Annotated in this window: 58 protein-coding genes and 2 tRNA genes (2 of these 60 cut by a window edge); 19 read left to right on the top strand and 41 right to left on the bottom strand. The window is 65.9% G+C overall.

Translation table 11 applies throughout. The annotated features are described in order from the left end of the window. The 6 genes from rpoD to ACG3SL_RS06795 form a co-directional block, all read left to right on the top strand. Positions 1-1,051: the 3' portion of an RNA polymerase sigma factor RpoD gene (gene rpoD / locus ACG3SL_RS06820; RefSeq protein WP_448664383.1), read on the top strand. It extends 977 nt beyond the left edge of the window; 1,051 of the gene's 2,028 nt are visible here — the last part of the coding sequence; the start codon falls outside the window, past its left edge; the stop codon is at positions 1,049-1,051. A gap of 201 nt (positions 1,052-1,252) precedes the next feature. After that, positions 1,253-1,915, top strand: coding sequence for a DUF6975 family protein (locus tag ACG3SL_RS06815; protein ID WP_448664382.1), 663 nt, complete (start codon positions 1,253-1,255; stop codon positions 1,913-1,915). Between the two features lie 38 nt (positions 1,916-1,953). Beyond that, entirely contained in the window at positions 1,954-2,802 is an 849-nt protein-coding gene (locus ACG3SL_RS06810; protein ID WP_448664381.1) for an AAA family ATPase, read from the top strand. 92 nt (positions 2,803-2,894) lie between these two features. After that, positions 2,895-3,464, top strand: coding sequence for a CHAP domain-containing protein (locus tag ACG3SL_RS06805; RefSeq protein WP_448664380.1), 570 nt, complete (start codon positions 2,895-2,897; stop codon positions 3,462-3,464). Positions 3,465-3,500: 36 nt separating this feature from the next. Next, complete coding sequence (locus tag ACG3SL_RS06800; RefSeq protein ID WP_448664379.1) at positions 3,501-4,898, top strand: hypothetical protein; 1,398 nt, start codon at positions 3,501-3,503, stop codon at positions 4,896-4,898. Positions 4,899-4,907: 9 nt separating this feature from the next. Beyond that, the gene (locus tag ACG3SL_RS06795; RefSeq protein ID WP_448664378.1) at positions 4,908-6,086 is read left to right on the top strand and encodes a vWA domain-containing protein; all 1,179 of its coding nucleotides are present in this window, start codon (positions 4,908-4,910) and stop codon (positions 6,084-6,086) included. A 12-nt stretch (positions 6,087-6,098) separates the two neighbouring features. Here the strand turns inward: ACG3SL_RS06795 and ACG3SL_RS06790 are convergent, their stop codons facing one another. The 3 genes from ACG3SL_RS06790 to ACG3SL_RS06780 form a co-directional block, all read right to left on the bottom strand. After that, the gene (locus tag ACG3SL_RS06790) at positions 6,099-7,037 is read right to left on the bottom strand and encodes a hypothetical protein (protein ID WP_448664377.1); all 939 of its coding nucleotides are present in this window, start codon (positions 7,035-7,037) and stop codon (positions 6,099-6,101) included. A gap of 88 nt (positions 7,038-7,125) precedes the next feature. Continuing rightward, positions 7,126-7,419, bottom strand: a complete 294-nt coding sequence (locus tag ACG3SL_RS06785) for an Hpt domain-containing protein (RefSeq protein WP_448664376.1) — start codon at positions 7,417-7,419, stop codon at positions 7,126-7,128. Between the two features lie 78 nt (positions 7,420-7,497). Next, complete coding sequence (locus tag ACG3SL_RS06780; RefSeq protein WP_448664375.1) at positions 7,498-7,656, bottom strand: hypothetical protein; 159 nt, start codon at positions 7,654-7,656, stop codon at positions 7,498-7,500. A gap of 239 nt (positions 7,657-7,895) precedes the next feature. Here ACG3SL_RS06780 and ACG3SL_RS06775 point away from each other — a divergent pair, with 239 nt between their 5' ends. Next, on the top strand, positions 7,896-10,097 hold the full coding sequence (locus ACG3SL_RS06775) for a hypothetical protein (RefSeq protein ID WP_448664374.1): 2,202 nt from the start codon (positions 7,896-7,898) through the stop codon (positions 10,095-10,097). A gap of 6 nt (positions 10,098-10,103) precedes the next feature. Here ACG3SL_RS06775 and ACG3SL_RS06770 read toward each other — a convergent pair whose 3' ends face one another. From ACG3SL_RS06770 to ACG3SL_RS06640, 27 genes are all read right to left on the bottom strand, one after another. Further along, entirely contained in the window at positions 10,104-10,370 is a 267-nt protein-coding gene (locus tag ACG3SL_RS06770) for a DUF1467 family protein (RefSeq protein ID WP_448664373.1), read from the bottom strand. Position 10,371: 1 nt separating this feature from the next. Beyond that, the gene (locus ACG3SL_RS06765; RefSeq protein WP_448664372.1) at positions 10,372-12,006 is read right to left on the bottom strand and encodes a ribonuclease J; all 1,635 of its coding nucleotides are present in this window, start codon (positions 12,004-12,006) and stop codon (positions 10,372-10,374) included. A 42-nt stretch (positions 12,007-12,048) separates the two neighbouring features. Beyond that, the gene (locus tag ACG3SL_RS06760) at positions 12,049-12,846 is read right to left on the bottom strand and encodes a type III pantothenate kinase (RefSeq protein ID WP_448664371.1); all 798 of its coding nucleotides are present in this window, start codon (positions 12,844-12,846) and stop codon (positions 12,049-12,051) included. Positions 12,847-12,860: 14 nt separating this feature from the next. Beyond that, positions 12,861-13,520, bottom strand: coding sequence for a biotin--[acetyl-CoA-carboxylase] ligase (locus ACG3SL_RS06755; RefSeq protein WP_448664370.1), 660 nt, complete (start codon positions 13,518-13,520; stop codon positions 12,861-12,863). A 47-nt stretch (positions 13,521-13,567) separates the two neighbouring features. After that, positions 13,568-15,013 carry an NADH-quinone oxidoreductase subunit NuoN gene (gene nuoN, locus ACG3SL_RS06750; RefSeq protein ID WP_448664369.1) on the bottom strand — a complete coding sequence of 482 codons (1,446 nt, stop codon included), beginning with the start codon at positions 15,011-15,013 and terminating at the stop codon, positions 13,568-13,570. After that, positions 15,013-16,617, bottom strand: a complete 1,605-nt coding sequence (locus tag ACG3SL_RS06745; RefSeq protein ID WP_448664368.1) for an NADH-quinone oxidoreductase subunit M — start codon at positions 16,615-16,617, stop codon at positions 15,013-15,015. The genes nuoN and ACG3SL_RS06745 overlap by 1 nt, the downstream gene beginning before the upstream one ends. A gap of 7 nt (positions 16,618-16,624) precedes the next feature. Next, positions 16,625-18,679, bottom strand: a complete 2,055-nt coding sequence (gene nuoL, locus ACG3SL_RS06740) for an NADH-quinone oxidoreductase subunit L (RefSeq protein ID WP_448664367.1) — start codon at positions 18,677-18,679, stop codon at positions 16,625-16,627. Further along, positions 18,679-18,984, bottom strand: a complete 306-nt coding sequence (gene nuoK / locus ACG3SL_RS06735; RefSeq protein ID WP_448664366.1) for an NADH-quinone oxidoreductase subunit NuoK — start codon at positions 18,982-18,984, stop codon at positions 18,679-18,681. Before nuoK ends, nuoL begins: the two co-directional genes overlap by 1 nt. Then, positions 18,981-19,592 carry an NADH-quinone oxidoreductase subunit J gene (locus ACG3SL_RS06730; protein WP_448664365.1) on the bottom strand — a complete coding sequence of 204 codons (612 nt, stop codon included), beginning with the start codon at positions 19,590-19,592 and terminating at the stop codon, positions 18,981-18,983. The genes nuoK and ACG3SL_RS06730 overlap by 4 nt, the downstream gene beginning before the upstream one ends. Before the next feature lie 132 nt (positions 19,593-19,724). Beyond that, complete coding sequence (gene nuoI / locus ACG3SL_RS06725) at positions 19,725-20,210, bottom strand: NADH-quinone oxidoreductase subunit NuoI (protein WP_448664364.1); 486 nt, start codon at positions 20,208-20,210, stop codon at positions 19,725-19,727. Further along, positions 20,207-21,256 carry an NADH-quinone oxidoreductase subunit NuoH gene (gene nuoH / locus ACG3SL_RS06720; protein WP_448664363.1) on the bottom strand — a complete coding sequence of 350 codons (1,050 nt, stop codon included), beginning with the start codon at positions 21,254-21,256 and terminating at the stop codon, positions 20,207-20,209. The genes nuoI and nuoH overlap by 4 nt, the downstream gene beginning before the upstream one ends. Then, positions 21,253-23,265, bottom strand: coding sequence for an NADH-quinone oxidoreductase subunit NuoG (gene nuoG, locus ACG3SL_RS06715; RefSeq protein WP_448664362.1), 2,013 nt, complete (start codon positions 23,263-23,265; stop codon positions 21,253-21,255). Before nuoG ends, nuoH begins: the two co-directional genes overlap by 4 nt. Then, positions 23,265-24,569 carry an NADH-quinone oxidoreductase subunit NuoF gene (gene nuoF, locus ACG3SL_RS06710; RefSeq protein ID WP_448664361.1) on the bottom strand — a complete coding sequence of 435 codons (1,305 nt, stop codon included), beginning with the start codon at positions 24,567-24,569 and terminating at the stop codon, positions 23,265-23,267. The genes nuoG and nuoF overlap by 1 nt, the downstream gene beginning before the upstream one ends. After that, positions 24,569-24,742: a hypothetical protein gene (locus tag ACG3SL_RS06705; RefSeq protein WP_448664360.1), complete on the bottom strand. Its 174-nt coding sequence runs from the start codon at positions 24,740-24,742 to the stop codon at positions 24,569-24,571. Before ACG3SL_RS06705 ends, nuoF begins: the two co-directional genes overlap by 1 nt. Then, positions 24,739-25,410: a complex I 24 kDa subunit family protein gene (locus ACG3SL_RS06700; protein ID WP_448664359.1), complete on the bottom strand. Its 672-nt coding sequence runs from the start codon at positions 25,408-25,410 to the stop codon at positions 24,739-24,741. Before ACG3SL_RS06700 ends, ACG3SL_RS06705 begins: the two co-directional genes overlap by 4 nt. Then, positions 25,410-25,748: a nuclear transport factor 2 family protein gene (locus tag ACG3SL_RS06695; RefSeq protein ID WP_448664358.1), complete on the bottom strand. Its 339-nt coding sequence runs from the start codon at positions 25,746-25,748 to the stop codon at positions 25,410-25,412. The genes ACG3SL_RS06700 and ACG3SL_RS06695 overlap by 1 nt, the downstream gene beginning before the upstream one ends. Next, on the bottom strand, positions 25,745-26,980 hold the full coding sequence (locus ACG3SL_RS06690; RefSeq protein ID WP_448664357.1) for an NADH-quinone oxidoreductase subunit D: 1,236 nt from the start codon (positions 26,978-26,980) through the stop codon (positions 25,745-25,747). Before ACG3SL_RS06690 ends, ACG3SL_RS06695 begins: the two co-directional genes overlap by 4 nt. Then, positions 26,977-27,786, bottom strand: coding sequence for an NADH-quinone oxidoreductase subunit C (locus tag ACG3SL_RS06685; RefSeq protein WP_448664356.1), 810 nt, complete (start codon positions 27,784-27,786; stop codon positions 26,977-26,979). Before ACG3SL_RS06685 ends, ACG3SL_RS06690 begins: the two co-directional genes overlap by 4 nt. Beyond that, positions 27,783-28,319 (bottom strand): NuoB/complex I 20 kDa subunit family protein, encoded by a 537-nt coding sequence (locus tag ACG3SL_RS06680; RefSeq protein WP_044331698.1) that lies wholly within the window; start codon positions 28,317-28,319, stop codon positions 27,783-27,785. Before ACG3SL_RS06680 ends, ACG3SL_RS06685 begins: the two co-directional genes overlap by 4 nt. Next, a complete protein-coding gene (locus ACG3SL_RS06675; RefSeq protein ID WP_448664355.1) occupies positions 28,310-28,684 on the bottom strand; it encodes an NADH-quinone oxidoreductase subunit A in 375 nt (124 codons plus the stop codon). The genes ACG3SL_RS06680 and ACG3SL_RS06675 overlap by 10 nt, the downstream gene beginning before the upstream one ends. 110 nt (positions 28,685-28,794) lie before the next feature. Next, positions 28,795-30,177: a chemotaxis protein CheW gene (locus ACG3SL_RS06670; protein ID WP_448664354.1), complete on the bottom strand. Its 1,383-nt coding sequence runs from the start codon at positions 30,175-30,177 to the stop codon at positions 28,795-28,797. Between the two features lie 34 nt (positions 30,178-30,211). After that, positions 30,212-31,957 (bottom strand): methyl-accepting chemotaxis protein, encoded by a 1,746-nt coding sequence (locus ACG3SL_RS06665; protein ID WP_448664353.1) that lies wholly within the window; start codon positions 31,955-31,957, stop codon positions 30,212-30,214. Positions 31,958-32,096: 139 nt separating this feature from the next. Continuing rightward, positions 32,097-32,912, bottom strand: coding sequence for an inositol monophosphatase family protein (locus tag ACG3SL_RS06660; RefSeq protein WP_448664352.1), 816 nt, complete (start codon positions 32,910-32,912; stop codon positions 32,097-32,099). Next, positions 32,912-33,229, bottom strand: a complete 318-nt coding sequence (locus ACG3SL_RS06655; RefSeq protein WP_448664351.1) for a cupin — start codon at positions 33,227-33,229, stop codon at positions 32,912-32,914. The genes ACG3SL_RS06660 and ACG3SL_RS06655 overlap by 1 nt, the downstream gene beginning before the upstream one ends. Further along, complete coding sequence (gene efp / locus ACG3SL_RS06650; protein ID WP_448664350.1) at positions 33,229-33,792, bottom strand: elongation factor P; 564 nt, start codon at positions 33,790-33,792, stop codon at positions 33,229-33,231. The genes ACG3SL_RS06655 and efp overlap by 1 nt, the downstream gene beginning before the upstream one ends. A 44-nt stretch (positions 33,793-33,836) precedes the next feature. After that, a complete protein-coding gene (locus ACG3SL_RS06645) occupies positions 33,837-34,424 on the bottom strand; it encodes a M23 family metallopeptidase (RefSeq protein WP_448664349.1) in 588 nt (195 codons plus the stop codon). A 6-nt stretch (positions 34,425-34,430) separates the two neighbouring features. Next, positions 34,431-35,432, bottom strand: coding sequence for a L,D-transpeptidase family protein (locus ACG3SL_RS06640; RefSeq protein ID WP_448664348.1), 1,002 nt, complete (start codon positions 35,430-35,432; stop codon positions 34,431-34,433). Positions 35,433-35,566: 134 nt separating this feature from the next. On the opposite strand from ACG3SL_RS06640, the gene ACG3SL_RS06635 reads away from it, so the two are divergent. Beyond that, on the top strand, positions 35,567-36,619 hold the full coding sequence (locus tag ACG3SL_RS06635; RefSeq protein ID WP_448664347.1) for a potassium channel family protein: 1,053 nt from the start codon (positions 35,567-35,569) through the stop codon (positions 36,617-36,619). A 161-nt stretch (positions 36,620-36,780) separates the two neighbouring features. Here the strand turns inward: ACG3SL_RS06635 and thiE are convergent, their stop codons facing one another. From thiE to ACG3SL_RS06615, 4 genes are all read right to left on the bottom strand, one after another. Then, a complete protein-coding gene (gene thiE, locus ACG3SL_RS06630; RefSeq protein WP_448664346.1) occupies positions 36,781-37,473 on the bottom strand; it encodes a thiamine phosphate synthase in 693 nt (230 codons plus the stop codon). Positions 37,474-37,520: 47 nt separating this feature from the next. Continuing rightward, positions 37,521-38,078 carry a hypothetical protein gene (locus tag ACG3SL_RS06625; protein ID WP_448664345.1) on the bottom strand — a complete coding sequence of 186 codons (558 nt, stop codon included), beginning with the start codon at positions 38,076-38,078 and terminating at the stop codon, positions 37,521-37,523. A gap of 86 nt (positions 38,079-38,164) precedes the next feature. Further along, positions 38,165-38,569: a putative quinol monooxygenase gene (locus ACG3SL_RS06620; RefSeq protein ID WP_448664344.1), complete on the bottom strand. Its 405-nt coding sequence runs from the start codon at positions 38,567-38,569 to the stop codon at positions 38,165-38,167. Beyond that, complete coding sequence (locus ACG3SL_RS06615) at positions 38,566-39,483, bottom strand: class I fructose-bisphosphate aldolase (protein ID WP_448664343.1); 918 nt, start codon at positions 39,481-39,483, stop codon at positions 38,566-38,568. Before ACG3SL_RS06615 ends, ACG3SL_RS06620 begins: the two co-directional genes overlap by 4 nt. Positions 39,484-39,711: 228 nt before the next feature. On the opposite strand from ACG3SL_RS06615, the gene ACG3SL_RS06610 reads away from it, so the two are divergent. Further along, a complete protein-coding gene (locus ACG3SL_RS06610) occupies positions 39,712-40,221 on the top strand; it encodes a TlpA family protein disulfide reductase (protein ID WP_448664342.1) in 510 nt (169 codons plus the stop codon). Positions 40,222-40,257: 36 nt separating this feature from the next. Here ACG3SL_RS06610 and ACG3SL_RS06605 read toward each other — a convergent pair whose 3' ends face one another. The 3 genes from ACG3SL_RS06605 to tkt all read right to left on the bottom strand — a co-directional run bounded on the left by ACG3SL_RS06605 (position 40,258) and on the right by tkt (position 44,544). Further along, positions 40,258-41,448 (bottom strand): phosphoglycerate kinase, encoded by a 1,191-nt coding sequence (locus ACG3SL_RS06605; RefSeq protein ID WP_448664341.1) that lies wholly within the window; start codon positions 41,446-41,448, stop codon positions 40,258-40,260. A 117-nt stretch (positions 41,449-41,565) separates the two neighbouring features. Continuing rightward, positions 41,566-42,576, bottom strand: a complete 1,011-nt coding sequence (gene gap / locus ACG3SL_RS06600; protein WP_448664340.1) for a type I glyceraldehyde-3-phosphate dehydrogenase — start codon at positions 42,574-42,576, stop codon at positions 41,566-41,568. Between the two features lie 18 nt (positions 42,577-42,594). Then, complete coding sequence (gene tkt / locus ACG3SL_RS06595) at positions 42,595-44,544, bottom strand: transketolase (protein ID WP_448664339.1); 1,950 nt, start codon at positions 44,542-44,544, stop codon at positions 42,595-42,597. A gap of 143 nt (positions 44,545-44,687) precedes the next feature. Here tkt and ACG3SL_RS06590 point away from each other — a divergent pair, with 143 nt between their 5' ends. The 4 genes from ACG3SL_RS06590 to ACG3SL_RS06575 all read left to right on the top strand — a co-directional run bounded on the left by ACG3SL_RS06590 (position 44,688) and on the right by ACG3SL_RS06575 (position 46,137). Further along, a complete protein-coding gene (locus tag ACG3SL_RS06590; protein WP_448664338.1) occupies positions 44,688-44,876 on the top strand; it encodes a hypothetical protein in 189 nt (62 codons plus the stop codon). Further along, a complete protein-coding gene (locus ACG3SL_RS06585) occupies positions 44,876-45,178 on the top strand; it encodes a cell division protein ZapA (RefSeq protein WP_448664337.1) in 303 nt (100 codons plus the stop codon). Before ACG3SL_RS06590 ends, ACG3SL_RS06585 begins: the two co-directional genes overlap by 1 nt. Positions 45,179-45,379: 201 nt before the next feature. Beyond that, the gene (locus ACG3SL_RS06580) at positions 45,380-45,934 is read left to right on the top strand and encodes a 5-formyltetrahydrofolate cyclo-ligase (protein ID WP_448664336.1); all 555 of its coding nucleotides are present in this window, start codon (positions 45,380-45,382) and stop codon (positions 45,932-45,934) included. After that, positions 45,931-46,137 carry a DUF2842 domain-containing protein gene (locus tag ACG3SL_RS06575; protein ID WP_448664335.1) on the top strand — a complete coding sequence of 69 codons (207 nt, stop codon included), beginning with the start codon at positions 45,931-45,933 and terminating at the stop codon, positions 46,135-46,137. The genes ACG3SL_RS06580 and ACG3SL_RS06575 overlap by 4 nt, the downstream gene beginning before the upstream one ends. A 37-nt stretch (positions 46,138-46,174) precedes the next feature. On the opposite strand, the gene ACG3SL_RS06570 is transcribed toward ACG3SL_RS06575, so the two are convergent. The 3 genes from ACG3SL_RS06570 to ACG3SL_RS06560 all read right to left on the bottom strand — a co-directional run bounded on the left by ACG3SL_RS06570 (position 46,175) and on the right by ACG3SL_RS06560 (position 47,657). After that, positions 46,175-46,251, bottom strand: a tRNA-Asp gene (locus ACG3SL_RS06570). A 101-nt stretch (positions 46,252-46,352) separates the two neighbouring features. Further along, positions 46,353-46,429, bottom strand: a tRNA-Asp gene (locus ACG3SL_RS06565). Between the two features lie 46 nt (positions 46,430-46,475). Continuing rightward, a complete protein-coding gene (locus tag ACG3SL_RS06560; RefSeq protein ID WP_448665085.1) occupies positions 46,476-47,657 on the bottom strand; it encodes an AI-2E family transporter in 1,182 nt (393 codons plus the stop codon). 132 nt (positions 47,658-47,789) lie between these two features. Here ACG3SL_RS06560 and ACG3SL_RS06555 point away from each other — a divergent pair, with 132 nt between their 5' ends. After that, entirely contained in the window at positions 47,790-49,256 is a 1,467-nt protein-coding gene (locus ACG3SL_RS06555; protein ID WP_448664334.1) for an FGGY family carbohydrate kinase, read from the top strand. A gap of 105 nt (positions 49,257-49,361) precedes the next feature. Further along, a complete protein-coding gene (locus ACG3SL_RS06550; RefSeq protein WP_448664333.1) occupies positions 49,362-49,712 on the top strand; it encodes a hypothetical protein in 351 nt (116 codons plus the stop codon). A gap of 45 nt (positions 49,713-49,757) precedes the next feature. Here ACG3SL_RS06550 and ACG3SL_RS06545 read toward each other — a convergent pair whose 3' ends face one another. Next, positions 49,758-51,521, bottom strand: coding sequence for an AMP-binding protein (locus tag ACG3SL_RS06545; protein WP_448664332.1), 1,764 nt, complete (start codon positions 51,519-51,521; stop codon positions 49,758-49,760). A gap of 146 nt (positions 51,522-51,667) precedes the next feature. Between ACG3SL_RS06545 and ACG3SL_RS06540 the strand changes: the two genes are divergently transcribed. From ACG3SL_RS06540 to ACG3SL_RS06525, 4 genes are all read left to right on the top strand, one after another. After that, a complete protein-coding gene (locus ACG3SL_RS06540) occupies positions 51,668-52,888 on the top strand; it encodes a serine hydrolase domain-containing protein (protein WP_448664331.1) in 1,221 nt (406 codons plus the stop codon). A gap of 14 nt (positions 52,889-52,902) precedes the next feature. Continuing rightward, the gene (locus ACG3SL_RS06535) at positions 52,903-54,930 is read left to right on the top strand and encodes a 3-hydroxyacyl-CoA dehydrogenase NAD-binding domain-containing protein (protein WP_448664330.1); all 2,028 of its coding nucleotides are present in this window, start codon (positions 52,903-52,905) and stop codon (positions 54,928-54,930) included. A 144-nt stretch (positions 54,931-55,074) separates the two neighbouring features. Continuing rightward, positions 55,075-56,262, top strand: coding sequence for an acyl-CoA dehydrogenase family protein (locus ACG3SL_RS06530; RefSeq protein ID WP_448664329.1), 1,188 nt, complete (start codon positions 55,075-55,077; stop codon positions 56,260-56,262). 126 nt (positions 56,263-56,388) lie between these two features. Next, positions 56,389-56,401, top strand: partial view of an acyl-CoA dehydrogenase family protein gene (locus tag ACG3SL_RS06525; protein ID WP_448664328.1) — the start only. It continues 1,097 nt past the right edge of the window; the window shows 13 of its 1,110 coding nt (coding positions 1-13); it begins with the start codon at positions 56,389-56,391; its stop codon lies beyond the right edge, outside the window.

Genomic DNA, 56,401 nt, shown 5'->3' with positions numbered 1-56,401 from the left:
GGCGAAGATCGAATATCTCGTCGATCAGCTCTACAGCTTCAACCGGCGCCTCACTGCGCTGGGCGGCCAGATGCTGCGCCTCGCCGAGCGTCACAAGGTCAGCCGCAAGGATTTCCTCGATCGCTATGTCGATCACGAGCTGGACGAGAATTTCATCCCTTCGGTCGAAAAGCTCGACAAGAAGTGGAAGGCGTTCGCCGAGAACGAAGCCGGCGCCGTCGATCGCATCCGCATCGAGATTTCCGAGATCGCCCAGGCAACCGGCATGTCGCTGGTCGAGTTCCGCCGCATCGTCAACATGGTGCAGAAGGGCGAGCGCGAGGCGCGTATCGCGAAGAAGGAGATGGTCGAGGCCAATCTCCGCCTCGTGATCTCGATCGCTAAGAAATACACCAATCGCGGGCTTCAGTTCCTGGATCTCATCCAGGAGGGCAATATCGGCCTGATGAAGGCGGTGGATAAGTTCGAATATCGCCGCGGCTACAAGTTCAGCACTTATGCGACCTGGTGGATCCGTCAGGCGATCACGCGCTCGATCGCCGATCAGGCGCGCACCATTCGTATTCCGGTGCACATGATCGAGACGATCAATAAGCTGGTCCGCACCAGCCGCCAGTTCCTCCACGAGCAGGGCCGCGAGCCCACGCCGGAGGAAATGGCCGAACGGCTGAGCATGCCGCTCGAAAAGGTGCGCAAGGTGATGAAGATCGCCAAGGAGCCGATCTCCCTCGAAACGCCGATCGGCGACGAGGAAGACAGCCACCTGGGCGACTTCATCGAGGACAAGAACGCGATCATCCCGGTCGATGCGGCGATCCAGGCGAACCTCAAGGAAACGGTCACCCGCGTCCTGGCGAGCCTCACCCCGCGTGAGGAGCGCGTGCTGCGGATGCGCTTCGGCATCGGCATGAATACCGATCACACGCTTGAGGAAGTAGGCCAGCAATTCTCGGTCACTCGCGAACGTATTCGCCAGATCGAGGCCAAGGCTCTGCGCAAGCTCAAGCACCCGAGCCGGAGCCGCAAGATGCGGTCTTTCCTCGACCAGTAAGCACTTCTGCTCAGCAGTATCGACAACAAAACCCCGGGTACGCGCCCGGGGTTTTGTCTTTTCGGCGACGTCATTGCACGCTTCGTCGCCAGCGACCGGTAAATTTCGTGTAAACCACGTCTTTACGTGCTTCGGTATAACCCTGAGTTGCATCAAGAGGTGCCCGTCATGGCGGCGGTGCTTTGCTCGATTGGGGGGCCTATGCCGTTTGATACCGCACAGATCGCACGTTCGGACGGAGCCTGGGGCGCCATGGCGACGCTCGCATCGTCCGACGGGAGTGCCAATCACCGCTATCTGCGCGGGCTTGCCGGCCCGCTCGGCTCGCTGCGCGACCTTGCCGATGCCGCCCACTATATCTGCATGCTGCATGGCCGCCATCCCGGCGTGATCGACCACGCGCTCGACCATGCCCGGCTGGGGCTGGAGCGCAGCTGGCTCGAGGCCTCCGCCGAGGCATTCGTGAGCGAGCGTGCCTATCTCGTCCGCATCGTCGCGGCAGCGGGGCCGATGCCCAGCACGCCCGGCCACGCCGAGTCGGAGGCCGCCGCCGCTGCACAGCGCCATGCGCTCGACATGCTTTCGCAATCGGACCGCGCAGGCTGCGCCGCCGGCGCAGCGATCGCCCTCGCGATCGATTGGGTGACGATCCGCGCCGTGCTCGACGGCGCGGCCGAGCGACTGGGCGTAGAGCCGCCGCCGCTACGGCTCCCGCCGAACGAGGAAACCGTCAGCGTCATCGACGCATTGGCACGCGAGGGTGCGATGGAGCGCGCGATGCTGTTCGGCGCGCAACAGGTCTTTGCCCAGCATCGCGGCCTGTGGAGCCTGCTCGAAGCACGCGCAGGTGCTCGCGCGCACTGAGCTTGCGTTTAGGGGCCCTGCCCCTCTACCATCCGTCCATGCGCTTCGAAGGCACCCAAAGCTATGTCGCGACCGAGGACCTGAAGGTCGCGGTCAACGCGGCCGTCACGCTCCGGCGTCCCTTGCTCGTCAAGGGCGAACCCGGCACCGGAAAGACCGTGCTGGCGTACGAGATCGCCAAGGCCGTGGGCGCCCCGCTGATCGAATGGAACGTCAAGTCCACGACAAAGGCGCAACAGGGCCTGTACGAATATGATGCGGTCGCCCGGCTGCGCGATGGCCAGCTGGGCGATGCGCGCGTCCACGACATCGCGAATTATATTCGCAAGGGCAAATTGTGGGAGGCATTCACGTCGCCGCGCCTGCCCGTGCTGCTGATCGACGAGATCGACAAGGCGGATATCGAGTTCCCGAACGACTTGCTCCAGGAGCTCGATCGGATGGAATTCCACGTCTACGAAACCGGCGAAACGGTGCGCGCCGCCGAACGCCCGATCGTGGTCATCACGTCGAACAACGAAAAGGAACTGCCCGACGCGTTCCTGCGCCGGTGCTTCTTCCACTATATCAAGTTCCCCGATCGCGAGACGATGCAGGCGATCATCGACGTCCATTTCCCCGGCATCCAGAAAATCCTGGTGAGCAAGGCGATGGAGATATTCTACGATATCCGCGACGTGCCGGGGATCAAGAAAAAGCCGTCGACCAGCGAGTTGCTCGATTGGCTGAAGCTGCTGCTCCACGAGGAGCTGCCGCTCGACGTGCTCCAGTCGCGCGACCCGACCAAGGCGATCCCGCCGCTCCACGGCGCGCTGCTCAAGAACGAACAGGATGTGATGCTGTTCGAGCGGCTGGCGTTCATGGCCAAGCGCCAGCAGGGCAAGTGACGCGCAGGACGCGGGTCAACGACGTTAACCCGCCTTTAACCTGATCCCTATACCCCGAACATCGGGGGGGTACCCTGTAACTGGTACCCAACATGCGTACTCTGATTTGGACAGCCGCGTTCCTGGCCGCCCTTTTCGCGGCGCCGGCGAGCGCATCCTCTCTCCTCGATTACAAGGGCGAATGCGTGCCGTTCGCCCGGGCCGCTTCGGGTATTCAAATCTATGGCGATGCCTGGACCTGGTGGGACCAGGCGCGTGGACGCTATGCGCGGGGCAGCCAGCCGCGCGTCGGCGCAGTGCTGGTGTTCGCGAAGACGGCCCGCCTGCCCCTTGGCCATGTCGCCGTCGTCAGCCGCATCGTCGAAGACCGGGTGGTGATGGTGACGCACGCCAACTGGTCGCGCTTCGACGGCGAGCGCGGCTATGCCGAGCGCGACGTGACGCTATTCGACGTTTCGCCCGATGGCGACTGGAGCCAGGTGCAGGTGTGGTATCGCGACCGGGCGGGGCTCGGCAGCTCGACCTATCCCGCCAAGGGCTTCATCTATGGCACGCCCGACCCGGCCGCCGGCAAGACGGTGCGTAAGGCGCTGCCATCGCCCGAACTGACTGCGCGCCATCCCGATTATGTGGGCTCGCTGATCGACGCCTATGTCCGCTAACTTGCCCGAGCGCCTGCGCTGACGCATGACGGCGCCATGGGGGACAGGCGGGCCGACGGGCGATTCTGGGGACTTCTCGGTGCGATCGTCGCGCTGGGTCTGGCGCTGCGCATCGCTGCGGCACAGGGCGGGCTGTGGCTGGACGAGGCATGGTCGGCGGTGCTTGCCCGCGATGCCGGAACGCCGCTGGGCATTTTCCTCAACATCAATCACGACAATAATCATCACCTGAACTCGCTGTGGATGCAGGCGATGGGGTTCGGCGCGCCGCCGATGCTGTCGCGCGCGCTGTCGATCGTCACCGGGAGCGCCGCGATCCTGATCGCCGGGCTGATCGGCGCGCGTCGGAGCAGCGCGCTGGGGCTGCTGACAGCGATGCTGTTCGCGGTCTCGCCCCTGCTGGTCACGCTGGGATCGGAAGCGCGCGGCTATGCGCCGATGACGCTGGCGCTGCTGACCGCGATATTGCTGGTCGATCGCGCGCTCGCCGGTGAGGCGGAGCGGAGCCCGGCGACGGCGCTCGCCCTGTGCTTCTTCCTCGGCGCGCTGGCGCAGCTGACGATGTTTTTCGGGTTCTGCGCGGTTGCGGGCTGGGTTTTCTTCGCGCGGTGGCACCGCGACGGGCTGCGGCGGGCGATTGCCGGTACGCTGCGACTGCTGTTGCCCTCCATCGTCGCGCTGGCGATGGTTGCCGGGATCGTCCTGGGCGCTGCGGCTGCGAGCAGCACCGGCTTCCAGTTCGGCCGCTATGACCCGTTCGACTGGCTGCAATATCTCCACGCGATCGTCGAGATGGTCGGCTATGCCGTGGGGCTGCCGATCGTGACGCTATGGTGGCTGCCTGCGCCGGTGATCCTGGTCATCCTGGCGCGCGGCGCGGGTGCCGGGCGGCTTGCGTTCTACGCCCTTGCGATCGTCGCCTTTCCGGTGATGCTGGCACTGCTCCACGCGGGCAATGTCGGCCACCCGCGCTATTATCTGGTCGCAGGCCTCGCGCTGCTAATGCTCGTTGCCGAGATGCTGTGGCTCGGACTGCGCGCCGGCGGCGTACGGCGGGTCGCGGCAGGCATCGCGCTTGCGGTGATCGCCATCGGCAGCGTGACCCAGGACATCGCCCTGATCCGCAACCAGCGCGGCGATCCCGGCGCGGCGATCCGCGCGCTACAGGTGCGCGCGCCCGGCGGCACGCGCATCCTGCTCGACCGGTCCACCGGCCTCGCGATGCTCGAGGCAGCGGCGGCGCATGCGCGCTATCCGCTGGTGATCGTCCAGGCCGAATGCCCCCCTGCCCGGTTCCTGTTCGTCGATCGCTTCAAGGGCGAGGAGCCCCCCGCCGCCGGCATCCGGTGCGGGCGCCACTATGTCCCCATCGCGCAGGCGCACGCGATCGGCCTGTCCGGCACCCACTGGACGCTGTACGAAATACGGCCCTAGAATGCGGCCATGTTCCTGTCCTTCATCGACGCGCTGCGCGCCGCCGGCATCCCCGCCAGCCTGAAGGAGCATCTGGTCCTGCTCGAGGCGCTGGACCGCGACGTCATCGAACGCACGCCCGAGGCATTCTACTATCTCGCCCGCGCGACCTTCGTGAAGGACGAGGGGATGCTCGACCGGTTCGACCAGGTCTTTGCCAAAGTGTTCAAGGGCGTGGCGACCGGCGCCGGCGTGGCGCCGACCGACCTGCCCGAGGAATGGCTGAAGGCCGTCGCGGAGAAATTCCTGACGCCCGAGGAAATGGCCCGGATCGAGTCGCTGGGATCGTGGGACGCGATCATGGAGACGCTCAAGCAGCGCCTGGCCGAGCAGCACGCTCGGCATGAAGGCGGCAGCAAGTGGATCGGCACCGGCGGCACCTCACCCTTCGGCAATTCGGGCTATAACCCGGAGGGCGTCCGTATCGGCGGCGAAGGTAAGCATGGCCGCGCAATCAAGGTGTGGGAAGGCCGCGAGTTCAAGAATCTCGACAGCACCCGCGAGCTTGGCACGCGCAACATCAAGGTGGCGCTGCGCCGCCTGCGCCGCTTCGCCCGCGAAGGCGCGGCCGACGAACTCGACATCGACGCCACGATCGCCGGCACCGCACGCCAGGGCTGGCTCGACGTCCGCATGCGGCCCGAGCGGCACAATGCGGTCAAGCTGCTGCTGTTCCTCGACGTCGGCGGATCGATGGACCCGTTCGTCAAGCTGTGCGAGGAGCTGTTCTCCGCCGCGACCGCCGAGTTCAAGAATCTCGAATTCTTCTACTTTCACAATTGCGTGTATGAAGGGGTGTGGAAGGACAATCGGCGCCGCTTCGCCGAACGCACGCCGACGCACGACATCCTCCACAAATATGGCCCGGACTATAAGCTGATCTTCGTCGGCGATGCGTCGATGAGCGCGTATGAGATCAGCCACCCCGGCGGATCGGTCGAGCATTTCAACGAGGAATCCGGCGCGGTGTGGATGCAGCGCCTGCTGGATACCTATCCCGCTGCGGCGTGGCTCAACGTGCTGCCCGAAGCGCATTGGAGCTATACCCAGTCGGTGAACCTGATTCGCGGGCTGATGCGCGACCGCATGTACCCGCTGACGCTGGCCGGGCTGGACGCGGCGATGCGGGAGCTTAGCCGGAAGCGCTAAGCGCGGCGGGCCTCAATTCTTGCCGGTCGGTGCGCCTTCCGCTTTCGCCTTGGCGTCGTTCACGATTTTCGCCGAAATCAGGCCCATGGCGGTCGTGCTACGCGCGAAACCTCGCGTATCGTAAAGACCCGCAAGGTAAGACTGGTCCAATGCCGTCATGGCACGCGGTGCGGCCCCGGCAGAATCGAACAACGTCAGAATCGTGTCCGCTGCAACGCCTTGCGACGGCGGGCGAGCACCGGCCAACGCGCGCATCGCAGCATAGTCGGCAAGCTGCCACAGCGTCTTGCCCATCGCGGCATCGTCATCGATCACGACAACCGAGCCAAGGGTCACCTGCTGGGTCGGCAGTTCGAGGAACGTCGCGCGCGTGACGGACAAAATAGGCGCACCACCCGCAATACCGTCGCCCGACTCAGGCTTGCCTTGCGTCCGGCCATCCTCATTCTGGACTTCGACCGTGTTCCAGACATGCACCGGCCCGTCGCGCAATGCGCGTTGCAGTTCCGCATCGGCCAGCTTGGCGAACATACGAGGATATTTGATACGCATCGCCTTGACCATCGCATCTGCGTCCGCCGCGAGGATTAGGATCAGATTGGGCGAGCACCCTGGCTCCGCAACGCTGATCTTCGCCTGCCGCGCCACGTCGCGGATGCGCACCACGACCTTTTCACCATAGGAGTCGGGCAAGCCCATCACCGCGGGACAAACCGGCGCCGTGAAACGCGACAGCTGGCCGTCGAAGCTGGACGAAATCTGCCGGACATAGCGCTGCGCGACTTTGCGCTCCACGCCGCGCTGCCCAGTAACCAGGATGTCATCCTGCGGCTCTCGCGGTGATGCGGCGACATCCTGTGCCGGCGGCACCTCCTGCGCATTGGCAGAAGCAATAGGCAAGACCACAACGGACAGCGCAAGGGCGCCACAGATAGTTGTCGCAAACCGCACGTCCGTTCTCCACCTCAGGTGCGCTGCACTAGTAACACACGCCAGCATAGCCAGCAAGCGCAGCGCGGCGATCAAGGAAGTGAAGTGTTTACAACCGTTCTGACGCCCGGTGCAGGCGACGCAACACTGCCGTGTCGTGCGCCTGGCCATTCGCCGCCTCTGACGCGGCCGACATCAGGCGAATCGCGCCAAAGCTCGCGGCGAGCCCCTTGAGCCGCAGCGCGCTCGCGGTCCACGCATCGGGCGTGTCGGCGGACTTCATTGCCTCCAGGCAACGCTTGACGCTTTCCAGAAAGGCTTCGCGAAGCTCCGCGATCAACGCGGGCTCATCGCCCACCGCCGCTGCCAGAGTCGCATCGATTGCACCAGGATCATAGGCCATCATCCACGCCTACACCCGTATCGTTAACCAAAGGTTTAGCGGCCCCGACAAAACGCCAAACCGCAGGCCTAGGTCGAATTAACGATAGTCGCGAAGCTTGGCCCGGCGATCCCCGCGCCGACGCAGACGCTGCCACCGCGCGCGGCGCCAGTACAGCGACGCAGCGATTAGTCCGCCGATCAGGATTACCCCGATCAGCAGGTACGCCAATGTCTCCCGCTCCATCCACGCAATCAACGTAAAACTCCATCCCTCTGCAATCGCTATACTCGGTTTAATCAGAAGAAGTTGGTTCGCCTAGCGAATTAGACGCCGGCTGTTGGTCCGGCGTCGAATTGTGGTAAATGTGCAGCATGATACGGGGAACAGCGACAGAGACGATGCGCCACAGGCCAAGCGAAGACGGCGAGCACGCGCTGTTGGAAGTGTCGGAACGTCTCGAGCGCGAGGCCGCGTCCCTGCCCTTGGCGCCCGAAATGGCGACCACCCCGGAACCGGACGACGACGCCCCACACCGTACCGGCCTTGGCTGGCTGCTTCCGGTCGCCGCCGTGCTGGCGACGCTGGCGTGGTTCGGTGGCGCCTTGTGGTTCGTCGCGCCGACGCTGCGCGCGGGCCTGCCCCCCGTGGCGCTGGTCCAGCTGATCGCGGCGCTGTGCGTACCACCCGCGCTGATCGCGCTGCTGTGGTTGCTGGCCATGCGGACCAGCCGGGCCGAGGCGCGGCGATTCGGCAGGTCTGCGGAGGCGATGCGGGCCGAAGCCGCCAGCCTGGAGCGGATGGTCGGCGCGCTGTCGCGCACGATCGACGCCAATCGCGTGGCGCTCGCGGAACAGACCAACATCCTGATCGCGATGGGCGACCGCGCGGCGGAACGGATCGAATCGATCGCCGCCGGCGTCGGCCAGCAATCGCGGCTGGTCGACGCGAGCACGCGCGCGCTCCGCGAGGCCGCGTCTGAGGCCGAGCAGCGCGTGGCTGTCGTCCTCGCATCGCTGCCCCAGGCGCACGACCAGATGCGCGACATGTCCGAACGCGTTGATGCAGCCGGTCTGCTCGCCAGCCAACGCGTCGCGGCGCTCGACGCGCAATTGATCGCGCTGTCCGAGCGGGGCCGCGAAGCCGATGCCATCGCGGGCGGCGCCGCCGAACGACTCGCCGCCCACATCGTCCGGATGGAGGCGACCAGCGCCACCGCCAGCGTGCGGCTGGAGCGCGTGACCGAGCAGATGTCCGAAGAAGTCGACGATGTGCTCGATCGCGCAGCCAATGCCGTGGACGAGGCGCGCAAGGGCATCGCCGCACAGGGCGAGGCCATACTGGCGATGCTGAGCGCCAATCAGGCCGCGCTCGATCGCGCCGGACGCGACAGCGCCGAGGCACTGTCCGAACGGATGCAGACTATCGAGGCCGCGATTGCCCGTGTCGGCGAAAGGCTGGCCGAGGAACAGCGGCGCGGCACCGACCTGTTCACCGACCTGTCCGGCGGCATCGAACGCCTCGATCGCGAACTCCACGCACTCCACGCCAACGGCACCGACCGCACACAGGGCCTCGCCGCCTCGATCAGCGCGCTGCACGGCTCGGTCGATGCGATGTCTCAGGCCATGCAGAGCGGCGACGCGCTGGCGCGCCAGGTGATTGCGACCGCCGAGGATCTGCTGACCGCGCTCGACGCATCCGCGCGCGAGATCGACGAGACGCTGCCCGAGGCACTGGCCCGGCTGGACGACCGCATCACCGCGAGCCGCAAGGTGGTGGCCGGGGCCAAGCCCGAGCTGCTGGCGCTGGTGACCGCCGCCGAAAGCACCCACGACGCCATCGAAGCGATTGCCGATGTCGTCGCCCAGCAGCGCGACACACTGGCCAAGACGCAGGCGTCGCTGCTCGCTACGCTGGCGACCGGCGGCGAACAGGCGGAAACGCTCGGGCAGATCGTGGACGAGACGATTGCGACCACGCGCGGGTTTGCCGAAACCGCCGCGCCCCAGCTCGTCGAGGCGCTGCTGCGGGTCCGCGAAACCGCCGCCGCCGCCGCCGATCATGCCCGGGAATCGCTGGCGTCGATCGTTCCGGGCGCCGCCCGCGCGCTTGAGGAAGCGAGCGGCACTGCGCTGAAGCGCGCCATCGATTCGTCGATCCGGCGCCAATTGGGCGAGCTTGCCGACACGACCGAAGCCGCCGTCGATGCCGCCGCGCGCGCTTCGGAGCGCCTGACCCGCCAGATGACCGCGCTCACCGACACCACCGCCCAGGTCGAGGCACGGCTGACCGCCGACCGGGCGCAGCGCGAAGCCGCCGACAGCGACAGCTTTGCCCGGCGCGTCTCGCTGCTGATCGAAGCGCTGAACTCCGCATCGATCGATATCACCAAGGCGTTTGCCAGCGACGTCAGCGACAGCGCCTGGTCGGCCTATCTGAAGGGCGATCGCGGCGTATTCACCCGCCGCGCGGTCAGGCTGCTGGACCCGAGCGAGACCCGCGAGATCGCGCGCATCTATGACGCGGACGGCGATTTCCGCGACAACGTCAATCGTTACATCCACGATTTCGAGGCGATGCTGCGCCAGATCCTGGCACTGCGCGATGGATCTTCGCTGAGCGTGACGCTACTGTCATCCGACATGGGCAAGCTCTATGTGGCGCTGGCGCAGGCGATCGAACGCCTGCGCGCCTGACGCCGCTCAGTCGCGGTGGACCCAGTCGAGCATGTCCGCCGTCACCCAGCCATTGACGTAGTTGAGGTAGAACAGCCCGAACAGCACCGTCGCGACGATGGTGGTGCGCAGCGCGACCTTGCCCGGCTGGAAACCGTGCGGCGCGCTCTCGGCCTGGCCGGGGACCAGCTCGGCCCCCGCTTCCTGTGCGGTGCGCACCCCGAAGGGTAGCACCAGGAACACCGAAAAGGCCCAGAACAGCACATAGATCGCCAGGATCGACTGCCAGCGCATTCTACACCTCCAGGATCAGGACATCCACCACGGGCTTCTTGCCGGTGAAGCGCGTCGCCACGCGGCGCACCGCAAGGCGCACCGTCTCGCGCAGCTTCTCGATATTCTTGCCGTCCTTCGCCACTGCCTCGGCGGCGGCGCGCGACGCTTCCTCGAGGAATAGCTCGCGATCCTCTTCCACCGGCACGCCCTGGACGCGCACCTGCGGGCGGCCCATCAGCTTGCCATTCCGCACTGCGACCGCCGCCGAAATCTGGCCATAGAGCGCCAGTCGCCGCCGCTCGCTGATGGTCGAGCCGTCAGCGGGTAGGATCACATCGCCGTCCAGCACCAGACGGCCGGCGTGCGCCTCGCCCAGCTTCTTCGGCTTGCCCGGCGCCAGGCGATAGATTTCGCCGTTCACCTGGTTGATCGCCTGCGGCACGCCCTGTTCCAGCGCGAACCGCGCCTGTTCGTGCATGTGGCGGACCTCGCCGTGCACGGGCAGGATGATCTCGGGCCGGATCCACTTGTACATCTCGGCCAGTTCGGGCCGTCCCGGGTGGCCGGAGACGTGCACGAATGCCTGCCGATCGGTGATCAGCGTCACGCCCTTCGACGCGAGCGTGTTCATGATCTTGCCGATCGCGATTTCGTTGCCGGGGATCTGGCGCGACGAGAAGACCACCGTGTCGCCCTCGTGCAGCTTGAGCACATGGCTCCCCTCGGCGATGCGGTTCAACGCCGCACGGGGCTCACCCTGCCCGCCTGTCGCCACGATCAGCACGCGCGACGGCGGCAGCGTCATCGCCGTCTCGAAATCCACGGTCTCGGGGAAATCGCGCAGATAGCCGGTCGCCTTTGCGACGCGCAGGATCCGATCGAGCGAGCGCCCCGCGACGCACAGCTCGCGCCCGGTATCGCGCGCCACTTCGCCCAGCGTCTGGAGCCGCGCCGCGTTCGAGGCAAAGGTGGTCACCAGCACGCGGCCCGTGGCCGCACCGATCACCTGGTCCAGACCGACGCGAACGTCCGCCTCCGACCCCGAAGCCTCGGGATTGAACACGTTGGTCGAATCGCACACCAGCGCCAGCACGCCCTTGTCGCCGATCGCAGTCAGTTCGGCCGCGGTCGATGCGCCGCCCAGCGCGGGCGCTTCGTCCAGCTTCCAGTCGCCGGTGTGGAACACGCGGCCATAGGGTGTATCGATCACCAGCGCGTTCCCCTCGGGGATCGAATGCGCGAGCGGGGCATAGGTGATGGTGAACGGCCCGATCGAGAACGGCCCTTCCTCGTCGACGACGTTCAGCTCAATCCGGTCGTCATTGCCCTCTTCCTCCAGCTTGCCGCGGATCAGCCCCGCCGTGAACGGCGTGGCGTACAGCGGCACGCCCAGATCAGCGGCGAGATACGGCAGCGCGCCGATATGATCCTCATGCCCATGGGTCAGCACGATGCCGAGCAGATCGTCGAGCCGCTCCTCGATGAACTGGAGGTCGGGCAGGATCACGTCGATGCCGGGATAGTTGGCGTCGCCAAAGGTGATCCCGCAATCGACCATCAGCCATTTGCCCTGGGTGCCATAGAGATTGACGTTCATGCCGATCTCGCCCGAGCCGCCAAGCGCGAGGAAGAGGAGTTCTTTTGCCGGAGTCACTATATTCCTATCTCTGTCTGGGCGGGAGCGAAGCCCAATGCCTCACCCCGCCATGCGGCTGCGTTCCCACAGCATCGCCAGCCCCTGAATGGTCAGGTCCGGCTCTATCACATCGAACGTATCGGTGCGCTCCTCGAACAACACCGCAAGCCCGCCGGTGGCGATCACCTTCAGCGGACGGCCCACTTCGGCCTTCAGCCGGGCGACCAGGCCCTCGATCATCGCGATATAGCCCCAATAGATGCCGATGTGCATCTGGTCGACTGTATTGCGCCCGATCACGCTGCTCGTCTCCGGCGCGGTGATCGCGATGCGCGGCAGCTTGGCCGCCGCCGTCACCAGCGCGTCGAGCGACAGGTTGATGCCGGGCGCGATGATGCCGCCCTTGTAGGCCCCCCGGTAATCGACCACGTCGAAGGTGGCGGCGGTGCCGAAATCGATGATGATGAGGTCGCCCGGATGGCGGGCATGGCCAGCGATGACGTTCAGCGCGCGGTCGGCACCGAGATTGCCGGGCTCGTCCACGTCGAGCGCGAAGCCCCATTCGGCGGCGCCCTGCCCCGCCACCACGGCCTCGGTCCCGAAATATTTGCTGCTCAGCACCTGAAGATTGTGGAGCGCGCGGGGCACCACCGTGCCGATGATGACCGCGCTCACGTCGGAGCGGGCATAGCCCTCCAGCGTCAGCAACTGGCTCAGCCATACCGCATATTCGTCGGCGGTCCGGCGCGGATCGGTCGCGATGCGCCAGCGGGCACGGATCTTTCCGCCGGGCGCGCCGCCGGTCTCGACCAGCGCGAAGACGAGGTTGGTGTTACCGGCATCGATCGCGAGCAGCATGGGCTGGGCCTTTCTTACAGCAGGAACACGTCGGCAGCGTGAATGACACGCGCGGCGCCATCGGCCAAGCGCAGGATGAGCGCGCCCTGGCTGTCCAACCCGTCGAACAACCCGTCCACGGCCTCGCCATCGGAAAGCCGGGCGGTGAGCGCGGTGCCGCGCGGATGCGCCCGCGCCAGCCAGCGCTCGCGCACCGGCCCCAGCCCCTCGCCCCGCCAGCGCCCGATCCACCGCGCGAAACTGTCCGCCAGCGTTTCGACAAAGACGTGCGGGTCCGGCGCTACGGCATGGGCCGCAATGCTGGTCGCAGCGCGGCCCAGATCGTCGGGATAATGGGCGAGGTTCACGCCGAAGCCGATCACCACCGCATCGCCGCTGCGTTCCAGCAGGATGCCCGAGAGCTTCGCGCCGTCAACCAGCAGGTCATTGGGCCATTTGAGCGTCACCCGCCCGCCGGGGAGGAACACCGAAACGGCCTCCTCCAGCGCGACGGCGGACACCAGCGCCAGCGTTGCCGGCGACGGGTCGATCGCCCTCAGCCGCACCAGCGTGCTCGCGAACAGGTTGCCGGCAGGCGACACCCAGTGCCGCCCCTGCCGCCCGCGCCCGCTCGTCTGGCGGTCGGCGCGGAGCCAGAGCCCCTCGCCTGCCCCGCGCCGCGCGAGTTCGGCCATGTCCGCGTTGGTCGATCCCGTCTCGGCGACGGTCCGGATCGTCGGCGTCAGAACAGCGCCTTTGCCGCGAGCAACGCCCAGCCACCGATGAACGGGATCAGCAGATAACCCAGCGGCGACACGAACACGGCAGCCGCCGCGATCAGACCGCCCTCGACCATATCGGCGCGCCCCTCGAACGCCGCAGCCGGCTCATCGAAGTACATCGTCTTGACGACGCGCAGGTAGTAATAGGCGCCGATCGTGGACGCGGCGATACCGATGACCGCCAGCGGGAACAGCCCCGCCTCCACTGCTGCCTCGAACACCGCGAACTTGGCATAGAAGCCGAACAGCGGCGGAATGCCCGCGAGGCTGAACATGAACATCGCCATCGCGAACGCCAGCATAGGGCGCGTCCGCGACATGCCCGCCAGGCTCGCGATCGTCTCGACCGGCTGCCCATCCGCACCGCGCATCTGGAGCACGACGAGGAACGAACCCAGCGTCATGACGATATAGATCGCGAGATAGACGAGCACGCCCGCCACGCCCTGTTGCGTGCCGGCCGCCAAGCCGACCAGCGCGAAGCCGACATTGTTGATCGACGAATAGGCAAGCAGGCGCTTGATATTGGTCTGGCCGATCGCCGCGACGGCACCGAGCAGGATCGACGCGAGTGCCGCGAAGATGATGATCTGGCGCCAGTCCTGGATCGCCGGGCCCATCGCCTCGACCGCAACGCGCACCGCAAGCGCAAGCCCCGCCACCTTTGGCGCAGAGGCGAAGAACGCCGTCACCGGGGTCGGCGCGCCTTCGTACACGTCCGGGGTCCACATGTGGAACGGCACGGCACTGATCTTGAACGCCAGCCCTGCGAACACGAACACCAGGCCGAACAGCAGCCCGATCGAACGCGGCCCTGCATAGGCCTCGGCAATCCCGCCGAACAGGGTGGTGCCGCTGAAGCCATAGACCAGGCTGATGCCGTACAGCAGGATGCCCGATGCGAGCGCGCCAAGGACGAAGTACTTCAGGCCCGCTTCGGCCGAGCGCGTATCACGCCGCATGAAGCTGGCGAGGACATAGGCGGCAAGGCTCTGCAGTTCGAGGCCGACATACAGCGACATCAGGTCGCCCGCCGACACCATCATCCCCATGCCCGCTGCCGAAAGCAGGATCAGCACCGGATATTCGGGACGCAGGTCGTCGCCCGAGGTCTGCTGGAAGAAGCGCGGGGCAATGAGGATCGACACGGCGGCGGCACCGAAGATCAGCGCCTTGGCAAAGGCGGCAAACATGTCGGCGCGGTACAGGCCGCCAAAGGCGACCCCGCCCGCCGATGCCGGGCCGGCGAGCGAAATGCCCGCGCCGATCAGGACGGCCACCGAAGCCCAGCTCACCAGCTTGGTCGATGCCTGCCCGCCCCATGCGGAAACCAGCATCAGAACGATCGCGCCGCCGGCCAGAACCAGCTCGGGCAGCGCCATCATCAATTGAGTCGAATAATCCATCAGTGCGCCCCCTCGTGCGCGGAAGCGGTAGCTGAAGCGCGCTCAGCGGTATGCGCGGGCGCATCATGGCCCTCGCCATGCACCGGCGCCGCCGGATGCCCGGCAGTCGGGCGCGAATCCCCGGCGGGTGCCGCGCGCTCGAGCCGCGCGACCAGACGCGTCACGTCCGCGCGCATCGGCGCCATGAAGCTCTCCGGATACACACCCATCCACAGCACGACCGCAGCGATCGGCGCCAGCAGCCACAGCTCGCGGAAAGACAGGTCGGGCATCGCCCGAACGTCGTCCTTGGTTAGGTCGCCGAACGCCACCCGGCGATACAGGTACAGCATATAGCCCGCACCCAGGATGATGCCGGTGGTCCCCAGCAGCGCCGTGATCGTCGACACGCGGTACACGCCCGCCAGCCCCAGGAACTCGCCGATGAAGTTGCTCGTGCCCGGAAGCCCGATCGACGCCATGGTGAAGAACAGGAACAGCAGCGCATAGCGCGGCATGTTGATCGCCAGCCCGCCATAGCGGTCGATCTCGCGGGTGTGCAGGCGATCGTAGATCACGCCAACGCACAGGAACAGCGCGCCCGATACCAGGCCGTGGCCCAGCATCACCATCATCGCGCCTTCGATACCCTGCTGGTTCAGCGCGAACAGCCCCATGGTTACGATCGCCATGTGCGCGACCGACGAATAGGCGATCAGCTTCTTCATGTCGCTCTGCACCAGCGCGACGAGGCTGGTGTAGATCACGGCGACGCACGACAGCGCGAAGATCAGCCAGATGAACTGGGCAGATGCCTCCGGGAACATCGGCAGCGAGAAGCGGAGGAAGCCATAGCCACCAAGCTTCAGCAGCACGCCGGCCAGGATCACCGAACCGGCAGTCGGCGCCTGAACGTGCGCGTCGGGAAGCCAGGTGTGGACGGGCCACATCGGCATCTTGACCGCGAACGAACAGAAGAACGCCAGCCACAGCCAGGTCTGCACCTGCGGCGCGAAGTCATAGGCCATCAGCGCGGGGATGCTCGACGTGCCTGCGGTCACTGCCATGTACAGCATCGCGATCAGCATCACGAGGCTGCCCAGCAGCGTGTAGAGGAAGAATTTGTACGACGCGTAGATGCGGTTCACGCCGCCCCAGATGCCGATGATGAGGAACATCGGGATCAGGCCCGCCTCGAAGAACATGTAGAAAAGGAACATGTCCTGCGCGGCGAAGGTGCCGATCATCAGCACTTCGGTGGCGAGGAACGCGGCCATATATTCGGGCACGCGCTTCTGGATCGCATTCCAGCTGGCGCCGATGCAGATCGGCATCAGGAACACGGAAAGCAGGATCAGCAGCAGCGCGAAGCCGTCGATGCCCAGCGACCAGGCGAAGCTGATGCCTTCGGGCTTGCCGAAGAGCGGCGCGTATTCGACGAACTGCCACTGCGCGGCGTCGGGGCCGACCTGGAAGTTCGCCCAGAGCAGGATGCCCAGCGCGAAATCCACCAGGGTCGCCGCCAGGGCGATCCAGCGGGCACCCTGCGCGTTCGCGAACAGGCAGAGAACCGCCGCGATCGCCGGCACTGCCAGCATTGCGGAGAGGATCGGGAAACCGGTCATTGTGCCATTACCTCGCAATGACCCAGGTGAGCGCGGCGGTGAGCCCGATCAGCATGATGAACGCATAGGTGTAGAGATACCCCGATTGAAGCTTGCCGGCAGCGACGCTGCCCATCCGGACGACCCAGGCCGAGCCGTTGGGGCCGAAGCGATCGATGCCCTTCTCGTCGCCCGCCTTCCAGAACAGCCGGCCAATGGCGAATGCCGGCCGCACGAACAGGAAGTTGTAGAGCTCGTCGAAATACCATTTGTTGAGCAGGAAGGTGTAGACGACGCGGAACTGCGACGCGACCTGCGCGGGGAAGGTCGGCGACGCGATATACGCGAACCACCCGATCGCCAGCCCGCTGAGCATCGCCACCGTCGCCGACAGCTTCACCCATACCGGCACTTCGTGCATCGCGTGCATCAGATGCTCGTTGAACGCGAGCGCCCCGTGCCAATAGCTCTCGCCCGCCGTCGGCTCGATGAACGCGCCATGGAACACGAAGCCTGCGAGGACTGCGCCGACCGATAGGACCAGCAGCGGGATCAGCATCACTATCGGGCTCTCATGCGGGTGATACCCCGCCGTGCCGTCGCCATGACCGTGATCGTGCGCCGCATGATCGTCATGCGCATGATGGTCATCATGGCCATGCCCGTGCGCATCGTGCACCGCGTGCTGGATATGCTCCGACGCGGCCCAGCGCGGCTTGCCGTAGAAGGTCAGGAAAACGACGCGCCACGAATAGAAGCTCGTCAGCAGTGCCACGAACACACCGACCCAGAAGGCACCCGGCACGCCGGCGGCCCAGGCCGCTTCGATGATCGCGTCCTTCGAGTGGAAGCCCGCGAAACCGAAAGCGGTGTTCCCGAAGATGCCGGGAATGCCGACGCCCGTGATGGCCAGCGTACCCGCCATCATCGCCCAGAAGGTCACCGGGATATGCTTACGCAGGCCGCCATAATAGCGCATGTCCTGCTCGTGGTGCATCGCATGGATCACCGAGCCCGCGCCCAGGAACAGCAGCGCCTTGAAGAAGGCGTGCGTGAACAGGTGGAACATCGCCGCGCCATAGGCGCCAACGCCCGCCGCGAAGAACATATAGCCCAGCTGCGAACAGGTCGAATAGGCGATCACGCGCTTGATGTCGGTCTGCACCAGGCCGACCGTCGCCGCGAACAGGCAGGTGGCGGCACCGATAAAGGTGATGACGCCCATCGCGACCGGGCTCATTTCGAACATCGGCGACAGGCGGCACACCATGAACACGCCTGCGGTCACCATCGTCGCCGCGTGGATCAGCGCCGACACCGGGGTCGGGCCCTCCATCGCGTCGGGCAACCAGGTGTGCAGGCCGAGCTGCGCCGACTTGCCCATCGCGCCGACGAACAGCAGCAGGCACAGCACCGTCATCGTGTCGAAACGGTATCCGACAAAACCAATGGTCGAACCCGCCATGTTCGGCGCGGCGGCCAGGATCTCGGGGATCGACACGGTGCCGAATACCAGGAACGTGCCGAAGATGCCGAGCATGAAGCCCAGATCGCCGACGCGGTTCACGACGAATGCCTTGATCGCCGCCGCATTCGCGCTCGGCTTGCGGAACCAGAAGCCGATCAGCAGGTACGACGCGAGGCCCACGCCTTCCCAGCCGAAGAACATCTGGACCAGGTTGTTCGCAGTCACGAGCATCAGCATCGCGAAAGTGAACAGCGAGAGATAGGCGAAGAAGCGCGGCTGGTCCGGCTCCTCGCTCATATAGCCCCAGCTATAGAGGTGGACGAGCGCCGAAACGCTGGTGACCACGACGAGCATCACTGCCGTCAGCGAGTCCACCCGCAGCGCCCAGGCCACGTCCATGTCGCCGCTGGTGAACCAGTGCAGCACCGGCACCACCATCGCTTCGGCACCGCCGCTCAGATAGCTGAGGAAGATGGGCCAGGAGAGTGCGCACGACACGAACAGCGCGCCGGTCGTGACCAGCTTGGGCAGCGTGCTTCCGAACGTCTTGTTCGCAAAGCCCGCGATCACTGCCGCAAGGAGCGGCAGGAATACGATGAGAAGAATGGACGACATCAGCCCTTCATCCGATTGACGTCGTCGACCGAGATCGTGCCGCGACCGCGGAAATAGATGACGAGGATGGCAAGGCCGATCGCGGCCTCACCGGCGGCGACGGTCAGCACGAACATCGCGAACACCTGGCCCACCAGATCCCCCAGCGCTGCCGAGAAGGCAACGAGGTTGAGGTTCACCGCGAGCAGGATCAACTCGATCGCCATCAGGATGACGATCAGGTTCTTGCGGTTCATGAAGATGCCCAGCACCCCCAGCGTGAACAGGATCGCCGAGACGACCAGATAATGGGTAATGCCGATCACAGCTCGACCCCCTGCCCGACTGGCGGATTCATGTTGCGCGTCGCATCCTTCGAACGGCGGTTGATCTGGCGGCTGATATTCTGCGGACGCAGGCCGCTGCGCTCGCGGTGCGTCAGCACGATCGCGCCGATCATCGCGACCAGCAGGACCAGGCCCGCGCCTTCGAACACGAACAGATAGCGCGTGTAGAGCAACTGCCCGATCGCGACGATGTTCGGCACGTCGGCATCGACCGGGGCGATGCGGCGACCGAGCTGGATGCCGCCCGCGCTATAGGCGCCGACCGCGATCACGATCTCGGCGACCAGTGCCACCGCCAGCGCCAGCCCGATCGCGGCATAGCGCATCACGCCCGCCCGCAATTCGGCGAAGTCGATGTCGAGCATCATCACCACGAAGAGGAAGAGCACCGCGACTGCGCCGACATAGACGATCACCAACAGCATCGCGATGAACTCGGCGCCCGCAAGCACCATGAGTCCCGCGGCGTTGAAGAACGCCAGGATCAGCCAGAGCACCGAATGCACCGGATTGCGCGACAGGATCGTCAGCGCGCCACTGGCGAGGACGATGGTCGCGAAGAGGTAAAAGGCGAGAAGCTGGATCATTACTTTCCCGTCACCCCGGCGCAAGCCGGGGCCTCAGGCGATGGGGCCGCACGCTCGCGGCACGAGATCCCGGCCTCAGCCGGGATGACGGAATAGCTTTGCATCATCATGCGTCCCACTTTTCGCGTGCGCTTAACGGTACGGTGCATCGGCGGCAAGGTTCGCGGCAATCGCGCGCTCCCAACGATCGCCGTTCGCGAGCAGTTTTTCCTTCTGGTAAATCAGCTCCTCGCGCGTTTCGGTGGCAAATTCGAAATTCGGCCCCTCGACGATCGCATCCACCGGGCAGGCCTCCTGACAGAGGCCGCAATAGATGCACTTGGTCATGTCGATGTCGTAGCGCGTCGTGCGGCGGCTGCCGTCGTCGCGCGGTTCGGCCTCGATCGTGATCGCCAGCGCCGGGCACACCGCCTCGCACAGCTTGCACGCGATGCAGCGTTCCTCGCCATTGGCATAGCGGCGCAGCGCATGCTCGCCCCGGAACCGCGGCGACAGCGGGTTCTTCTCGAACGGATAGTTGATCGTCGCCTTAGGCTTGAAGAAGTATCGCAGCGTCAGCCAGTGCGCCTTGATGAACTCCCACAGCGTGTAGGAACGGATGATCTGAGCGACGCTCATGCGGGCACTCCGACGCGGGTCAGCATAAGGAACCCGGAAACAAGGAACACGAAGATCAGCGACAGCGGCAGGAAGATCTTCCAGCCCAGCCGCATCAGCTGGTCATAGCGATAGCGCGGAACCGTAGCCTTGATCCACGAAAACACGAAGAAGAAGAACAGGATCTTCGCGAAAAGCCACAGGATGCCGGGCACCATGTACAGCGGCGCCCAGTCGAACGGCGGCAGATAGCCACCCCAGAACAGCGTCGCGTTGAGCGTGCACATCAGCAGGACGTTGGCATATTCGCCCAGCCAGTAGAGCGCGAACGCCATCGACGAATATTCGGTCTGGTAGCCGGCGACCAGCTCGCTCTCCGCCTCGGTCAGGTCGAACGGCGCGCGCTGGGTCTCCGCGAGCGACGAGATCAGGAACACCACCGCCATCGGGAAGAGCAGCGGGTTGAACCCGAAGCCGTTGACGAAGCCGTACAGCCCCTTCTGCGCCTCGACGATGCCGCCCAGGTTGAAGGTGCCGGCCCACAGCACGACCGAGATCAGCACGAACCCGATCGACACTTCATAACTGACCATCTGCGCGGCTGCGCGGATCGCCGAATAGAACGGGTATTTCGAGTTGGACGACCAGCCCGCCAGGATGATTCCGTACACGCCCAGCGACGATGCCGCGAGCACATAGAGCAGCCCGACATTGATGTTCGCCAGCGCGACCCCGGCCTGGAACGGCACCACCGCCCACACGATCAGCGCGACCGTGAAGGTGATGATCGGCGCCATCAGGAACAGCGTCTTGTTCGCGCTCGACGGGATGATGGTTTCCTGGAGGAACACCTTCAGACCGTCGGCGAACGACTGGAGCAGGCCCAGCGGGCCGACCACGTTCGGGCCACGCCGCAGCGCCATCGCCGCCCAGATCTTGCGATCGGCATAGATGATCATCGCCACGGCCAGCATCAGCGGCAGCGCGATGACGAGGATGTCGATCAGCGTCGCGACGAACCAGGCCCAGCCATAGGGCAGCCCGAGATAAGTGAACCAGGAGGTCATTCCGCCGCCTCTGCGAAGTCTTCGCCATGGACCAGTTCGGCCGAGCAGCGCTGCATCGTCGGCGACGCCCGGCAAATGGCGTTGGTGAGATAGAAATCGGCGATCGGATAGGTCACCGGGCCCGATGCTTCGGACGCGAGGCTCGGCGGCGCCCAGTCATAGCGGACCAGCCCTTCCTCGCCCAGCGCGGGGACGTCGCTCTCCATCGCGGCGCGCAGTTCCTCGAACGTGTCGAAGGGCAGCGTCACGCCCAGCTTTTCCGAGAGCGCGCGCAGGATCGTCCAGTCCTCACGCGCATCGCCCGGTGCGAACACCGCACGCTCGGCGCGCTGCACGCGGCCTTCCAGGTTCACATAGGTGCCCGGCTTTTCCGCATAGGTCGCGCCCGGCAGGATCACATCAGCGTGATGCGCGCCCTTGTCGCCATGATGGCCGATGAATACCTTGAAGCTGCCGGCGAACGCCGCGAAATCGACTTCGTCGGCGCCCAGGAAGAAGGCCAGCTTCGGCGCGGCCGCCGCGATGTCGGCGATGCCGCCCTTCTGCGCATAGCCGAGCATCAGCCCGCCCATCCGCGCAGCCGCAGTGTGGACGACGTTGAAGCCGTTCCATGCCGGCGCGTCCTCGGTCGCGGCGCGCTGGAAGCTGCCCGCCACCGCGAGTGCCGCGCCATGCGCGCCCTTCAGCGCGCCGGGGCCCAGGATCAGCAGCGGCTTCTTCGCCGCCTCGATCACTTCGGAAACCTCGGCTGGCATCTTGCCGAGCAGGCCCAGATCGTCGCCCAGCCACTGAACCTTGTAGGTCAGATCAACCTCGGGCCCGATCGCGAAGACCTTGGCACCCTTCTTGATCGCCTTGCGGATGCGCGTGTTGATGAGCGGCGCTTCCCAGCGCAGGTTGGTGCCCACCAGCAGGATCGCGTCGGCATTCTCGACCTCGGCGATCGTGCTGTTGAATGCGACGGCGCCCAGATTGGTCACGTCATAGGCCATGCCGGTCTGGCGGCCTTCGAGCAGGTCCGAACCCAGGTTCTTGAGCAGCGCCTTGGCCGCGTACATCGTCTCGCAATCGAGCAGGTCGCCCGCGATCGCCGCGACGCTCGACCCGGCATTGACCGCCGCGATCGCCGCGAACGCTTCGTCCCAGCTCGCCTCGACCAGCTTGCCGTCCTTGCGCACGAACGGGCGGTCCAGACGACGGCGCACCAGCGCGTCGACATGGTAGCGCGTCTTATCGTGCGCCCATTCCTCGTTCACGTCCTCGTTGATGCGCGGCAGGACGCGCATCACCTGACGGCCACGGCTGTCGAGACGGATGTTGGTCCCCACGGCATCCATCACGTCGATCGACAGGTTCCGCTTCAGCTCCCACGGACGATATTCGAACGCCACCGGCTTGTGCGTCAGCGCGCCCACCGGGCACAGATCGACGACATTGCCCGACAGTTCGCTGTGGAACGCCTTTTCCAGATAGGTCGTGATCTGCATGTTCTCGCCGCGATAAATCGCGCCGATATCCTCCACGCCGGCCACTTCCTCGCCGAAACGGACGCAGCGGGTGCACTGGATGCAGCGGGTCATGATCGTCTTGACGATCGGGCCCATATACTTCTCGGTCACCGCGCGCTTGTTCTCGGTGTAGCGGCTATGGCCCTTGCCATAGGCAACCGACTGGTCCTGCAAGTCGCACTCGCCGCCCTGATCGCAGATCGGGCAATCGAGCGGGTGGTTGATGAGCAGGAATTCCATCACGCCTTCGCGCGCGGCCTTCACCATCGCGCTGTCGGTGCGGATTTCCTGGTTGTCGGCGGCGGGCAGCGCGCACGAAGCCTGCGGCTTGGGCGGCCCCGGCTTCACTTCGACCAGGCACATACGGCAATTGCCGGCGATGCTCAGCCGTTCGTGATAGCAGAAACGCGGAATCTCCTTGCCCGCGGCCTCGCAGGCCTGGAGCACGGTGGCGCCTGCCGGCACCTCCACTTCGATTCCATCGACTGTGAGCTTGGGCATTACTCTGCCGCCTCTTGCATTGGTTCGGTGCCGCCGGACTGGCGCTCGGTGATCCGGCGCTCGATCTCGGGGCGGAAATGGCGGATCAGGCCCTGGATCGGCCACGCAGCCGCGTCGCCCAGCGCGCATATGGTGTGGCCTTCGACCTGCTTCGTCACCTGGTGCAGCGTGTCGATCTCGCTGATGTCGGCGTCGCCGGTGCGCAGCCGTTCCATCACGCGCCACATCCAGCCGGTGCCCTCGCGGCACGGGGTGCACTGGCCGCAGCTCTCATGCTTGTAGAAATAGGAGAGCCGGCTGATCGCGCGGACGATGTCGGTCGACTTGTCCATGACGATGACCGCCGCCGTGCCGAGGCCCGAGCCCAGCGCGCGCAGGCCGTCAAAGTCCATCGGCGCGTCCATGATCTGCGCCGCCGGCACCAGCGGCACCGACGAACCGCCGGGGATCACGGCAAGCAGGTTGTCCCAACCGCCGCGAATGCCGCCGCAATGTTTTTCGATCAGCTCGCGGAACGGGATCGACATCGATTCCTCGACCACGCACGGCCTTTCGACATGGCCGCTGATCTGGAACAGCTTGGTCCCCTTGTTGTTCTCGCGCCCGAAGGACGAGAACCATTCGGGACCGCGCCGCAGGATCGTCGGCGCAACCGCGATCGATTCGACGTTGTTGACCGTGGTCGGGCAGCCATAGAGGCCGGCACCCGCCGGGAACGGCGGCTTCAGGCGCGGCTGGCCCTTCTTGCCTTCCAGGCTTTCGAGCATCGCGGTCTCTTCGCCGCAGATGTACGCGCCGGCACCGCGATGGACGAACACGTCGAAATCATAGCCCGAGCCACAGGCGTTCTTGCCCACCAGACCGGCGGCATAGGCCTCGGCCACGGCGGCGAACAGCGTCTCGGCCTCGCGGATATATTCGCCGCGAATGTAGATATACGCCGCCCGCGCGCGCATCGCGAAGCCCGCGACCAGCGCGCCTTCGATCAGCAGGTGCGGATCGTGACGGATGATCTCGCGGTCCTTGCACGAGCCGGGTTCGGACTCGTCGGCGTTGATGACCAGGAAGTTCGGGCGATCCGCGCGCGGCTCCTTGGGCATGAAGCTCCACTTCATGCCGGTCGGGAACCCCGCCCCGCCGCGACCGCGCAGGCCGGATGCCTTGATACGATCGATGATCGTGTCCTGCCCCAGCGCCAGCAGCGCCTTGGTATTGTCCCACGCACCGCGCGCCTGCGCCTCGCGCAGGTTCCACGGCTGATAGCCGTAGAGGTTGGTGAAGATGCGGTCCTTGTCCTGCAGCATCAGACGCCGCTTCCCTTGTTCTTCGCGAACATCATGTACACCACCACCGCGATGCCGACGACGATCAGCGGCCCGAGCAGCGAGAACGTCGCCTTGAGCACCCAACCGGCGACTACGATCGCGCCGATGATCGCCAGGATGGTGACGATCAGGTTCTTGTTGTTGCCGCTCATGCCCATTCCCCGCGATAATCGTGGTTCTCGGTCACCATCGCCGCGAGGTTCGTCGGCTCGCCCAGCGGCTCGACCGTGTGGCGTCCCGGCTCCTGCGTGCCCGGCTTGGGGCTCTCGCCCTTGGCCAGCGCGTCGAGGATCGCGACGGTGCGATCATAGGTGAGGTCTTCGAAATTGTCGTCGTTGATCTGCACCATCGGCGCCGACGCGCAATTGCCCATGCACTCGACTTCGGTGAGCGTGAACAGCCCGTCCTCGGTCGTGTGCCCCTTCTTGAGCCCGCGCGACTTGCACGCGGCCATCACGTCGTCCGAACCGCGCAGCATGCACGGCGTCGTGCCGCAGACCTGCACATGGTAGCGGCCGACCGGCACCAGATTGAACATGGTGTAGAAGGTCGCGACTTCGAACACGCGGATATAGGGCATCGACAGTTCGCGCGCGACGAACTCGATCACCGGAACCGGGAGCCAGCCCTGCGTGTTCGTCTCGGCGCCCACCTGACGCTGCGCCAGGTCGAGGAACGGGATCGTGCACGACATCTGGCGACCCGCCGGATAGCGGCCCATGATCTCGCGAGCCTTCTCGGCGTTCGCCTCGGTCCAGGCGAAATTGCCCCAGCGCGCGCGGACTTCCGCTTCGTCGGGGAGTTGGGGTGCGTCAGCCATCAGCGGATAAACTCCACCCGATCGACCTTGTCGTCGGAGAACGTATAAATGGACATCACTTCAAACGGCTCGGCCTCGGGCGAACGCGCGACCTTTTCGTGCAGGACGACCGTGTCGCCGAGCGCGTAGCTCGCGAGGATGTCGGCGCGGTTGTGCGGGAACTCGGCGAACATCGCCTTGAGGCCCGACCGCACGCCTTCGCGGCCCTCGCGCAGCACGGCGCCGCGATAGGTGGCCTCGCACGCACCGTCGGTCATCAGTTCGACATAGGCGTCGGCATCCTGCGCGTTGTAGCGCGCGATCATCTCGTGCGCGGTGGCAATACGGTCGGCGCTCACCGGTCGCACTCCCCGAACACGATGTCCATCGCACCCAGAATGGCGGTGATGTCGGCGAGCATGTGGCCGCGCGACATGAAGTCCATCGCCTGCAGGTGGCTGAACGCCGTCGGGCGCACTTTGCACCGATACGGCTTGTTGGTGCCGTCGCTCACCAGGTACACGCCGAACTCGCCCTTGGGGCTCTCGGTCGCCACATACACTTCGCCCGCGGGCACGTGATAGCCTTCGGTGAAGAGCTTGAAGTGATGGATCAGCGCTTCCATCGACTGCTTCATCTCGCCGCGCTTGGGCGGGGCGACCTTGCGGTCGAGCGTCAGCACCGGGCCTTCGGGCATTTCGTTCAGGCACTGCTTCATGATCCGCGCCGACTGGCGGACCTCTTCGACGCGCACCATGAATCGGTCATAGCAATCGCCGCGCGTGCCCACCGGAATATCGAATTCCATGCGGTCATACACGTCATAGGGCTGCGACCGACGAATGTCCCAGGGGATGCCGGCGGCGCGGATCATAGGGCCGGAAAAGCCCCATGCGATCGCGTCCTCGCGGCTCACCGTCGCGATATCGACGTTGCGCTGCTTGAAGATGCGGTTCTCGGCCACCAGGCTGATCGCATCCTCGAACAGGCGCGGCAGGCGCGTGTCGAGCCAGTCGCCGATATCGGTCAGCAGCTTGAGCGGCACGTCCTGCCGCACACCGCCGACGCGGAAATAGTTCGAGTGCATGCGGGCGCCCGAAGCGCGCTCGAAGAAGTTGAGGCAATCCTCGCGGATCTCGAACAGCCACAGGTTCGGCGTCATCGCGCCGACGTCCATCACGTGCGAACCCAGGTTCAGCATGTGATTGCAGATGCGGGTCAGCTCGGCGAAGAACACGCGCAGATACTGGCCGCGCAGCGGCACTTCCAGATCGAGCAGCTTTTCGACCGCGAGCACATAGCTGTGCTCCATGCCCAGCGGCGAGCAATAGTCGAAGCGATCGAAGTACGGCAGCGCCTGCGTGTACGTCTTATACTCGATCAGCTTCTCGGTGCCCCGGTGGAGCAGGCCGACATGCGGATCGATCCGTTCGATGATTTCGCCATCCAGCTCGGTGACGAGGCGCAGCACGCCGTGCGCCGCCGGATGCTGCGGGCCGAAGTTGATCGTGTAGTTCGCGATCTCGGTATCGCCGGGCTGCAGCTTGTCGCCATCGGTCCGGCCCTCGATCTCGTCGAGATATTCGGTCATGCGTTCTGCCCCTTGCCCGGGCCCACATCGGGGTCGGCGGGCTTCTCGTCGGCCTTGTTGCCCGGATGGGGCTGGCCGGCGCCGGTCGTGGCGGTGCTTTCGCTCGTCTTGGGCGTCTCTGCCTTCGGCTCGACCTTCTGCGCAGGCGCAGGGGCCGCAGGAGCGGGCGTCGGTGCGCCGGCTGCCTGGGGCGCCGCCTTCTCGTCGCCCGGCAGCACGTAATGCGCGCCTTCCCACGGGCTCATGAAGTCGAAGCTGCGGAAGTCCTGTGCGAGGCTCACCGGCTCATACACCACGCGCTTGGCTTCTTCCGAATAGCGCAGCTCGACATAGCCGGTCTGCGGGAAGTCCTTGCGCAGCGGGTGCCCCTGGAAACCATAGTCGGTCAGGATGCGGCGCAGGTCGGTGTTGCCGTCGAACAGCACGCCGTACATGTCGTACACTTCGCGCTCAAGCCAGCCCGCGACCGGCCAGATACCCGTCACCGACGGCACCGGCTTTTCCTCATCTGTCGTCACGCGCACGCGAATGCGGTGGTTCCGGGTAAAGGACAGCAGCTGGTACACCACGTCGAACCGATCGGGCCGCGCCGGATAATCCGCGCCCGCGATTTCGCTGAGCTGCTGATATTCCAGACCCGGCGTGTCGCGCAGCGCGAGCATCGCCTCGACCAGCGACTCGCGCGCCACCGTTAGCGACACTTCGCCCACGGCATCCTTCGACTCGATCAGCATCGCACCGAGCGCAGCCTGCGCTGCCTCGATCACGCCGTCGTTCGCGGCGTAGCGGGGAGCAGGCGCCCTCACCGTTCCATCGTCCCGATACGGCGGATCTTCCGCTGGAGCTGCATCACGCCATACAGCAGCGCTTCGGCGGTCGGCGGGCAGCCGGGGACATAGATGTCCACGGGCACGATCCGGTCGCAACCGCGCACGACGCTGTAGCTATAGTGATAATAGCCGCCGCCATTGGCGCAGCTGCCCATCGAAATGACGTATTTCGGCTCGGACATCTGGTCGTACACGCGGCGCAGCGCCGGGGCCATCTTGTTGCACAGCGTGCCCGCGACGATCATCACGTCCGACTGGCGCGGCGACGCGCGCGGGGCGGCGCCGAACCGCTCCATGTCATAGCGCGGCATGTTGACGTGGATCATCTCCACCGCGCAGCACGCCAGGCCAAAGGTCATCCACCACAGCGAGCCGGTACGGGCCCACTGGAACAGCTCTTCGGTCGAGGTGACAAGGAAACCCTTGTCGCCCAGCTCGGCGTTGATGTCGTCGAGGAACGCGACGTTCGGCAGCGTTCCCGGCGGCGGAGGGCTAAGCTCTACTCCCACTCCAGCGCACCTTTCTTCCATGCATAAACCAGACCGAGCGCAAGCTCGGCAATGAAGATCATCATCGAGAACCAGGCGGTCCAGCCCAGGTCGAACACCGACACCGCCCAGGGATACAGGAAGGCGGCTTCGAGGTCGAAGATGATGAAGAGGATCGCGACCAGGTAGAAGCGCACGTCGAACTGGCTGCGCGAATCCTCGAATGCGGGGAAACCGCACTCATATTCGGTCAGCTTTTCGGGCGTGGGCTGGTGCGTGCCCGTCAGGCGCCCGACCACCATCGGCAGGAACACGAAGGCGCTCGAAAGCACCAGCGCGACGCCGAGGAAAAGCAGGATCGCCAGATATTGCGATAGATCGATCAAGGTGCCTTCTCGCGGATGCGGAATCTGAGGCGGCTTCTAGGCCGGTGACCCGAGTGCGGCAAGGGTCCAAGCCTGTGAGAATAACTCGCAATAAGCAGCGTGCCCTAGCGTCAGTCGAGCGGGTTGACGTTGACCGCCACCGCCTCGCCCCCGATCCGCGCCATGACGAACGCGCCTTCGGCCCCGGGTCGGGGTTCGGCGGGGGAAACCTCGATCGCGCAGAGCGAGTCGATCAGATAGCCCTTGCACGCGCCGTCCGCAGCCTCGGTGCGCAGAACCAGCAGGTCCGCAAGATTCCCCAGCGCCGGCATGGCGGGGTCCAGATCGAACAGCGGCAAGGCGCGCCCGCGATGGTCGGCAAGCCCCCGCATCCCCGGCACCACGCCCGCAGTTGCCGAGCTAAAACCGGGGAAGCGTATGATTTCGCGGACTTTATCCAGTCGGCACGCATGGAAACGGGTGCCCGCCCGGATGATGAGGTGGCGCTGGGATCGCGTTGCCCCGCCCTCGGCCGCGGCTGTGCCTGCACGGGCGCCGGTGGGTCGGCACAGTTCGGCCATGCGGACAAATTCAGGATGATTGCGGCAGGCGTCGCTGTCGATCATCAGATTTTGCCCCGACGCCGGATCGTGGAACATCCCCGCAAACAGCGTGAGCCCCTGCCCCCAATTGTCCGGAATGGGCTCGATCTGCGACGCCAGCAGACGCGTGATGCCGCGCATCTGCTCGACGATCACGCAGATATAACGCGACTCGGCGATCCGCAGCACGATGACCGCGCCATTGGCATCCGGCTGCGGCTCGCCCGACAGCCCCAACGCCGCGAGATCGCCGAGCACCGGCACTTCGAAGCCGAGATAGTCGACCAATTGCCGCCAGCGCTCGGTCGGAACCGGGCTGGGCCGCAGCGATGTCAGCGGGACCGTGCCGGCGGTCAGTTCGGCATCGACGCCGATCTTCACGCCCCCGGTGGTGATCATCACCGCCGGGCGGCGCTCGCCATCGCTGGCGAAGCGCGCGTCGCTGCGGTTTCGGGTCCGCGCCATCGGCATGCCGGGCAACGCGAACAGCGCATGCGGATCGAGCACGCGCACCACCTGCTCGCCCCGCACGAAGCTGCGCGGGACCAGGCACTGTTCTGTCGCGCGAAGCTGGGTCTCTTGCAGGTCATGCTGCTCGACTCGTTCGATTCCCGACACCGAATCGAGCCGGATGCCGAGCAGCCAGTCGCCCTCGCACACGACCACGATGATCCCGCGCGGCGCGTCGCGATCTTCGGGAAGCCCCAGCATCGCGCGGGGGTCGATGACGGGGATCACCGAGTCGCGGATCACCACGCTGCCGATCAGGCCCGGCGCGGCACCGAAGGGCGCGGCCAGCGTCGGCGGGCACGGCACAACCTCGCGGACAAGCGCCGCCGGGATCGCCACGTCCTGCCCGGCCAGCCGCATCATGCCCAGTTCGAGGGTGCCGGGGTGCGCCGTTGTCGTCACATCGCAAGGGCGGTCTGGGGCGACGGCCGCCACGTCACGCGGCCCGATCCTGCGTGGACGACACCAGTTCGCCGATCAGCGACACCACCTGGCGCGAAACGCCCTCCTGCGCCTCGACCGAACCCGAAATCGCACTGATCGCTACGCCAGTTTTTTGGACACAGTCAGCGATCCGTTCGAAAGCCGCGCGGGCATCACGAGAACGCTCGGTTCCAAGTTGCACGCGATCGATCGACTCTTCGATCAGACGCGTAATTTCCTCGGCGGCGGCGGCGCTGCGTTCGGCCAGCTTGCGAACCTCCTCGGCGACAACCGAGAAGCCAACGCCGTGCTCACCCGCGCGCGCCGCCTCGATCGCCGCATTGAAGGCGAGCAGGTTGGTCTGGCTGGCGAGATCCCCGATCGTGTCGATCGTGTCAGCGATCTTGCCCGAGGATTTCTGGATCAGATCAATCGCATCCATCGCGCCGGCGATGGCGCTGCTACCGTCCGTCGCGGCGCCTTCGGTCTCGCGCGCAAGCCCGATCGCCATCGCCGCACCCGAGCTGATCGACGTGATTGCACCATCGAGCTCGCCGACCATCCCGCTCATCGCCGCACTCTTTGACTCGATCTTCTGCTCCAGCAGAACCTGCTCGGTCACGTCATAGGCATATTTGATGACGCGCGACGGCTTGCCCTGAAGGTCGTACACCGGGTTGTAGCTGGCCTGGATATAGACATCCCGCCCGTATTTCCCGATCCGGTGGAAGCGACCGCTATGGGACTCCCCACGGTTCAGCGATCTCCAGAAGTCGCTATATTCCCTGGTTTTCAGGTAGCGCTCTTCACAGAACATCGAATGGTGCTGCGATTGTACCTCGCGCAACGTGTACCCCATGGTGCTCAGGAAATTCTCGTTCGCGCGCAGGATGGTTCCATCCATGTCGAATTCGATCACGGCAAGGCTGCGCTCGACAGCTTCGGCACGGCTGTGCGCCTCGATCGCGCGAATCTTGTCCGCCGTTATGTCCGTCGCGAACTTCACGACGCGGACCGTGCGCCCCTTGGCATCGAGGATCGGGTTGTAGATCGCCTGGAGCCAGATTTCCGCACCGCTTTTTGTGACGCGCTTGTATTCGCCAGAGAAGAACTCGCCTTCTCTAAGGTGCTTCCAGAACACACTATATTCGGAGCTTTCGGTATATGCCGGATCACAGAACATCCGGTGATGCTTTCCGACAATCTCCTCAAGACGATAGCCCGTCACGTCGAGGAAATTCTCGTTCGCGGTCTGCACCGTGCCATCCAGCGAGAACTCGATCACGGCACGCGCACGGTCTATTGCGCGGAGCTTACCTTCAAAGGCCGCGGTGCGCAGCTTCTCTTCGGTAATGTCCATCGCCATCTTGATGACTTTGTGAACCACGCCGTCCGGCCCTTTGACCGGTGCGTAGCTCGCGCGGATCCAGACTTCGCGCCCGCCATTGGCGATCCGCATGAACTCGCCGTCCTGCAGTTCGCCGTTGCGCAGCGCTCTCCAGAACCCGCTATAGCCGGTACTGGCTGCGTAGCCCTGTTCGCAAAACATGCGATGGTGCTGGCCAACGACTTCGTCCTCGGCATATCCCATGAACGCAAGGAATCGCCGGTTGGCGCGCAATATCGTGCCGTCGGGCGCGAACTCGATAACTGCTTGAAACTGATCGATCGCCTGCGCCAGTTCCGAGAAAGCTTTACATTCATCAGACGAATTCGGCGACAAGGCCGATCGATCTGCTGCGGAATTCTCTACGCTCATCGCTTGGTCAGGCTCCCAAAGGCACAGCCCCCATCTCGGCGAACCAACTCGCTTCCGTGCGGACTTGCCCTTGATTTATAGAGCCATCGAAAGCGCAGGCTTGGACACCAACGCTCAGTAAATGTACCGGGAATCGCCTTCAGCGAAGGGCGTTGGCGACCAGCTTGTGCAGTTTCGAGTGGATCGCGTCGTTCGCCGCCAGGAACTGGTTGCGCTCGCGTGCCATGTCCTGCCCGCGGAAATCGGTCACGAAGCCGCCGGCTTCCTTGACCAGCAACATGCCCGCCGCGACGTCCCACGGCTTCAGGTGCGATTCCCAATAGCCGTCGAAACGCCCCGCCGCGACCCAAGCCAGATCCAGCGCAGCCGAGCCCAGACGGCGGATCCCCGCCACTTCGGGAGCGACCGCACCGAAGATGCGGCTCCACTCGACGAAATCGCCATGCCCCATGAACGGGATGCCGGTGGCGATCAGCGATTCGAACAGGTCGCGCCGCGACGATACGCGCAGCCGCTGGTCCTGGAGCCAGGCACCCCGGCCCTTTTCGGCCCAGAAGCTCTCATCGGTCAGCGGCTGATAGATCAGCCCGCTGGTGATTTCCGACCGCCCCTGCGCGCCCATCGGCTCCTCGACGGCGATCGAGATGCAGAAATGCGGGATACCGTGGAGGAAGTTGCTGGTGCCGTCGAGCGGATCGATGATCCAGCGCGGCTTGTCCGGATCGCCGGGCAATTCGCCACCTTCTTCGGCCAGGATGCGCCAGTCGGGACGCGCCTTGCGCAGTTCCTCGATGATGGTTTCCTCGGCGCGCTTGTCGGCCATCGAGACGAAGTCGGCAGGCCCCTTGCGGCTCACCTGGAGGTGCTGGACCTCGTTGAAGTCGCGACGCAGGCGCGGCGCGGCCTTGCGCGCGGCGCGTTCCATGACGGTGAGGAGGCCGGAGTGGGAAACCATTATAGGGAGCCTTTGCGCTCGAAAACCAGGATGCGGGCTTCGCCCACGGGATGCGCGACATGGGCGTCGCCGGCGTCGGCAACGAACATGTCCCCGGCACACAGCCGGGCCACCTGTTCGCCGCCATCGACACGGTAATGCATGTCGACTTCGCCATCGAGGACACAGAACAGCTCGCCCCCATCGTTGACGTGCCAGCGATAGGGCTGGTCCGTCCAGTGGAGCCGCGCGGTCGCGCCCTCGATCTCAACCAGGTCGCGCGCGCCCCACGCCGCGTCGGCGCGAAAACTGCGTGCGTCCTGGATGATGCGGGCCATCAGTCGGCGCGCTTGACGTAGGTTTGTTCGTACACGTCGACGACGATGCGGGTGCCGGCGGCGATGTGCGGCGGCACCATGATGCGCACGCCATTGTCGAGCACGGCGGGCTTGTAGCTCGAAGAGGCCGTCTGGCCCTTCACCACGGCATCCGCCTCGACGATCGTCGCTTCGATCGTATCGGGCAGCTGGACGCTGATCGGACGCTCGTCATACAGCTCCATCACCACGTCCATGCCGTCCTGCAGGAAGGCTGCGGCATCGCCCAGGATGCCCGCGTCGAGCGTGATCTGGTCGTAGGTGACCTTGTCCATGAACGTCAGCGCATCGCCGTCGCGGAACAGGAACTGGAAATCGGTGGTGTCCAGGCGCACGCGCTCGACCGTCTCCGCCGAGCGGAAGCGGACGTTGTTCTTGCGGCCGTCGATGAGGTTCTTCATCTCGACCTGCATGTAGGCGCCGCCCTTGCCGGGCTGGGTGTGCTGAATCTTGACGGCGCGCCAGATGCCGCCTTCATATTCGATGATGTTGCCGGGACGAATGTCCACGCCGCTGATCTTCATGGGATCGAGACCTGTTTGCCTGAGAAAGAGCGAAGGCAGCGCCTTTAGCTGCGGACGGTCTTTCTAGCAAGCAGCGGATAGGGATTGATGTTGGTCCCTTCCCACCATCGCTCGCCGGGGCGCATCATCTTGATCTCGAAATGCAGATGCGGAGCCCCGCCCGCCGCGCTGCCGGTGTTGCCCACGGTGGCGATCACGTCCCCTTGGCGCACTGCCTGACCCTCGGCGACGCGATAGGCGTCGAGATGGGCGTAGTAATGGATCGTGCCGCCATCCGGGGTGCGCACATACAGCGTGTGGCCGCCGTTCGCGCTTTCGAACTGCTTCTCCACCTTGCCCGATGCCGCCGCCAGCACGGGCGTGCCGCGAGGGGCCATGATGTCGATGGCGTGATGGGCACGGCTGCCGTCGCCGCGCGTATCGCCCCAGCTGTCGGCGAGTTGATCGGGCGAAACCCCGGCGACGGGTATGACCAGCGCCGCCTCGCCGCCCTCCGCCTGCGCCTCTGCGGGGGCGCGGGGCGGCGGAGCGGATGCGGGACCGAAGGTGACCCGCACCATCGACGCAAAGGCCGCCACGGTCAGCAGCAACAGCGCCGCAAAGCCCCATCCGATCCGTCGCGCCCAGACCATATTGCCCTACTCCTGAAACACCGCCTTCGTCCCCGGCTTGACCATCAACGCCAGCCGCGCGGCGTCCCAGTTGGTGAGGCGGATGCAGCCATGGCTCTCGGTCCGGCCGATCGTCTGCGGCTCGGGCGTGCCGTGGATGCCGTAATGCTCCTTCGACAAGTCGAGCCAGACGACGCCCACCGGCCCATTGGGCCCCGGCGGCAGCATCGCCTTTTCATCGCCCGGCTTGGCATCCCAGAACAGGTCCGGGTTGAAGTGGAACTTAGGATTGGTGTCGGCGCCGTTGATCTTCCACGTGCCGATCGGCAGCGGGTCGTGCTCGCTGCCCATGGTCGCGCTGAACTGCGCGACCAGCTTGTCGTTCTTGTCGAGCACGCGCAGCACCTTGTCGGACTTGTCGACCACGATGTGATCCGCCTCGGGCTGCTTCGCATCGACGTTGAGCTCGGCGAGCGTCCTGCGCCATTCGGGCTTGGCGTCGGCGGGATAGTCGCGTGACGCGGGCAGCGCGTTGGGGAACACGAACACGGCGTTCGGCGCGATCGCCGCGCCGCCGGGGTTCAGCTCGACCAGCACTTCGGGCGTGGTGTGGAACATCTCCGCCAGCTTCTCCAGCGGGCGGGCATAGCCCAGTGTCTTCAGCTTGGCCTGCTCCGCCGGGTCCTTGGGCATCGGATTGACGAAGGGCCCCTGCAATCCTTCCGTCGGCACGGCCAGGCGGCGCACCGGGCGCCAGTCGCGATAGGCGTGGAGCGCCCCCAGCGTCGCCGGATCGAGCGTGCCCGTGCGGCGCAGGCCCCGGCTTTCCTGAAACCCCTTGAGCGCCGCAACCAGCGACTGGCCCTCGCGCCCGTCCAGGATGCCGGGCGAGAAGCCGAGATGGTCGAGGATCACCTGCGCGTGCAGGATGGTGTAGTCGATCGGGGGCTTCGCAGGCGCAGCGGTCGGCTGGGCAAGGGCGGTGCCCGCGCCAAGCACCAGGACACAGGCGGCAATTCCGGTACGCACAGGCAGTTCTCCCTTGTCTCAAGGGGGTAACGAGCCGACCGGCGGTTGTTTCCACAGGGAAACGAACTGGACACACTCGCGCCGCGCCTGCACCATGCCCGCCCATGCGGAGGACCAAACGAACGGCGGACAGCGTGTTGGGCTCGCCCACGCGCAATCTCGTCTCGATCCTGTCGTTCGTCGGCGTCGTCGCGGTGGCGGCGACGATTGCCTATATGGCGGCGGGGTGGAGCTTTACCGACGCATCCTACATGGTGGTGCTTACGGTGTTCTCGGTCGGCTATGGCGAGGTCCATCCGATCGATACCACCTATCTCCACGTCGTCACCATGGCGACGATGATGCTGGGCTGCACCGGCATGATCCTGTTCACCGGCGCGCTGGTGCAATTCCTTACCGTCATGCAGATTCGCCAGATCTTCGGGGGCACGCGCATGCACAGTCGAGTCGAGAAGCTGTCCAACCACGTTATCGTCTGTGGCTATGGCCGGATCGGCGTGATGGTGGCCGAGGAACTGGGCCGCGCGGGGATGCCGCTGGTGGTGCTGGACCGCAATCCGGCGCGACTGGCGGAGGCGGAGGCCGCGGGATTCCTGTGCGAACCGGGCGACGCGACCGAGGAGGAGGCCTTGGTGAGCGCCGGGATCGCGCGCGCGCGCGTGCTGGCGACGGTGCTGCCCGACGATGCGGCCAATGTCTTCATCACGCTTTCCGCGCGCAATCTGAACGCCGGCCTCGAGATCATCGCCCGGGGCGAGGTGCCCGCGACCGAGCGCAAGCTGCGCCAGGCGGGCGCGGACCATGTCGTCCTGCCCACGCATATCGGCGCCGAACGGATCGCGCGGATGATCCTCTACCCCGCGAGCAACGACCTGATCGACGATGCGCGGCTGGGCAAGGCGCGGACCGAGCTGGGCGAACTGGGCCTCGACCTGGAAAAGGTGCGCGCGGTGAAAGGCGCGGCGATGTGCGGGATCACCGTCGCCGAAGCCGAGCGCCGCGCGGCGGGGGCCCTGTTCATCGTCCAGATCAACCGCGGCGAGGACGGCCGAATGGTCCGCCCCGCCCCCGACGAGCGCATCGAGCCGGGCGACGAAGTGTTGATCGTCGTCCGCGACTCGTCCCGCGCGGCAAAGGCACTGTTCTCAACCCGCGAGGAAATCCGCGCGGGCCGCAATCGCTTCTAGTGGTCCGATTCTGACATTTGCTACCCCTTTCAGCATGGTCAGGGGCAAATGTCAGAATCTCCAGGACCACTAGTAATTATCTGATTATAGTGGATTTTGTGATTTTGACATTCGCAGCGAGAGCTGCGCGGCAAGCGGATGCGAATGTCAAAATCAATCCACTAGCGGGCGAGCAGATCGGCAAAGGCGCGCACCGCTGCCGCCTCGTCGCCGCCCCACACGGCACCGCTCACTGCCAGGAAGTCGGCGCCCGCTGCCACCAGCGGGGCTGCATTGGCGGGTGTGATCCCGCCAATAGCGACGCACGGGATTTCGAACACGGTGGTCCACCAGCTGAGGATCGCCGGTTCGGCCTGATGCCGGGTTTCCTTGGTCGTGGTGGGGTAGAAGGCGCCGAACGCGACATAATCCGCCCCCGCCTCCCCCGCTTCCATCGCGAGGTGACGGCTATCGTGGCACGTCACGCCGATCTGCGCCGTGGGGCCCAGCACCGTCCGCGCCTCCCGCGCGTCGCCGTCGCCCTGCCCCAGATGCACGCCATCCGCGCCAAGCCGCTTCGCCAGGCTGATGCTGTCGTTGACGAGGAACGCGACGTCGGCATCGCTGCAAATCCGCTGAAGCGGCTCGGCCAGGCGCACCGCCTCGTGCTGGTCGACACCCTTCACCCGAAACTGGAACGCCGCCACCGGGCCGGCGTCGAACGCACGCTTCAGCCGATCGGCAAAGCCGCCGGTCACGTCGAGCGGGGAAATCAGATAGAGCTGGCAGGGCGGACGGCGATCGTCGCGCACGAATTGCTCGGCAAAGCCTTCCAGCGCGTTCTCGCCAAACGGGGCGTCATCGGGTTCGGTCATGCGCTTCGCATTCCACTGCGCGGCGCCTGCGGTCAAGCGAGTCCCGGTCAGTCGGTGTTGGGCGCCCGCGTGCCATCCAGCTCCACATACATATCGGCGGCGATCGCCCGGTCGTCGGAATCGCCGTTGCGCAGCGCATCGGCGCGGGCACGCAGCCGGTCGCGGCGTTCGCCCTTCGGCAACGCGGACAGGGCGACATATTCGCGCACAGCCTTCACCCAGAGCGAATCGAGGCTCTCGACGTCCTCGGAATCGCGAGCGAAGGGGCTGCGGAACGGCACCAGCTGGCCTTTCTCGTCGCGCACCAGGAACAGCAATAGCTTCATGCCGCGCGCAAAGGTGTAGCGGACGCAACCGCCGATCATCGCGCCGCGATTGGCCCTGCGCAGCTCTTGCGGATCGCTCCGCCACACTCTGCCCCTCCCCACGGGCGCGAGTCCGGCCCCGGCGATTTCCACCTGCGGCGGCATCGCCGCGCCCTTGAGCAGGGCAATCGGCTTTGTGAGAACAACGCCGTCCCACGGCTCCTTCGTGCGGCGCTCACCGACCACCTCGGCGACGACGATGGCCTCGGCCTCCTCCGCCATGTCCAGCGTGGTGGGCACTTGGTAGCCGGGAACGGGGCTGCACGCGGTTGCGGGTACCGCCGAAAGTAACGACGCAGCACCCGCTGCCGCCAACAGCTGCCGGATCACAGGCCGCCACCTCTCTGGAAGCTCGCCGCTGCCACGGGCCTTGTCTCCGCGCTCAGCTCGAACCCCGCGATCAGCGGCCGCCCCTTGGCGATCGCGTCGCGCACGGCGGGCAGTTGCAGCGAGGCGGCATGGCTCGCCTTGTCGTCCCAAATCTCGGTGATCCAGATCGCGTCGAGATCGGCGGCATCCTCGGCGATAAGATAGGCGCGGCAACCGGGCATCGCGCCCGTCCCCGCCGCCAGAATGGCAATCAGCGCGGCGCGCTGGCCGGGCTTGGCCTTCATCTTGCCGACCATCCCGAACGCGGCATTGCCCTGTTCGGCGACCGCCTGCGCCGCCAGCGCGGGGCCGCCCAGCATGGCGAGTGCGAGGCCCGCCAGTGCCGGGCGGCGCGCGATCACGCTTCCTGGCCCTGATAGATGCCCACCAGCCGGTCGAGCATCGCCAGCGCCTCGTCGCGAGGGCGCTGGAAGGTATTGCGGCCGATGATCGATCCGTTGCCGCCGCCGTCGCGGATGTCGCGCGCGTCCTGGTACACGGCGTCGGCCCCCTTGGCCGCGCCGCCCGAGAACACGACGATACGGCGCCCGTTGAAGCAGCTCTTCACGACATGGCGGACGCGGTCCGATTGCGCCGACCAGTCAGTGCCTTCATAGGCTTTCTGCGCTTCCTTCTGCTCGATATGCGCGGTCGGCAGCTTCACCTTGATGATGTGCGCGCCCAGCAGCGCCGCCATGTGCGCGGCATAGGCGCCGACGTCGAGGGCCAGTTCGCCGTCCTTCGACAGCTTGCCGCCGCGCGGATAGGACCAGAGGACCGTCGCGATCCCGACGGCCTTGGCCTCGGCGGACAGTTCCTTGATCTCCTCCATCATGTCGAAAATGTCGTCGGCGCCCGGATAGATGGTGAAGCCGATCGCCGCGCAGCCCAGCCGCAGCGCGTCGTCCACGCCGCCGGTCACGGCCTGGTTGATGCCGGTGGCCCAGCTGTTGGAGCTGTTGACCTTGAGGATGGTCGGGATCTGGCCGGCAAAGGTGTCCGCCCCCGCCTCGATCATGCCCAGCGGCGCGGCATAGGCGCTCAGCCCCGCGTCGATCGCCAGCTGATAGTGATAATGGGGGTCATAGGCATCGGGATTGACGGCGAAGCTGCGCGCGGGGCCATGCTCGAACCCCTGGTCGACCGGCAAAATGATGAGCTTGCCCGTGCCGCCCAGCTTGCCCTGCATCAGGATGCGCGCAAGGTTCGCCTTCACGCCCGGATTGTCGGATTCGTAGTTGGCGAGGATCGCTTTTACCGCTGGCGTGATGCCCATTTGTTGTCCTTCGGTGGTGTCGATGCCGGGGTCCCTATCGCGGTAGCGCAGTACGGAAAAGGCTGACAACGTTGCCCAAATGGTGCGGTGCCAAATGAGTTTTGGCAATGCAAAACAACCAGATAACCTATCCGTGATTTGGTACTTTATTGGTAACGCAAATACTATAATTGACGCGCGGTGAGGCGATCGTACACTGGATCGCGCGGGGAAAATTTGGGGGGAATCATGAAGTGTGATCGGCGCGCGCTGCTGGGTCTTGGCGCGGGACTGTTGTTGCCCCTGCCTGCCATCGCCGCCGCGAAAACCCCCAAGGTTGGGCAGCCCGCGCCCGAGGCCGAACTGACGCTGATCGACGGGACCAAGGTCAGCTTGTCGGAGATGCGCGGCGACGTCGTGGTGCTCAACATCTGGGCGACATGGTGCGTGCCGTGCCGCACCGAATTGCCGCTGCTCGACACCTATTACCGCATCAACAAGAAGCATGGCCTGCGCGTGTACGCGCTGACGACGCAGGATTCGGCGCCGCTCTTCAAGATGAAGGAATTGTTCGCCGCGATGACCATCCAGCCGACGCGCCGGATCAAGGGCCCCTACACGGCGATCGAGGGTGCAGTGCCGTCCAATTACGTGATCGACCGCGCGGGGACGGTACGCTGGGCGGCGGCCGGTTCGTTCGATCTGAATGCCCTGAACGCGCTGCTGGTCCCGCTGTTGCGCGAACCCGCCGGCGCATGAGGGGGAGGCCGAAGGGCCTCCCCGCCATTTGCAAGATTATCGCGCGAGCGCGGCCACGCCTGGCAGTTCCTTGCCTTCCATCCATTCCAGGAAGGCGCCGCCTGCGGTCGAGACGAAGCTGAAATCGCCCGCCACCCCGGCCTGGTTCAGCGCCGCAACGGTATCGCCGCCACCGGCGACCGAGACGAGCGAGCCTTCCTTGGTGAGCGCCGCAGCCGTCCGCGCCAGTGCGACCGTCGCCGTGTCGAACGGCGGCGTCTCGAACGCGCCCAGCGGCCCGTTCCACACCAGCGTGCGGCACGTCTTGAGCACGTCGGCCAGCGCCTCGGTCGCCGCCGGGCCGATGTCGAGGATCATCTCGTCCGCCTCGACTTCGTGCACGTTGACCGTGCGCGTCGCCGGATTGGGCTTGAACTCCTTGGCGACCACCACGTCATAGGGCAGGTGGACGGTGCAATTGGCCCGGTCCGCCGCGTCCAGGATTTCCTCGGCAGTGCCGGTCAGGTCGTGCTCGCACAGCGACTTGCCCACATCGACGCCGCGCGCCGCCAGGAAGGTGTTGGCCATGCCCCCGCCGATGATGAGGTGATCCACCTTCTCGACTAGGTGGCGCAGCACGTCGAGCTTGGACGAGACCTTCGCGCCGCCGACTACTGCCGCCACCGGATGCTCGGGATTGCCCAGCGCCTTGTCGAGCGCGTCGAGTTCGGCCTCCATCTGGCGCCCGGCGAACGCCGGCAGCTTGTGCGCCAGCCCCTCGGTAGAAGCGTGGGCGCGGTGCGCGGCGGAGAAGGCATCGTTGACGTACAGGTCGCCCAGCGCCGCGAAGCGATCGACCACGGCGGGATCGTTCTTTTCCTCGCCGCCGAAGAAGCGGGTGTTCTCGAGCAGCGCGATGTCCCCTTCGTTGAGCGTCGCAACGGCAGCGGCATCGCCTTCCCAGTCGATGTAGCGCACCGGACGGCCAAGCACCTGCGCGAACGGCTCCACGACCTGCGACAGCGAGAATTCCGCGCTCGGCACCCCCTTGGGCCGGCCGAAATGGGCGAGCACCAGCACCTTCGCGCCGCGATCGGAAAGCTCGGCGACGGTCTGGAGCGCGGCACGGAGCCGGGTGTCATCGGTCACCTTGCCATCGGCCATCGGCACGTTGAGGTCCTCGCGGACCAGCACCCGCTTGCCCGTGATGTCGCCCATGTCGTCGAGCGTCTTGAAAGGTCTTGTCATCTTTAACTCCGTCTCCCTCACCCTTCCCACCGCCTGCGGCGGCGGGCCCCTTCCCTCTCCCATTGGGAGAGGGAGAGAGCGGCGAAGCCGCGGAAGGGTGAGGATGTACGTCGGCAATTAAGCCGACAGCTTCGCCATCACCCCGGCGGTGTCGACCATCCGGTTCGAGAAGCCCCATTCATTGTCGTACCAGCTGACGACGCGCACCAGCTTGCCGTCGAGCACGGCGGTCTCGAGGCTGTCGACGGTCGAGGACGCCGGCGTGTGGACGATGTCGATCGACACCAGCGGCTCGTCCGAGAAGTACAGCACGCCCTTCAGCGGGCCCTCTTCCGAGGCGGCCTTGAGGATCGCGTTGACTTCGTCGCGGGTCGTGTCGCGCTTCGGCGTGAAGGTCAGGTCGACCAGGCTGCCGTCCGGCACGGGGACGCGGATCGCCGAGCCGTCGAGCCGGCCCTTCAGCTCGGGCAGCACTTCGCCCACGGCGCGGGCGGCACCCGTCGTGGTCGGGATGATCGACATGGCGGCGGCGCGCGCACGGCGCAGGTCCGGGTGGATCTGGTCGAGGATCTTCTGGTCGTTGGTATAGGCGTGGACCGTGGTCATCAGGCCGCGTTCGATGCCGATCGAATCGTTCAGCACCTTGGCGACCGGCGCCAAGCAGTTGGTGGTGCACGATGCGTTCGACACGATCGTGTGGCCGGCCTCGAGCTTTTCGTGGTTCACGCCGAACACGACGGTCAGGTCCACATTCTTGCCGGGGGCCGAGATCAGCACCTTCTTCGCACCGGCATCGATGTGCTTCTGGGCGCTGGCGCGGTCGGTGAAGAAGCCGGTGCATTCCAGCACCAGCTCGACGCCGTTCTCGGCGTGCGGCAGGTTCGCCGGATCGCGCTCGGCGGTCACGCGGATGCGCTTGCCGTCGATGACCAGGTCGTTGCCGTCCGCTTCGACCGTGCCCGGATACTTGCCGTGCACGCTATCGCGCGAGAACAGCCAGGCATTGGACTTCGCATCGGCCAGATCGTTGATAGTGACCAGCTCGAGACCGCTGTCGGGGCGCTCCAGGATCGCGCGCGCCACCAGACGGCCAATGCGTCCGAAACCGTTGATCGCAACCTTCGTCATGTGCCTGTTTCTCCTGGTTCAGTTCAGCTTTGCGACGATCTGCGGCACGATCGCCGCAGCCGTCAGACCAAAATGTTCGTACAGTCGCAGATAGGGACCCGAGGCGCCGAATGCATCGACCCCGAAGTTCAGCCCATCGCCGGTATAGCGTTCCCAGCCGCTGGTGATGCCGGCCTCGATCGACACGCGCAGCGCGTCCTTGGGTAGCAGGTCGGCCTTGTACGCCGCGTCCTGCGCATCGAAGCGCGACCAGCACGGCATCGATACGACATCGGCGCCGATCCCCTGTGCCTCCAGCGCCGCGCGCACCGCGACGGCGACTTCGACTTCCGATCCGGTCGCCAGCAGCACGACCTTGCGCGGTGCCTCTGCGGCCTGAAGGCGATAGCCGCCCTTCGCCGCGCCGCCGCTGCTCAGCTGCGGCAGGTTCTGGCGGGAAAGCGCCAGCAGCGCCGGCCCACTCTTGCGCTCGATCGCCGAGGCCCAGGCCTCCGCCGTCTCGACCGCATCGCACGGGCGCCACACTTCCAGATTGGGGATGAGCCGCAGCGACATGACATGCTCGATCGGCTGATGGGTCGGGCCATCCTCGCCCAGCCCGATCGAATCGTGCGTCATGACATAGACCACACGCGCGCGCTGAAGCGCCGAGAGGCGGATCGCCGGGCGGGCATAATCGGAAAAGACCAGGAAGGTGCCACCATAGGGGATCACGCCGCCGTGCAGCGCCATGCCGTTCATCGCGGCGGCCATGCCGAACTCGCGGATGCCATAGCGAACGTAGCGACCACCGTAATTGTCAGCGGTCAGGTCCTCCAGACCCTTGGTCAGCGTATTGTTCGACGGCGTAAGGTCCGCCGACCCGCCGATCGTCTCGGGCAGCGCGGCGTTGATCGCGACCAGCGCCATTTCGGACGCCTTGCGCGTCGCGACCTTTTGCGGGGCGGCGACCAGCTCGGCGACATGCGCGTCGAGCGAGAAGCCCTCCGGCAGGTCGCCCGCCATGCGGCGGAGCAGTTCGGCGCCGTCGCTGCTGGCAGCGACACGATCGACCCAGGCGGCGCGGACCGGCGCGCCCCGGCTGCCGGCGGTCAGCCAGGCTTCGCGGATCGCATCGGGAATCTCGAACGGCGCATAGCTCCAGCCCAGCGTCTCGCGCGCAGCGGCGACTTCGGCGGCGCCCAGCGGCGAGCCGTGCGTCTTCGACGTGCCCTGGAAATTGGGCGCGCCCTTGCCGATGATCGTGCGGCAACGGACCAGCGACGGGCGCGGGTCGGCCTGCGCGGCTTCCAGCGCGGCGGCGATGCTGACGGCGTCATGGCCGTCGCATTCGACGACGTGCCAGCCGGTCGCGGCATAGCGCGCGGGGATGTCTTCGCTCGACGACAGCGAAACGGCGCCGTCAATCGTGATCTTGTTGTCGTCCCACAACACGTTCAGCCGCCCGAGCTTGAGGTGCCCGGCGATGCCGATCGCTTCGTGGTTGATGCCTTCCATCAGGCAGCCGTCGCCGGCGATCACCCAGGTGCGGTGATCGACCAGCGAGTCGCCGAAGGTCGCGTTCAGGTGACGCTCGGCAATCGCCATGCCGACCGCCATCGCGATCCCCTGCCCCAGCGGGCCGGTGGTCGCCTCGACTCCGGCCAGCTCGAAATTCTCGGGGTGCCCGGCGCAGGGGCTGCCGACCTGGCGGAAATTCTTGATGTCGTCGATCGTCGGGCGCGCATAGCCGGTCAGGTACAGCGCGCTGTAGAGTAGCGTCGAGCCATGGCCTGCGGACAGGACGAAACGGTCGCGATCGGGCCAATAGGGATCGGCGGGATCGAACTTCAGGTAGTTCTGGAACAGCACGGTCGCGACGTCGGCCATGCCCATCGGCATGCCGGGATGCCCCGAATTCGCGGCCTCCACAGCGTCCATGGCGAGCGCGCGGATCGCATTCGCGCAGTCGGTGAAGGTTGCGGTCACGTGGACTCCCCTGTGTTAGATGCGGCCTGGATGGTGCGGGCACGCCTTTGGGACGCATGCGCCCGCGCGTCAACCGGCTCGCCGCAATGCAATTCGCACAGGGCTTGCCGCTGGGGCGCGGGGTGCCTATCCGAACGCTGGACATGGCAGGCACTCCCGAAACCCGTATCGAACAGGCACTCGCCCGGATCGAGGCTGCGGCGGCTGCGCGCGCCTATGCCACCGAGCGACTCGCACGACGCCACGCGAAGCTGCGCGCGCGTATCGAGGACGCGGTCGTTTCGCTGGACGCCCTGATCGCCCGCGAAGCCCCCGCGGCGGAGCAGGACTGATGGCGGAAATCACGCTGACCATCGCGGGGCGAAGCTATCCCATCGCCGCCCGTGACGGCGACGAGGCACATCTGCGCAATCTGGAAGCGATGATTGCCAGCCACGCCGACGCCGCGCAGCGCGCCTCGGGCGGGCTCAGCGCCGAGCGGACGCTGGTCTATCTGGCGCTGATTCTCGCCGACCTAGTGGACGAAGCCCAGCGCCATCCACCCGTCGGGGTTTCGCCCGTATTGCTCGAAAGAATCGCCGATCGCCTCGAAGCCGTCGCTGCAGCCCTTGAGGAAGACGCAGCGGACGCCTAGATAGGGGGCGGCGGGCACTGCCCGGCACGAGCTCACAGATTATCCCTGAGGCTATTCATCATCCAAGGGAGCTGTCCCTGTGCAGATCCAGGTCTGTGGCACATGGTTCCCACCTGACGTACCGGGCGTCAGAGGATATTCGAGCAAACGACCATGGTGGTCCCGCCACCCCGCCCTTTCCCCGGCACCATTGGAAACCCGATGATCCTGGACAAGCCGGCACTCCGCGCGAGACTCCGCGCCGAGCGAGATCGATTCGCCACCGAATCGAGTGCAGCGATTCTTGCGCCCGACGGACTGTTGGCGCGATTGGCGCCGGGCCGAGTCGTCACGAGCTATATGCCGATGGGCAGCGAAGCCGACCCCACCCTGTTGGCGGCAGCCGCGCTGGAACATGGATGCCGGATCGCGCTGCCCCATGTCGTCGATCGCGCCACGCCGATGCGGTTCCTGGCATGGCAACCGGGCGACACGCTGGTCGACGGCCCCTTTGGCCTCAGGCAGCCCGATATTGGCTGCGAGGAGCTTGCGCCCGACATCATCCTGGCGCCGCTTCTGGGCTATGACCACCGGCTCAACCGAATCGGACAGGGCGCCGGCTATTATGATCGCGCCTTCGCCCGCTATGATACTGCATGGCGAATCGGCGTCGCCTGGAGCGTCCAGGAAGCGCCTGCCATACCCGCTGACATCTGGGACGTGCCGCTGCACGCCGTCATCACCGAAAAGGGCATGATTTGCCACGAGGAACCGTGAACGCATCGTGGCGCAAGCCCGCTGGCATGCTGGCCATATTGGGGCTGATTCTGGTGTGGGTTGTGCTGATCGCCAGCTTCTCGAGCGAGATCGCGACTCTGCCGCTGCTCGTTCAGCTGCTGATCTATGTTTTCACCGGGATCGTGTGGATCACGCCGCTGAAACCCTTGCTGCGATGGATGGAAACGGGCCGCTGGCGGTGATGCGGGAATAGTTGCGACACAGCGCCCTTGTGGCGCGTGGCGCGAGTGACGGGACTTGAACCCGCGACCTCCGGCGTGACAGGCCGGCGCTCTAACCAACTGAGCTACACCCGCGTATTCCAAGCGCGAAAGCCGGTCCTGTCGGTCCAGCGCCCTGCTCGCAGCGGCAATTTGAAACCCCGTTCGAAGACGCCGACGCACCCTGTTAAGGCGCGTGGCGCGAGTGACGGGACTTGAACCCGCGACCTCCGGCGTGACAGGCCGGCGCTCTAACCAACTGAGCTACACCCGCTTGCTCCAAGCGAGGAGGCGGGCACTAGCCGCCCGATTCCGGGGTGTCAACCGGATTGATCACGGCTTTGTCGCCGATGTGCACGCGCCTCGCCGGGATCGGCCACCAGCGTGCCGTGTTCGAACAGGAAACCGGCAATATCGGGCTTGCCCGCCGCGTTCACCACGGTCTGGATGATGATGAGCAGCGGCACCGCCAGCAGCGCGCCGGTGGTGCCCCACACCCATCCCCAGAAGCTGAGCGAGATCAGGATCAGGATCGGGCTGATGGTCAGGCGGTGGCCGACGATCAGCGGCGTCACCACGTTCGCTTCGATCAGGTGCGCGCCGATCATGATCGCGGCGGGCACCAGCGCCCACCAGATATCGGCAAAGCTCATCAGCCCGCCGATCCCCAGTAGAAACGCCGCCATCACCGGCCCGATATACGGGATGTAGTTGAGCAGCGCGACGATGCCGCCCCACATCAGCGGCGTCGGCATCCCGATCGCCCCCAGCGCGCCCGCGACGATCAGGCCCAGCGTCATGTTGATGAGCGTGATCGTGCCCAGATAGGCGGAGGTATCGTCGACCACGTCCTGGATCACCCGCGCAGTCGCCATCGCGCCGCCGAAGCTCGACCGGCTGGTGATCGCGTTGCGCCGCAGCCGGGTCCAGCCCGACAGGAAGAAATAGATCACCAGTATCGCGAAAAACATCTCGATCAGCGCCGACGGCGCCGAGGTGGTGAACAGATCGAGCAGCGAACGCGGCGGTGCAGTCGCGATCGTCGCCATCGGCTGGCGCACCGGCGCCGACGCGAAATTGCGCAGCGTCTTGTTCACGAAATGCTCGAAATTCGCGTAGAACCGTATCAGCGGCTCGAGGTTGTGCTGGATCTGCGGGATACTCTCGGGCAGCCGCCGTACCCATTGCCAGGCCGGCACCACGATAGACGCCAGCGCGACGTTCGCCGCCACCAGGAACAGCAGCACGCACGTGAACGCCGCGATCGGCGCGGGCACGCCGTGGCGCTCCAGCCATTCCAGCATCGGCACCAGCGCGATGGCGATCACCAGCGCTGCCGTCAGCGGCAGGAAGAAGGGCGAGCCCGCCTGCAACGCGAACGGCACCGCCAGCAACAGGCCGATGCCCGCGATCAGCGTGAACGCCGCGAGCAGGCGATCGCGCTTGTGGACTTCGGCCGGCCCTTCGTGCGGATCGTCCGGCAGGAAGGGCTCGCGCGGCATCCCCGCCCGCGCCCCGCCATCCAGGCCCTCGTCACCACCACCGATCGCGCCGAACTTGTCCACTCGTCCCCCTATGTCGCCCCGACCCTAGCGCGGTTTGCACACGATGTAATCCCGGCTACCATGCTGGCGATGGGCGAATTATTGCTGGTTCTGGACGAGGGCACGACTTCGACACGGGCGATGCTGTTCCGCCCGGACGGCGCGTGCCTCGCGACGCGCGCCGCCGACCTGACGCAGCACTATCCCCAGCCCGGCTGGGTCGAGCATGACGCGGCGGAAATCTGGCAACGCAGCGCCGAATGCGCCGCCGCGATGGTGGAGACCGCCGGCGGCGCGGATGCCATCGCCGCGATCGGCATCACCAACCAGCGCGAGACCATCGTGTTCTGGGACAAGACCAGCGGCGAACCGCTGGCCCCGGCGATCGTATGGCAGGACCGCCGCTCTGCCGCGCTGTGCCGGGCATGGCGCGACGCTGGCGAGGAACCAGCGGTGCAGGCGCGCACCGGGCTGCTGCTCGATCCCTATTTCTCGGGCACCAAGATCGCCTGGGCCATGGAAAACTGGCCGCAACTCAAGGCGGCGGGCGATCGACTGGCAATCGGCACGGTCGAAAGCTGGCTGGTGTGGAAGCTGACCGGCGGGCTGCACATCAGCGACGCGACCAATGCTTCTCGCACCTTGCTGATGGGGCTGGGCAGCGGCGGGTGGAACGACAGCCTGATCGACATGTTCGCCGCGCCGCGCGGGGCCCTGCCGGAGATCGTCGACTGCGCCGGCCGGTTCGGCACCACCCGGCTGTTCGGCGGCGAAATCCCGATCTGCGGGCTTGCCGGCGATCAACAGTCCGCGACCATCGGCCAGGCCTGCCTGACACGGGGCGAGACCAAGGCGACCTATGGCACCGGCGCGTTCGTGCTGACCAATGCCGGCCCCACCCCGCCCTCTTCCAAGCACCGCCTGCTGGCGACCGTGTTGTGGCAGCTGGGAGGGCGCCGCACCTATGCGATCGAGGGATCGGTGTTTGTCGCGGGCAGCCTGATCCAGTGGCTGCGCGACTCGGTGGGACTGATCGAGGCGGCGGGCGAGACCGAAGCGATCGCCCGATCGGCCCCCGACAATGGCGGGGTGTACCTGGTGCCCGCGCTGAGCGGCCTGGGCGCGCCGTGGTGGGAGCCGGAAGCGCGCGGCGCCCTGTCGGGGCTCAGCTTCGCCTCGACGCGCGCGCATATCGTCCGCGCCGCGCTGGAGGCGATGGCGCACCAGAGCCACGACCTGAAGCGCGCCTTCGCCGCCGATGGCGCGGATTGGGCGCGGCTGCGGATCGACGGCGGGATGGTGGCGAACGACTGGATCGCGCAGGACCTGGCGGACATGCTGGCGCTGCCGGTGGATCGCCCTGCCTTTGCCGAGACGACGGCGCTGGGCGCGGCGATGCTGGCGGGGGTCGGCGCCGGGCTCTTCGCCGGGCTGGAAGACGCGGCGACGATGCGTGGGCAGATCCGAACGTTCGAGCCGCAACTGGACGCCACGGCCCGCGACGCACGGCTTGCGGGGTGGAGCCGCGCCATTGCCACGGTCGTCGCCGGCGCCTGAACCGGGACCCGCACCAAAAGTCCTCATCCGTTGACTTACGGGGTGTGCAGCGCGATGCCTTGGCGTAGCATCGCCGGGTCGCACCACAAGCCAAGGAGAGCGAAGATGGACCACACTGCGCGCGAAAATGCCCTGCGCCGCCACGAAAGCCTGGAATATATCGGATTGCGCGCGCAGGCGACGATGGTCGGCCTGTCACAGCTGTGCACCGAACTGGTCGCGGCGGGCGTGCTGGGCGAAGCGGCCATTACCCGGATCAAGGATGCGATTTCCGAAGATATCAGCGTGTCGCGCCCCCGCACCCTCAATCACACAGAGTTCGAACGCGCACTGAAAACCCGCCTCGATTCGATCTTTGCGGGCTGTGCGAAGGCCGGTCAGCCCCGAGTCGGCACCGCCGGGGACATGGAATCCGCGCTCGGCGCGAGCCCGGACGAACTGCACACGGGCAGTTGAAAACCCCGCCCCCGCGCGCCCGATCCGCGCGCGGGGGCAGCCGGTTCAGGCCGCGGCGTCCTCCACGAACAGCGCCCGCAGCTCCTTTTTCAGGATCTTGCCGTTCGCGTTGCGCGGCAGCACGTCCCTGGAAAAGCGGACCTCCACCGGCACCTTGAACGCCGCCAGATGCTGGCGCACCCAGGCCTGTAGCTCCTCTTCGGTGGCGCTTTGCCCCGGCGCGCAATGGACCACGGCGGCAGGCACCTCGCCCAGGCTCCGGTGCGGCACGCCCACCAGCGCGCAGTCGGTCACGGCCGGGTGCGCGTAGAGCACGTCCTCGACTTCGATCGAATAGATGTTCTCGCCGCCCCGGATGATGATGTCCTTCGCGCGATCGACGATGAACAGGAACCCCTCTTCGTCCAGCCGCGCGAGGTCGCCCGTGCGCACCCAGCCGTCGACAAAGGTTTCTGCCGTGGCATCGGGCTTGTTCCAATAGCCCTTCACGACCATCGGCCCGCGCGCCCACAACTCGCCGACTTCGCCCACGGGGAGTTCGCGCGTCGCCTCGACATCCATGATCCGCAGGTCGGCGGCTGCGACGGGCGGCCCCGCGCTGTTGGGGCGATTGAGATAATCCTCGCCAAAGTGGGTGGTGACCGTCGCCGTCGTCTCGGTCATGCCCCAGCCATTGCCCGGGAGTGCACCGAACTCCTCGTGAATCCGCCGGACCAGTTCCGGCGCGGAGGGCGCGCCGCCATAGCCGATCTGCTCCAGGCTGGAGAGGTCGTATTCGCCGCGCCGGGGATGCTCGAGCAACTGCCACGCGATCGTCGGCACCCCGCCGGTGGCGTTGACCTTCTCACGCCCGATGAGCTGCATAGCCTGTTCGGCATCCCATTTGCGCATGAACACCAGCGTGGAGCCGGTCGCGACCACGCCCATCATCGCGGCGCTGCACGCCGTGACGTGGAACAGCGGGATGACCAGCAGCATGACCTTCGGCTCAGGCACCGCCGGCGGCACTTCGCCCCGGCGCAGCATCGCGCGGGCGGCGACATAGCCGCTCGACATGATGTTGGTCACGAAATTGCGATGCGTGCCCAGTGCCCCCTTGGGGTGGCCGGTAGTGCCGCTGGTGTAGAAGATGGTGGCATCGTCGTCGGGCAGCACATTGGCATCGGGAAAGCCGATATCCTCCAGCGCTGACCAGTCGCAGGGCGCGCCGATCAGCGACTCGAGCGTCACGACGCCGGGGTCGAGTTCGCCCCGCGCCCGGGACACGACCACCCGCTCGAGCGCCGGCAGCTTTTGGTAACAGGATTTGAGCCGCTCATGCCGCTCGCCATCGACGAACAGGACCTTCGATCCCGAGTCGTTCATGGCGTATTCCAGCTCGCCCCCCGTCCACCAGGCATTGAGCGGCACCGCGATCGCGCCGATGCTGACGATCGCGAAAAATATCGCCGGCCACTCAGGCAGGTTGCGCATCGCCATCGCGACCCGATCGCCCTTGTCCACGCCCATCGCCACCAATTGCGCCGCGATATGCGAGACCGCGCGGTAATTCGCGTCATAGGTGACGCGTTCCCCTTCATGGATCGTGAACTCGCGCGCGCCATAGCCGCGCGCCAGTTGCGCAAGGATCCGTAGCGTCGGCGGCGCGTTCTTCCACACGCGCGTCGGCACGCCGCGAATGTCGATGGTCTCCATCTCGAACTTGGCGCCGGGCGCGGTCAGCAGCGCCTTCACCTGGTCCATGGACATTTTGGGCCACTCCGGGTCCAGCGGCACGATCGGTTCGAGGGCCAAAACCTGTCTCTCCATCTGCATTCTGAATTTTGGGTTTGGCTATAATTGCCACCTTGCGTTCAACGTTAGTGTTGATTCACGGCGCGCTCAAGGCAATAGGAGAATGGCACCCGAAAGAAGGTGCCGAATTAGGGTTTCGAACACGAGGTATGCCGTACACCATGAAAACCGCCACACCCGAATCGCTCGGTTTCGACGCCGCCCGGCTGGCGCGTATCGATGCGTTCCTGGCGGAACGCTACCTCGATTCGGGCAAATTGCCGCATGCCCAGTTGCTGATCGCCCGCGATGGCCAGATCGCGCACTTCTCGCACCAGGGCCCCGCGCGTGAAGGCGGCAGCGCGGTGGACGAGACGACGTTGTTCCGCATCGCGTCGATGACCAAGCCGGTCACCAGCCTCGCCTTCATGATGCTGGTCGAGGAAGGGCGGGTCGCGCTCGACACCCCGGTTCATCACGTGCTGCCCGAGTTCAAGGGCGTGGGCGTCTATGCCGGCGGCGGCGGCGGCGCGCCCTTCACCACGCGGCCCACTGCCGATCCGATGCGGATGGTGGACCTGCTGCGCCACACCTCGGGCCTCACCTACAGCTTCCAGAATCGCACCAATATCGACGCCGCCTATCGCGAAGGGCGCATCGAAAGCTGGCACGGCAACCTGACACTGGACGAATTCGTCGCGGCGGTCGCGGCGCTGCCGCTGGAATTTTCGCCCGGCGCGGAGTGGAATTACTCGGTGTCCACCGATGTGCTGGGCGCCGTGGTACAGCGCGTGTCGGGCATACCGCTGGAGCGCTTCTTCGCAGAGCGCATCTTCGCGCCGCTGGGGATGCACGACACTTTCTTCCAGGTGCCCGAGGAAAAGCTGGACCTGCTCGCGGACTGCTGGGCGCTGGCGCCGGGCAAGGGCCGGGTGATGTACGACCGGGGCGAGGCGTCCGCCTGGGCGAAGTTCCCGCGGCTCGTGTCCGGCGGCGGCGGGCTCGTCTCGACCGCGCTCGATTACCACCGCTTCGCCACGATGCTCCTGAACGGGGGCGCGCTGGGCGGGGCGCGGATCGCCGGCCGCAAGACGATCGATCTGATGACGATGAACCACCTGCCCGGGGGTTCGGACCTGGCGACGATGTCGCGGGCGCTGTTCAGCGAAGCGACCAACGCCGGCACCGGCTTCGGCCTGGGCTTCGCCGTCACGCTCGACGTGGCGAAAACCCTTATCCCCGGCTCGGTCGGTGAATTCTATTGGGGCGGCATGTTCTCGACCGCCTTTTTCGTCGATCCCGTCGAGCGCCTCTCGATGGTGTTCATGACCCAGTTTTCCCCGTCGATGCTCTACCCCATCCGCCGCGAACTCAAGACGCTGATCTATTCGGCGCTGAACTGATCCCACAGGAGACAATGATGTCCGTGATTACCACCAGCCGGCAGGGCGACGTCCTGATCCTCACCTCCGACAATCCGCCGGTGAACGCGCTGGGCGCCGCCGTGCGCCAGGGGCTCCAGGCCGGGATCGACGAAGCGCGCGGCGACGCGAGCATCAAGGCCGTCGTCATCACCTGCGCGGGCAAGACCTTCTTCGCCGGTGCCGACATCACCGAATTCGGCAAGCCGATGCAGGAGCCCGCGCTCCCCACGCTGGTCGATGCGATCGAAGCGCTCGACAAGCCGGTGATCGCCGCCATCCACGGCACCGCGCTCGGCGGTGGCTGCGAAGTCGCGCTGGCGTGCCATTACCGGATCGCAGTGCCCTCGGCCAAGATCGGGCTGCCGGAAGTGAAACTCGGCCTGCTCCCCGGTGCGGGCGGGACGCAGCGCCTGCCGCGCGTGGCGGGCGTCGAGCTGGCGCTGGAAATGACCGCCAAGGGCGACCCGATTTCCGCGAAGCAGGCGAAGGACGCAGGGCTGGTCGACCGGCTGGCGGGTGAGGACAGCCTGCTGGCGGATGCGGTGGCACTGGCGAACGAAGTCGCTGACGCGCGCCCCCTGCCCCGCGCGAGCGAAAAGCCGGTTACGGTCGACCCCGCCGTGTTCGACGCTTTCCGCAAGGCGAATGCCAAGCGTTTCCGGGGCTTCGAGGCGCCGGCGACGATCATCGACCTGATCGAGAAGACTGCCGGCACTCCCTATGCCGAAGGCGTCCAGGCCGAGCGCATGGGCTTCATGAAGCTCATCATGGGCGTCCAGTCGGCGGCACAGCGCCACATCTTCTTCGCCGAGCGCAAGGCATCGAAGATCGACGGCATCGCCGACGACATCGCGCTGCGCGACATTCGCCGTGTCGGCGTGATCGGCGCGGGCACGATGGGCGGCGGGATTAGCATGAACTTCCTGTCGGCGGGCGTGCCCGTGACGATCGTGGAGATGCAGCAGGAGGCGCTGGATCGCGGCACCGCCACGATCCGCAAGAATTACGAAGCCACCGCCGCCAAGGGCCGCATGACCGCGCAACAGGTGGAAGGCGCGATGGGCCTGCTGAACCCGACGCTCGATTTCGACGCGCTGGGCGACTGCGACCTCATCATCGAAGCGGTGTATGAGAGCATGGACGTCAAGAAGGACGTCTTCGGCAAGCTCGACAAGATCGCCAAGCCGGGCGCGATCCTCGCCTCCAACACCAGCTATCTCAACATCGACGAAATCGCCGCCAGCACGAGCCGGCCGCAGGACGTGGTGGGGCTGCACTTCTTCTCGCCGGCCAACGTCATGAAGCTGCTGGAAATTGTGCGCGGCGCGAAGACGGCGGACGATGTGCTGGCGACCGCGATGGCGGTGTCGAAGAAGATCAAGAAAGTCGCGGTGATCGCCGGGGTCTGCCACGGTTTCATCGGCAACCGCATGCTGATGCCGCGCCAGGTCGAGGCGATGAAGCTGCTGCTGGAAGGCGCGACGCCCGAGCAGATCGACCGGGTGCATGTCGAGTTCGGGATGCCGATGGGCCCGTTCCAGATGGCGGACCTCGCCGGCGTCGACATCGGCTGGCATCGTGATCCGACCCGGATCGAGAGCATCCGCGACGCGCTGGCCGCCGAAGGGCGCTGGGGCCAGAAGAAGAGTGCCGGCTTCTACGATTATGACGAAAAGCGTAACCCCTCGCCCAGCCCGCGCGTGGCCGAGATCATCGAGGATTTCCGTCAGAAAACCAACACGCCGCAGCACGCGATCACCGATGAGGAAATCATCGAGCGCACGCTCTACACCATGGTCAACGAAGGCGCGCTGATCCTGGCCGAGGGCATGGCGCAGCGTGCGTCCGACATCGATGTGGTGTGGATCTATGGCTATGGCTGGCCGGTCTATCGCGGCGGCCCGATGTTCTGGGCCGATACCGAGGGCCTGAAGAAGATCGTGGCGGGCCTGGAGAAGCACGGCTTCGACGTCGCCCCGCTGCTCCGCGAAAAGGCCGAAAAGGGCGAGCGGTTTAACTAGAACAAACGCCTCCCCGGCACGGGGAGGGGGACCGCTCGCGCAGCGAGTGGTGGAGGGGACCGCCCCACGCGAGCGGCCTGTGGCGCTCCCCCTCCACCAGCCTTCGGCTGGTCCTCCTCCCCGTGCCGGGGAGGAACGGAGAGGATGATGACCGAGCAGCTTGAGCAGTTCCGCGCCGAGACCCGCGCATGGCTGGAGGCAAACTGCCCGCCCGCCATGCGCGAGCCGATGCGCAGCGAGAAGGACGCCACCTGGGGCGGCCGCAACCCGCACTTCGCGCATCCCGATCAGAAGGTCTGGATGGACCGGATGGGCGCGCGCGGCTGGACCGTGCCCGACTGGCCGACCGAATATGGCGGCGGCGGGCTGAGCGCGGCGGAGACCAAGATCCTGCGCGAGGAAATGGCGCGCCTTCGCTGCCGCAACCCCCTCAACAGCTTCGGCATTTCGATGCTCGGGCCGGCGCTGCTCAAATACGGCACCGAGGCGCAGAAGCTGGAGCACCTGCCCAAGATCGCGCGCGGCGAAATCCGCTGGTGCCAGGGCTATTCCGAACCCAATGCCGGGTCCGACCTTGCGGGCCTGCAAACCAGCGCCGAGGACCGGGGCGACCATTTCCTGGTCAACGGACAGAAGGTGTGGACCAGCTATGCCGACGAGGCTGACTGGATCTTCTGCCTCGTCCGCACCGATCGCACGACCAAACAAGGCGGCATCAGCTTCCTGCTGTTCGACATGGCAAGCGAGGGCGTTTCGACGAAGCCGATCCTGCTCATCAGCGGCTATTCGCCCTTTTGCGAGACGTTCTTCGACAATGTGAAGGTGCCGAAGGAAAACCTGCTCGGCGAACTGAACAAGGGCTGGGACGTCGCCAAATATCTGCTCGGGCATGAGCGCGAGATGATCTCGGGCATGGGCCTGGGCGGCACCGGCGGCAATGCGCTGGTCGAAGGCGCGCTGCGCACGATCGGCACCGACGATGCGGGCCGGCTCGCCGATCCGCTGCTGCGCGCCCAAATCGCACTGTTCGACGTGCGGGCGCGCGCGTTTTCGGCAATGTCCGAACGCTTCGTCGACGAACTCAAGGCCGGGCGTGCGCACCCCGCCCAGCCGAGCATGATGAAATATTACGGCACCGAGCTGAACAAGGCGCGGCACGAACTCGTCATGGCATCGGGCGGCAGCGACGCGCTGGAATGGGAGAGCGAACGCTCCGGCCATGGCGCCACGCCGCGCGCCTGGCTGCGGACCAAGGCCAATTCGATCGAGGGCGGGACCAGCGAGATCCAGCTCAACATCATCGCCAAGCGGATATTGGAACTGCCGAATTGAAAGCCCTCTCCCCTTCAGGGGAGAGGGTTTGGGAGAGGGGCAGTTCAAGAGAGAACAACTGGGCCGGCGTGAGAGACTGCCCCTCTCCCCGGCCCTCTCCCCTGAAGGGGAGAGGGAGAGTAGAAAATGCCCCTGTACC

This window comes from Sphingomonas degradans (assembly GCF_053502645.1).
The sequence above is the reverse complement of the archived record's forward strand: the minus strand, read 5'-3'. Positions and strand labels throughout refer to the sequence as shown.

Bases quoted from the DNA above. Each gene is read 5' to 3' on its own strand.
- ACG3SL_RS06815 (WP_448664382.1), top strand. From the start codon at position 1,253: ATGCCGTTTGATACCGCACAGATCGCACGTTCGGACGGAGCCTGGGGC.
- ACG3SL_RS06810 (WP_448664381.1), top strand. From the start codon at position 1,954: ATGCGCTTCGAAGGCACCCAAAGCTATGTCGCGACCGAGGACCTGAAG.
- ACG3SL_RS06805 (WP_448664380.1), top strand. From the start codon at position 2,895: ATGCGTACTCTGATTTGGACAGCCGCGTTCCTGGCCGCCCTTTTCGCG.
- ACG3SL_RS06800 (WP_448664379.1), top strand. From the start codon at position 3,501: ATGGGGGACAGGCGGGCCGACGGGCGATTCTGGGGACTTCTCGGTGCG.
- ACG3SL_RS06795 (WP_448664378.1), top strand. From the start codon at position 4,908: ATGTTCCTGTCCTTCATCGACGCGCTGCGCGCCGCCGGCATCCCCGCC.
- ACG3SL_RS06785 (WP_448664376.1), bottom strand. From the start codon at position 7,419: ATGGCCTATGATCCTGGTGCAATCGATGCGACTCTGGCAGCGGCGGTG.
- ACG3SL_RS06775 (WP_448664374.1), top strand. From the start codon at position 7,896: ATGGCGACCACCCCGGAACCGGACGACGACGCCCCACACCGTACCGGC.
- ACG3SL_RS06770 (WP_448664373.1), bottom strand. From the start codon at position 10,370: ATGCGCTGGCAGTCGATCCTGGCGATCTATGTGCTGTTCTGGGCCTTT.
- ACG3SL_RS06760 (WP_448664371.1), bottom strand. From the start codon at position 12,846: ATGCTGCTCGCGATCGATGCCGGTAACACCAACCTCGTCTTCGCGCTG.
- ACG3SL_RS06755 (WP_448664370.1), bottom strand. From the start codon at position 13,520: ATGGCCGAACTCGCGCGGCGCGGGGCAGGCGAGGGGCTCTGGCTCCGC.
- nuoN (WP_448664369.1), bottom strand. From the start codon at position 15,013: ATGGATTATTCGACTCAATTGATGATGGCGCTGCCCGAGCTGGTTCTG.
- ACG3SL_RS06745 (WP_448664368.1), bottom strand. From the start codon at position 16,617: ATGACCGGTTTCCCGATCCTCTCCGCAATGCTGGCAGTGCCGGCGATC.
- nuoL (WP_448664367.1), bottom strand. From the start codon at position 18,679: ATGTCGTCCATTCTTCTCATCGTATTCCTGCCGCTCCTTGCGGCAGTG.
- ACG3SL_RS06730 (WP_448664365.1), bottom strand. From the start codon at position 19,592: ATGATCCAGCTTCTCGCCTTTTACCTCTTCGCGACCATCGTCCTCGCC.
- nuoI (WP_448664364.1), bottom strand. From the start codon at position 20,210: ATGAGCGTCGCTCAGATCATCCGTTCCTACACGCTGTGGGAGTTCATC.
- nuoH (WP_448664363.1), bottom strand. From the start codon at position 21,256: ATGACCTCCTGGTTCACTTATCTCGGGCTGCCCTATGGCTGGGCCTGG.
- nuoG (WP_448664362.1), bottom strand. From the start codon at position 23,265: ATGCCCAAGCTCACAGTCGATGGAATCGAAGTGGAGGTGCCGGCAGGC.
- nuoF (WP_448664361.1), bottom strand. From the start codon at position 24,569: ATGCTGCAGGACAAGGACCGCATCTTCACCAACCTCTACGGCTATCAG.
- ACG3SL_RS06705 (WP_448664360.1), bottom strand. From the start codon at position 24,742: ATGAGCGGCAACAACAAGAACCTGATCGTCACCATCCTGGCGATCATC.
- ACG3SL_RS06700 (WP_448664359.1), bottom strand. From the start codon at position 25,410: ATGGCTGACGCACCCCAACTCCCCGACGAAGCGGAAGTCCGCGCGCGC.
- ACG3SL_RS06690 (WP_448664357.1), bottom strand. From the start codon at position 26,980: ATGACCGAATATCTCGACGAGATCGAGGGCCGGACCGATGGCGACAAG.
- ACG3SL_RS06665 (WP_448664353.1), bottom strand. From the start codon at position 31,957: ATGAGCGTAGAGAATTCCGCAGCAGATCGATCGGCCTTGTCGCCGAAT.
- ACG3SL_RS06660 (WP_448664352.1), bottom strand. From the start codon at position 32,912: ATGGTTTCCCACTCCGGCCTCCTCACCGTCATGGAACGCGCCGCGCGC.
- ACG3SL_RS06655 (WP_448664351.1), bottom strand. From the start codon at position 33,229: ATGGCCCGCATCATCCAGGACGCACGCAGTTTTCGCGCCGACGCGGCG.
- efp (WP_448664350.1), bottom strand. From the start codon at position 33,792: ATGAAGATCAGCGGCGTGGACATTCGTCCCGGCAACATCATCGAATAT.
- ACG3SL_RS06645 (WP_448664349.1), bottom strand. From the start codon at position 34,424: ATGGTCTGGGCGCGACGGATCGGATGGGGCTTTGCGGCGCTGTTGCTG.
- thiE (WP_448664346.1), bottom strand. From the start codon at position 37,473: ATGACCGAACCCGATGACGCCCCGTTTGGCGAGAACGCGCTGGAAGGC.
- ACG3SL_RS06615 (WP_448664343.1), bottom strand. From the start codon at position 39,483: ATGGGCATCACGCCAGCGGTAAAAGCGATCCTCGCCAACTACGAATCC.
- ACG3SL_RS06610 (WP_448664342.1), top strand. From the start codon at position 39,712: ATGAAGTGTGATCGGCGCGCGCTGCTGGGTCTTGGCGCGGGACTGTTG.
- ACG3SL_RS06605 (WP_448664341.1), bottom strand. From the start codon at position 41,448: ATGACAAGACCTTTCAAGACGCTCGACGACATGGGCGACATCACGGGC.
- gap (WP_448664340.1), bottom strand. From the start codon at position 42,576: ATGACGAAGGTTGCGATCAACGGTTTCGGACGCATTGGCCGTCTGGTG.
- ACG3SL_RS06590 (WP_448664338.1), top strand. From the start codon at position 44,688: ATGGCAGGCACTCCCGAAACCCGTATCGAACAGGCACTCGCCCGGATC.
- ACG3SL_RS06585 (WP_448664337.1), top strand. From the start codon at position 44,876: ATGGCGGAAATCACGCTGACCATCGCGGGGCGAAGCTATCCCATCGCC.
- ACG3SL_RS06580 (WP_448664336.1), top strand. From the start codon at position 45,380: ATGATCCTGGACAAGCCGGCACTCCGCGCGAGACTCCGCGCCGAGCGA.
- ACG3SL_RS06560 (WP_448665085.1), bottom strand. From the start codon at position 47,657: ATGCCGCGCGAGCCCTTCCTGCCGGACGATCCGCACGAAGGGCCGGCC.
- ACG3SL_RS06555 (WP_448664334.1), top strand. From the start codon at position 47,790: ATGGGCGAATTATTGCTGGTTCTGGACGAGGGCACGACTTCGACACGG.
- ACG3SL_RS06550 (WP_448664333.1), top strand. From the start codon at position 49,362: ATGGACCACACTGCGCGCGAAAATGCCCTGCGCCGCCACGAAAGCCTG.
- ACG3SL_RS06545 (WP_448664332.1), bottom strand. From the start codon at position 51,521: ATGGAGAGACAGGTTTTGGCCCTCGAACCGATCGTGCCGCTGGACCCG.
- ACG3SL_RS06540 (WP_448664331.1), top strand. From the start codon at position 51,668: ATGAAAACCGCCACACCCGAATCGCTCGGTTTCGACGCCGCCCGGCTG.
- ACG3SL_RS06535 (WP_448664330.1), top strand. From the start codon at position 52,903: ATGATGTCCGTGATTACCACCAGCCGGCAGGGCGACGTCCTGATCCTC.
- ACG3SL_RS06530 (WP_448664329.1), top strand. From the start codon at position 55,075: ATGATGACCGAGCAGCTTGAGCAGTTCCGCGCCGAGACCCGCGCATGG.